Annotated in this window: 40 protein-coding genes and 1 riboswitch (1 of these 41 only partly in view); of the genes, 20 read left to right on the plus strand and 20 right to left on the minus strand. The window is 46.2% G+C overall.

Translation table 11 applies throughout. The annotated features are described in order from the left end of the window. Window positions 1-459: 459 nt before the first annotated feature. The 9 genes from rlmKL to Q1A41_RS04385 all read left to right on the plus strand — a co-directional run bounded on the left by rlmKL (window position 460) and on the right by Q1A41_RS04385 (window position 14,169). Window positions 460-2,802: a bifunctional 23S rRNA (guanine(2069)-N(7))-methyltransferase RlmK/23S rRNA (guanine(2445)-N(2))-methyltransferase RlmL gene (rlmKL, locus tag Q1A41_RS04345; RefSeq protein WP_299975197.1), complete on the plus strand. Its 2,343-nt coding sequence runs from the start codon at window positions 460-462 to the stop codon at window positions 2,800-2,802. 22 nt (window positions 2,803-2,824) lie between these two features. After that, window positions 2,825-4,816, plus strand: a complete 1,992-nt coding sequence (gene uvrB, locus Q1A41_RS04350; protein WP_299975201.1) for an excinuclease ABC subunit UvrB — start codon at window positions 2,825-2,827, stop codon at window positions 4,814-4,816. Between the two features lie 83 nt (window positions 4,817-4,899). After that, window positions 4,900-5,010, plus strand: a riboswitch (TPP riboswitch). A 142-nt stretch (window positions 5,011-5,152) separates the two neighbouring features. Next, window positions 5,153-7,225 (plus strand): TonB-dependent receptor, encoded by a 2,073-nt coding sequence (locus tag Q1A41_RS04355; protein WP_299975204.1) that lies wholly within the window; start codon window positions 5,153-5,155, stop codon window positions 7,223-7,225. A 90-nt stretch (window positions 7,226-7,315) separates the two neighbouring features. Beyond that, window positions 7,316-7,591: a YkoF family thiamine/hydroxymethylpyrimidine-binding protein gene (locus Q1A41_RS04360; protein ID WP_299975207.1), complete on the plus strand. Its 276-nt coding sequence runs from the start codon at window positions 7,316-7,318 to the stop codon at window positions 7,589-7,591. Between the two features lie 54 nt (window positions 7,592-7,645). After that, window positions 7,646-8,275: a nicotinamide riboside transporter PnuC gene (gene pnuC / locus Q1A41_RS04365; protein ID WP_299975210.1), complete on the plus strand. Its 630-nt coding sequence runs from the start codon at window positions 7,646-7,648 to the stop codon at window positions 8,273-8,275. Continuing rightward, the gene (locus tag Q1A41_RS04370) at window positions 8,276-9,232 is read left to right on the plus strand and encodes a phosphotransferase (RefSeq protein WP_299975213.1); all 957 of its coding nucleotides are present in this window, start codon (window positions 8,276-8,278) and stop codon (window positions 9,230-9,232) included. A 289-nt stretch (window positions 9,233-9,521) separates the two neighbouring features. Continuing rightward, window positions 9,522-10,238 (plus strand): response regulator transcription factor, encoded by a 717-nt coding sequence (locus tag Q1A41_RS04375; RefSeq protein ID WP_299975216.1) that lies wholly within the window; start codon window positions 9,522-9,524, stop codon window positions 10,236-10,238. A gap of 72 nt (window positions 10,239-10,310) precedes the next feature. Next, window positions 10,311-11,846, plus strand: coding sequence for an ATP-binding protein (locus tag Q1A41_RS04380; protein WP_299975219.1), 1,536 nt, complete (start codon window positions 10,311-10,313; stop codon window positions 11,844-11,846). Window positions 11,847-11,982: 136 nt separating this feature from the next. Continuing rightward, window positions 11,983-14,169: a malate synthase G gene (locus Q1A41_RS04385; protein WP_299975222.1), complete on the plus strand. Its 2,187-nt coding sequence runs from the start codon at window positions 11,983-11,985 to the stop codon at window positions 14,167-14,169. Window positions 14,170-14,203: 34 nt separating this feature from the next. Here the strand turns inward: Q1A41_RS04385 and Q1A41_RS04390 are convergent, their stop codons facing one another. Further along, complete coding sequence (locus Q1A41_RS04390) at window positions 14,204-18,292, minus strand: EAL domain-containing protein (RefSeq protein ID WP_299975224.1); 4,089 nt, start codon at window positions 18,290-18,292, stop codon at window positions 14,204-14,206. 202 nt (window positions 18,293-18,494) lie between these two features. Here Q1A41_RS04390 and Q1A41_RS20370 point away from each other — a divergent pair, with 202 nt between their 5' ends. Further along, window positions 18,495-18,926 carry an MAPEG family protein gene (locus tag Q1A41_RS20370; RefSeq protein ID WP_363322336.1) on the plus strand — a complete coding sequence of 144 codons (432 nt, stop codon included), beginning with the start codon at window positions 18,495-18,497 and terminating at the stop codon, window positions 18,924-18,926. A 117-nt stretch (window positions 18,927-19,043) separates the two neighbouring features. Here Q1A41_RS20370 and Q1A41_RS04395 read toward each other — a convergent pair whose 3' ends face one another. The 4 genes from Q1A41_RS04395 to Q1A41_RS04410 all read right to left on the minus strand — a co-directional run bounded on the left by Q1A41_RS04395 (window position 19,044) and on the right by Q1A41_RS04410 (window position 26,898). Further along, window positions 19,044-22,172, minus strand: coding sequence for a TonB-dependent receptor (locus Q1A41_RS04395; protein WP_299975227.1), 3,129 nt, complete (start codon window positions 22,170-22,172; stop codon window positions 19,044-19,046). Window positions 22,173-22,305: 133 nt separating this feature from the next. Continuing rightward, window positions 22,306-23,721, minus strand: coding sequence for an MATE family efflux transporter (locus Q1A41_RS04400; RefSeq protein WP_299975230.1), 1,416 nt, complete (start codon window positions 23,719-23,721; stop codon window positions 22,306-22,308). Window positions 23,722-23,773: 52 nt separating this feature from the next. Further along, window positions 23,774-25,558 carry a DEAD/DEAH box helicase gene (locus tag Q1A41_RS04405; RefSeq protein ID WP_299975233.1) on the minus strand — a complete coding sequence of 595 codons (1,785 nt, stop codon included), beginning with the start codon at window positions 25,556-25,558 and terminating at the stop codon, window positions 23,774-23,776. A gap of 407 nt (window positions 25,559-25,965) precedes the next feature. Next, window positions 25,966-26,898 carry a hypothetical protein gene (locus Q1A41_RS04410; protein ID WP_299975236.1) on the minus strand — a complete coding sequence of 311 codons (933 nt, stop codon included), beginning with the start codon at window positions 26,896-26,898 and terminating at the stop codon, window positions 25,966-25,968. 248 nt (window positions 26,899-27,146) lie between these two features. On the opposite strand from Q1A41_RS04410, the gene Q1A41_RS04415 reads away from it, so the two are divergent. Continuing rightward, complete coding sequence (locus Q1A41_RS04415; RefSeq protein WP_299975239.1) at window positions 27,147-27,848, plus strand: flagellin; 702 nt, start codon at window positions 27,147-27,149, stop codon at window positions 27,846-27,848. A gap of 28 nt (window positions 27,849-27,876) precedes the next feature. Here Q1A41_RS04415 and Q1A41_RS04420 read toward each other — a convergent pair whose 3' ends face one another. The 7 genes from Q1A41_RS04420 to Q1A41_RS04450 form a co-directional block, all read right to left on the minus strand. Beyond that, window positions 27,877-28,305, minus strand: coding sequence for a GNAT family N-acetyltransferase (locus tag Q1A41_RS04420; RefSeq protein WP_299975242.1), 429 nt, complete (start codon window positions 28,303-28,305; stop codon window positions 27,877-27,879). A 12-nt stretch (window positions 28,306-28,317) separates the two neighbouring features. After that, window positions 28,318-29,466, minus strand: coding sequence for a cupin domain-containing protein (locus Q1A41_RS04425; protein WP_299975245.1), 1,149 nt, complete (start codon window positions 29,464-29,466; stop codon window positions 28,318-28,320). 30 nt (window positions 29,467-29,496) lie between these two features. Further along, window positions 29,497-30,861 (minus strand): adenylosuccinate lyase, encoded by a 1,365-nt coding sequence (gene purB / locus Q1A41_RS04430; RefSeq protein WP_299975248.1) that lies wholly within the window; start codon window positions 30,859-30,861, stop codon window positions 29,497-29,499. A 169-nt stretch (window positions 30,862-31,030) separates the two neighbouring features. Next, complete coding sequence (gene hflD / locus Q1A41_RS04435) at window positions 31,031-31,660, minus strand: high frequency lysogenization protein HflD (RefSeq protein WP_299975251.1); 630 nt, start codon at window positions 31,658-31,660, stop codon at window positions 31,031-31,033. A gap of 14 nt (window positions 31,661-31,674) precedes the next feature. Continuing rightward, the gene (gene mnmA / locus Q1A41_RS04440; RefSeq protein ID WP_299975254.1) at window positions 31,675-32,823 is read right to left on the minus strand and encodes a tRNA 2-thiouridine(34) synthase MnmA; all 1,149 of its coding nucleotides are present in this window, start codon (window positions 32,821-32,823) and stop codon (window positions 31,675-31,677) included. Window positions 32,824-32,945: 122 nt separating this feature from the next. Then, the gene (locus Q1A41_RS04445; protein ID WP_299975257.1) at window positions 32,946-33,407 is read right to left on the minus strand and encodes an NUDIX hydrolase; all 462 of its coding nucleotides are present in this window, start codon (window positions 33,405-33,407) and stop codon (window positions 32,946-32,948) included. A gap of 85 nt (window positions 33,408-33,492) precedes the next feature. Further along, entirely contained in the window at window positions 33,493-34,161 is a 669-nt protein-coding gene (locus Q1A41_RS04450) for a pseudouridine synthase (protein ID WP_299975260.1), read from the minus strand. A gap of 192 nt (window positions 34,162-34,353) precedes the next feature. Between Q1A41_RS04450 and Q1A41_RS04455 the strand changes: the two genes are divergently transcribed. Continuing rightward, complete coding sequence (locus Q1A41_RS04455) at window positions 34,354-36,579, plus strand: NADP-dependent isocitrate dehydrogenase (protein ID WP_299975263.1); 2,226 nt, start codon at window positions 34,354-34,356, stop codon at window positions 36,577-36,579. Window positions 36,580-36,794: 215 nt separating this feature from the next. Here the strand turns inward: Q1A41_RS04455 and cspD are convergent, their stop codons facing one another. Then, the gene (gene cspD, locus Q1A41_RS04460) at window positions 36,795-37,049 is read right to left on the minus strand and encodes a cold shock domain-containing protein CspD (RefSeq protein ID WP_299975266.1); all 255 of its coding nucleotides are present in this window, start codon (window positions 37,047-37,049) and stop codon (window positions 36,795-36,797) included. A 269-nt stretch (window positions 37,050-37,318) separates the two neighbouring features. On the opposite strand from cspD, the gene clpS reads away from it, so the two are divergent. Beyond that, window positions 37,319-37,705, plus strand: coding sequence for an ATP-dependent Clp protease adapter ClpS (gene clpS, locus Q1A41_RS04465; RefSeq protein ID WP_299975269.1), 387 nt, complete (start codon window positions 37,319-37,321; stop codon window positions 37,703-37,705). A 342-nt stretch (window positions 37,706-38,047) separates the two neighbouring features. Further along, window positions 38,048-40,321 carry an ATP-dependent Clp protease ATP-binding subunit ClpA gene (gene clpA, locus Q1A41_RS04470; RefSeq protein WP_299975272.1) on the plus strand — a complete coding sequence of 758 codons (2,274 nt, stop codon included), beginning with the start codon at window positions 38,048-38,050 and terminating at the stop codon, window positions 40,319-40,321. Between the two features lie 136 nt (window positions 40,322-40,457). On the opposite strand, the gene infA is transcribed toward clpA, so the two are convergent. The 4 genes from infA to trxB form a co-directional block, all read right to left on the minus strand. Next, window positions 40,458-40,676, minus strand: a complete 219-nt coding sequence (infA, locus tag Q1A41_RS04475; protein WP_166844410.1) for a translation initiation factor IF-1 — start codon at window positions 40,674-40,676, stop codon at window positions 40,458-40,460. Between the two features lie 118 nt (window positions 40,677-40,794). Continuing rightward, complete coding sequence (locus Q1A41_RS04480) at window positions 40,795-41,505, minus strand: arginyltransferase (protein WP_299975274.1); 711 nt, start codon at window positions 41,503-41,505, stop codon at window positions 40,795-40,797. A gap of 98 nt (window positions 41,506-41,603) precedes the next feature. Beyond that, window positions 41,604-42,311 (minus strand): leucyl/phenylalanyl-tRNA--protein transferase, encoded by a 708-nt coding sequence (aat, locus tag Q1A41_RS04485; RefSeq protein WP_299975277.1) that lies wholly within the window; start codon window positions 42,309-42,311, stop codon window positions 41,604-41,606. A 7-nt stretch (window positions 42,312-42,318) separates the two neighbouring features. After that, window positions 42,319-43,266 (minus strand): thioredoxin-disulfide reductase, encoded by a 948-nt coding sequence (trxB, locus tag Q1A41_RS04490; protein ID WP_299975280.1) that lies wholly within the window; start codon window positions 43,264-43,266, stop codon window positions 42,319-42,321. 265 nt (window positions 43,267-43,531) lie between these two features. Here trxB and Q1A41_RS04495 point away from each other — a divergent pair, with 265 nt between their 5' ends. The 6 genes from Q1A41_RS04495 (at window position 43,532) to cysG (ending at window position 51,149) form a co-directional block, all read left to right on the plus strand. After that, a complete protein-coding gene (locus Q1A41_RS04495) occupies window positions 43,532-45,835 on the plus strand; it encodes a DNA translocase FtsK (RefSeq protein ID WP_299976159.1) in 2,304 nt (767 codons plus the stop codon). Window positions 45,836-45,916: 81 nt separating this feature from the next. Beyond that, entirely contained in the window at window positions 45,917-46,552 is a 636-nt protein-coding gene (gene lolA, locus Q1A41_RS04500; protein ID WP_299975283.1) for an outer membrane lipoprotein chaperone LolA, read from the plus strand. Next, complete coding sequence (locus Q1A41_RS04505) at window positions 46,542-47,888, plus strand: replication-associated recombination protein A (RefSeq protein ID WP_299975286.1); 1,347 nt, start codon at window positions 46,542-46,544, stop codon at window positions 47,886-47,888. The genes lolA and Q1A41_RS04505 overlap by 11 nt, the downstream gene beginning before the upstream one ends. A gap of 69 nt (window positions 47,889-47,957) precedes the next feature. After that, the gene (gene crcB / locus Q1A41_RS04510; protein WP_299975289.1) at window positions 47,958-48,338 is read left to right on the plus strand and encodes a fluoride efflux transporter CrcB; all 381 of its coding nucleotides are present in this window, start codon (window positions 47,958-47,960) and stop codon (window positions 48,336-48,338) included. A gap of 91 nt (window positions 48,339-48,429) precedes the next feature. Then, on the plus strand, window positions 48,430-49,710 hold the full coding sequence (gene serS, locus Q1A41_RS04515) for a serine--tRNA ligase (protein ID WP_299975292.1): 1,281 nt from the start codon (window positions 48,430-48,432) through the stop codon (window positions 49,708-49,710). Between the two features lie 14 nt (window positions 49,711-49,724). Beyond that, the gene (cysG, locus tag Q1A41_RS04520) at window positions 49,725-51,149 is read left to right on the plus strand and encodes a siroheme synthase CysG (protein ID WP_299975295.1); all 1,425 of its coding nucleotides are present in this window, start codon (window positions 49,725-49,727) and stop codon (window positions 51,147-51,149) included. Between the two features lie 387 nt (window positions 51,150-51,536). Here cysG and Q1A41_RS04525 read toward each other — a convergent pair whose 3' ends face one another. The 3 genes from Q1A41_RS04525 to Q1A41_RS04535 form a co-directional block, all read right to left on the minus strand. Next, complete coding sequence (locus Q1A41_RS04525) at window positions 51,537-52,619, minus strand: 3-deoxy-7-phosphoheptulonate synthase (protein ID WP_299975297.1); 1,083 nt, start codon at window positions 52,617-52,619, stop codon at window positions 51,537-51,539. Window positions 52,620-52,749: 130 nt separating this feature from the next. Beyond that, window positions 52,750-56,289: a UvrD-helicase domain-containing protein gene (locus Q1A41_RS04530; protein WP_299975300.1), complete on the minus strand. Its 3,540-nt coding sequence runs from the start codon at window positions 56,287-56,289 to the stop codon at window positions 52,750-52,752. Window positions 56,290-56,303: 14 nt separating this feature from the next. Continuing rightward, window positions 56,304-57,671, minus strand: the 3' portion of a protein-coding gene (locus Q1A41_RS04535) for a PD-(D/E)XK nuclease family protein (RefSeq protein WP_299975303.1). It continues 1,566 nt past the right edge of the window; the window shows 1,368 of its 2,934 coding nt (coding positions 1,567-2,934); its start codon lies beyond the right edge, outside the window; it ends in the stop codon at window positions 56,304-56,306.

Consider the following 57,671-nt stretch of genomic DNA (forward strand, 5'->3'; position numbering starts at 1 on the left):
AATGAATTGCTGTATTGATTTAGTGGGCTGCTACCAGCGAACTCCTCATTGCTCAAGATTTTGAAAGTTCTATATGTTGACGGGCGCGCCCGTTGCATATGACTTAGGAAAGGCCTAAAGCCTAATTCAGCCTGTGGCTGGACAGTTAGTAAAACAAAAAGCAGCGTGACTGCAAACGGTTAATTTCTTATATAACGACAACTCAACCTAATTTTTGGCTATAGGGAATTGAGTGCCTAGAGTGATTTTAGGTTGATTTCGACGAAAATGGGTGATTTTAGCCGGTATTCCTCACGGTTTGAATGAAATGCCTGTTGTGACACGGTGTTACCTATAGCTGCCCTGTGTCAGATAGTGACAGTAGTGGAAGTTTTTGTATTTAGATCGCTGTCCGCTCACATGGTATTTGCTCGCTAATCACGGGATAATAGGCGGCTTGGCTTCCAGACGGGGCCTCTGATGTTAAAAGGTATAGAAGTGACAGAAAAACAGCCATGGCGCGAACGCCAAAACAATGGTGCTACTAATAAACGCAGCCCCAAGCCATCATTAAGCGAGCAGTTCGCTTTCTTTGCTACCTGTGCCAAGGGGCTTGAGGAGCTTTTGCAGGCGGAGATCGAGAATCTAGGTGCTGGGCCTGCACGGCAGACAGTCGCTGGTGTGTATTTCGGTGAGTTAGTCGATCGAGAGAGTTTGGAGAAGGCTTATAAAGTTTGTCTATGGTCACGTCTTGCCAATAAGATTTTATTACCGCTTGCAAGCTTGAATGCCTCTTCCGCCGAAGCTATGTACCGCGATGCTATTGAAATTCCTTGGGAGGAGTACTTAGCTCCAAACGGTAGTCTGCTGGTTGATTTCGTAGGTACTGATCGCGTTATTAAAAATAGCCAGTTTGGTGCCCTTAAAATCAAAGATGCGGTTGTCGATCGTCTGCGCGAAATCTTTGGGTCACGCCCGTCGGTTAGTAAACAGTACCCTGATTTGCGGATAAATGCGCGATTGCACCGTGGGAAAATTGCTTTGAGCCTAGATATGTCTGGTGAGAGCTTGCACCGTCGGGGTTATCGTACGCAACAAGGCTTGGCTCCTTTAAAAGAGAATCTGGCCGCTGCGATTTTGATGCGAGCTGCATGGCCTAAGATGCTCGAAGAAGCCAGACAGAGCGATAATGTTCAGAGTTTGGCTTTAGTCGATCCAATGTGTGGCTCTGGTACCATTCTTATAGAAGCGGCTTTGATGGCGGCTGATATTGCCCCAGGTATCTCTAGGTCGGCTTTTGGTTTTGAAAGTTGGCGCAATCATCAAAATGATGTTTGGCTGGAAATTCGCGAGGATGCTTTAAAAAGGCGTCAGCAGGGGCTGGTTAAAGACATGCCGAAAATAATCGGTTTTGATCAAGACAGTAATGTTCTACGGGCTGCTAAATCGAATGCGCAAAGAGCAAAACTGGATCGTTATGTCAGTTTTTCCACCCAAAGTGTGTCAGCATTAAATGACTTGCAGCTGCAAGGTATTGAAAAGGGGTTGCTGTTGAGTAATCCCCCTTACGGTGAGCGCCTAGGGGAAGTAGAGCAGCTAGGGGAGCTGTATCGAAGTTTGGGCGATAAGCTTAAATCTTGTTGCGAGGGCTGGACCTGTGGAATCTTTACTGGAAACCCAGAGCTCGGTAAAACAATGGGTATTCGTGCCCATAAGCGTTACAAACTTTTTAATGGCACCTTAGCCAGTGAATTGTTGCTTATTAATGTCGAGCAGAGCCAGTATGTTAACGCCCCTCCTAAGGAAATTTTGGCCCAAAAGGTAGAGCTTCAAGATGGGGTGTTTTACAAACCTCAGGCAGAATCGCAACTTAGTGAAGGCGCAGTAATGGTGCTGAATCGTTTGCGAAAAAATCTCAAAGGTTTGCGAAAGTGGGCCAAAAATAGTCAGCTTGATTGCTTCAGAGTTTACGATGCTGATATTCCCGAATATTCGGCTGCCATCGATATTTACGGTGATCATTGGCATGTTCAAGAGTATCAGGCACCGCGTACCATCGATGAAAAGAAAGCCCAGCAGCGCTTCCAGGAAATTGTTGATGCCTTGGTCAGTGGCTTTGAGCTTAGAGATGATCAGCTATTTGTAAAACAGCGTCGCCGTCAAAGCGGTAAAAAACAATATGAAGCTCAGCGTGAGCGAGATGTAGAGCAGCGCGCTAAACTAATCGTAAAAGAAGGTGGCGCCAAGCTAGCTGTTAATCTGTGGGATTACCTAGATAGTGGGTTGTTTTTAGATCACCGTCTGGTGCGCCAAAAGATAGCGGAACTTGCTGTAGGAAAGCGATTACTGAATCTATTTTGCTATACGGCAACAGCCACTGTTCAGGCTGCAGTGGCTGGAGCTAGTTCCTCGTTAAGTGTTGATATGTCGCGTACTTACATTGATTGGGCAGCTGAAAATTTCGAGTTGAATAATATTTCCACTAAACGCCATGAGTTGGTGCAGGAAGACTGTTTTACTTACTTGAATCAATGCCGAGAAGCTTTTGATGTCATTATGCTAGACCCGCCCAGCTTTTCTAATTCTAAGCGCATGAGCAAGGTCTTAGATATACAGCAAGATCACGTTGCACTCGTTAAACGCTGCATGGATCTATTAAAGCCTGGAGGTGTATTGGTTTTTTCTAATAACCTACGCAGCTTTAAGTTGGATTATGAGGCTTTAGAAAAATACCAAATCAAAGATTATTCAGCAGCATCTATCGATAAGGATTTTCAACGTAATCCTAAGATCCATCAATGCTGGTTGATCGAAGCGAAATAAAAATAGAAGTCCTAGAAAACTCATGGCAAAAGAATTTCAAATTGAATCCAATTATCAACCCGCAGGCGATCAGCCAACAGCTATTGCCGGCTTGGTGCAAGGTGTCGAAGATGGCTTATCCCATCAGACGCTGTTGGGAGTAACGGGCTCTGGTAAAACCTTTACTGTCGCGAATGTGATTGCCCAGCTCGGCAAGCCAACAATGATAATGGCACACAACAAAACATTGGCGGCTCAGTTGTATGGTGAGTTAAAGGAGTTCTTTCCGAATAATGCCGTAGAGTACTTTGTATCTTATTATGATTATTATCAGCCAGAAGCCTATGTGCCGTCTTCTGATACTTTTATTGAAAAAGATGCATCGGTAAACGAACACATTGAGCAAATGCGCTTATCTGCGACTAAGGCTCTGATGGAGCGACGTGACGCCATTATTGTAGCAACGGTATCAGCGATCTATGGTTTGGGTGATCCAGATGCTTACTTAAAAATGGTTTTGCATTTAACCCGTGGCGATGAAATCGATCAGCGAGAAGTTCTGCGTAAACTTGCTGAGTTGCAGTACACCCGCAACGATGCCGACTTTAGGCGTGCTACCTATCGTGTGCGCGGTGATGTTATCGATATTTATCCAGCGGATTCCGACCGCGAAGCCTTGCGGGTTGAGTTATTTGACTCGGAAGTAGAGCAACTTTCTTTGTTTGACCCCTTAACCGGTGAGATTCTGTCTAAAGTGCCGCGTTTTACCGTGTACCCAAAGTCACATTATGTGACGCCACGGCAGCGGATTTTAGATGCTATTGAGCTAATTAAGGCTGAGGCGCAGGAGCGTCTTACTCAGCTGCGCGATAATAATAAACTCGTTGAAGCGCAGCGTTTGGAACAGCGAGTGAAATATGATGTTGAAATGATGCAGGAGCTTGGCTACTGCACCGGCATTGAAAATTATTCTCGTTATTTATCCGGTCGGCCACCCGGAGATCCGCCGCCAACACTATTCGATTACTTGCCCGACGATGCTTTGTTGGTAATTGATGAATCCCACGTTACCGTGCCGCAAATTGGCGCCATGTATAAAGGTGACCGTTCTCGAAAAGAGACGCTGGTGGAATACGGTTTTCGATTACCTTCGGCATTAGATAATCGCCCTATGCGTTTTGAAGAGTGGGAGCATGCTTCACCTCAAGCTATATTTGTTTCAGCAACACCCGGTAAATACGAACAAGAATACGCGGGCCAGGTTGTGGAGCAGGTGGTGCGGCCGACAGGCTTGTTGGACCCGATCTTGGAGGTTCGTCCAGCACTGAATCAAGTCGATGATGTGCTTGGTGAAATTAAACGGGTAACCGAAGGCAATGAACGGGTTCTAATTACCACGCTGACAAAGCGTATGGCTGAGGACTTAACAGAATACTTAGAAGAACATGATGTGCGTGTGCGATATTTGCACTCTGATATTGATACAGTAGAACGAGTAGAAATTATTCGCGATTTAAGGCTCGGTGAATTTGATGTGCTAGTAGGTATTAATCTGTTACGAGAAGGCCTGGATATGCCAGAGGTTTCTTTGGTGGCCATTTTAGATGCTGATAAGGAGGGCTTTTTGCGTTCTGATCGTTCACTGATTCAGACCATTGGGCGGGCAGCACGAAATGTAAATGGTAGGGCTATTTTGTATGCAGATCGTATAACCGGCTCAATGCAACGGGCTATGGAAGAAACAGAGCGTCGCCGAGAAAAGCAGATTGCTCATAATGAAAAGCATGGCATTAAGCCACAAGGCATCGTTAAAAATATCTCCGATATTATGGAAGGTGCTCATATTCCAGGGCGTGCCAAAAAACGCGATAAGGTTGCCGAAAAGGGTGGCGGCTATCAGCTAGAAAAAGGCCAGGATCCGTGGCAGCTCATTAAGACCTTAGAGGATAAGATGATGCAACATGCCAAAGATCTGGAATTTGAGGATGCTGCTAGAGTTAGGGACGAGATTCAAAAGCTAAAAGCTCAGCTATAAAAACCTAGCCTTTCATATTTAAGCTACAAAATTCGAGCAAAGGTGACTTTGCCTCTAAACTCGACTAAAATGCTCGGGCTTTTTAGCGTCCTAAGGGGTGGCTTGATTATTAGCCTGAGATGACGACATTGTTCGGCGAACCCTTTGAACCTGATCCGGATGATGCCGGCGTAGGAATAGGAAGGATCGCCAACTAGCTATAAGAACTCCTAGCTCATAGGCCATAATAGTTGAGACTGCGAGTGTCGATTCTTATAGCTAGCGCAAAACCATCGTATTACCCCGCAGCAAACCGGGTCTCCCTGTTTAACCGTTCAACGGCATTGGAGACTTGTTATGGGCCTAGCCCCAAAAACCCTACTTAAACCTATCGTCCTAGCTGGCTTACTTGCCAACAGCGGCTTTTTGTATGCTGATGTAGCGAAAAAAGAAGCCATGGAAGAAGTGTTAGTTACAGCTGATTTTCGCGACACTAGCTTGAATGAATTAGCCGCTAGCGTGCAAGTGATTGGCGAGACGCAGATTGAGCAACAAGAGGCTCGTCATATCGAAGCTTTGCTCAATTTGATTCCCAATGTGAATTATTCTTCGGGCGCTTCCCGTGGTCGTTTTTTCCAAATTCGCGGCATCGGTGAGCGATCGCAGTTTGTTGAGCCTGTGAATCCATCTGTGGGTTTGCTCGTAGACCGTATTGATATGAGTGGTATTGGCGCAGCAGCGACCTTACTGGATACTCAGCAAGTGGAAGTATTGCGGGGCCCTCAAGGTACTTTATACGGTGCCAACGCTTTAGCCGGATTGATCAATGTAAAAACTAATGAACCTAGTGATGATTTCACGGGAAGGCTCAAGGCCAGTGTGGCCGAATTTGATAGTCGTCAGCTTTCAGCGGTGCTGTCTGGCCCATTGAGTGAAACCGTAGCTTATCGCATAGCCGCTCAGACAGAGCAGAGTGATGGCTATATGGAGAATCGTCACTTAGGACGTGACGATACCGCCGATATTGATGAAAAAACCGTTCGCGCAAAATTGCGTATCGAGCCAAATGAAGAGCTACGTTTGGATCTAACGGCCTTAGTGGTTGATGTGGACAATGGCTACGATCATTTTACACTTGATAATAGCTTTAATACATTATCTGACGAACCGGGCCATGATCGGCAAGAGAGCCAGGCCGTAGCCGCACAGTTAAATTGGCAGTTTTCTTCTTCGGCTATTTTGGATGCGACACTAAGCGTAGCGAATTCTGATATGGAATATGGCTATGATGAGGACTGGACTTTTGAGGGTATTCACCCAGATGGCTATTCCTCAAAAGACAATTATATTCGTGAGCGTGACAATAAAACCGCTGATGTTCGATTGATGTCTTCTGAGCAAGGTCGTATTTTTAATGGCTCAACAGATTGGTTGTTGGGCTTGTATGCTTTTGATCAAGACGAAAGCCTACGCCGTGAATACACTTATTTAGCCCATGACTTTCTCAGTGATTTTTCCACTGAACGTACGGCTATGTACACCCAATTGGATAGTGACTTAAACGATGCCTTGGTGTTGAGCGCTGGTGCCCGATTTGAAAAGCACCGCAATAACTACAGTGATAGCAATCAAGTTAGCGGCAGCTCTGATGAAAATTTATGGGGCGCCAAGCTTTCTTTGAGTTATCAGACTTCAGATTACAGTAGCGCTTATGCTTTGCTATCACGTGGCTATAAATCTGGTGGTTTTAACACTGATGGTACATTGCCTGCCGAATTTCGCAGCTTCGATACTGAGGTGCTGTGGAACTATGAGTTGGGTTATAAATTAAGTGGTGAAAAGCATAATGTGCAAGTGGCTTTCTTCTATCAAGACAGAGAAGATGTGCAGATTAAAAGTTCTAATGCTGTGCCTCGTGCGGATGGTAGTACGGAATTTGTCGACTTTATTGATAATTCGGCCAATGGCGAAAGCTATGGTCTGGAACTGAGCAGTCAATGGCAAATTAATGAAGCCTTGGATGCTTTTGCTAATATTGGCTTGCTGGAAACTGAGTTAAACGACAGCTCTTTAAGTCGTAATGGTGGTGAAGTTGCTCACGCTCCTAGCTATCAAGCGGCATTTGGTTTGAACGTAAACTTAGGACGTGGTTGGTACACCAGTGCCGATATTCAGGCTAAAGATGAGTTTTACTTTTCAGATAGCCATAATGCAAGCTCTGAGGCCTTTGTTTTATTTAACGCTAAAATCGCCTACCGCCAAGCTGACTGGGAGTTAAGCTTATGGGGTAAGAACTTATCCGATGAAGAGATTCGCAGTCGTGGCTTTGGCGGTTTTGGTAATGACCCACGCAATGGCTATGCAACATCAGAATACTTTCAGTTTGCTGCACCGCGTCAGATTGGTGTAAGCGGTGAATATCGTTTTTAATATTTGGTTTACGGTAAACAGCGCGCAGCCGGTTTGCCGCTACATCCATAATCGCGCCGGCTCCGTGTGAGCTGGCTTTAGGAACTCAATATGAAGTTAACTGTTGATATTAGTCTTTACCCTCTGAAAGATCAGTATGTGCCGCCAATTAAGGATGTTATTGCAGGCTTTAATTCTCATGCGGGTGTTACCGTAGAGACAGGGCCAACGGCAACATTACTTACGGGTGATTTCGATAATGTCATGCATGCTGTTCAAAGTGAGATGAAGCGTTCCTTTGAACAATATGGCCAGCTCGTCTTTGTTGCCCGTTTTATCGCAAGAGATGTAAATGAGCCTTGGGACAGTCGCCAGTTTGGCGGTTAGTTAGCTAGAACCATTCGCACAAAGCTGGCCATTTACTGGCAGAGGTAGTGAGTTATGTCACAAGTGATTAATAGCTTTTTTTCCCAGATGCAGGCTATGGCGATTTGGGAGTTAATCGCGGTTGCCTGTGCTTTATTGTATCTCGGCTTAGCTATGATGGAAAAGATTAGCTGTTGGTATTTTGCCTTTGTCAGTACGGCGATTTATACAGTTATCTTTTGGAATGTTAGCCTTGTTATGGAATCGGCGCTGCAAATATATTATTTGCTAATGGCGGTGTTTGGCTGGTGGCAGTGGCGCCAATTATCTCATCAAGAAAAGCCACTGCGTATTCACTGTTGGTCTTGGCGGCGTCATACCTTGGCTATTACATTGGTGCTGGCGTTGACGGTAATTAGTGGCTCCTTGCTAGAGAACTATAGTCAGGCGGCAATGCCATTTTTAGATTCCTTTACCACCTGGGGTGCTGTGGTAACTACTTATATGGTTGCTCGAAAAGTTTTAGAGAACTGGATCTATTGGTTGCTCATTGATGGCATTTCAATTTATTTGTATCTTGATCGAGGTCTAATTTTTACAGCTGCTCTTTTTGTACTCTATGAAATCATGGTTATTTTTGGCTTCTTTAAATGGCGGCAACTGATGGCTAGGCAAACCAATCATGAAAACCAGCAGGCTGCCTAAATGGTGAGCGAAAGTATTTTTAAACAATCCGTTACTGGCGAAGTACTTTCAAAATCGCAGAGTGTGGCTTTAAGCTCAAACTTACCAGAGCCTTGGCGCTCGATGGATTTTAAAATCTCTCCGTTGGTCAGTGAGAGTAATAGCAACTTCTTATTACAAACTTTGCCCAAGGGGCGTGAACTCTCAGCTGTTTCACTTGTATTGCGAGTACCCAATAGGGATGAAAAAACCTTAGGTGCAGATCAGGCCTTAGAATTTAAATTTTATCGTTGGGCGGCAAAGCAGGACTTATCACCTGAAATTTTGTGGGCCAATAAAGAGAGTGGGGTGCTACTCACAAGATATTTCCGTGATGAGCAAAATTCTGAGAGTAGTCATGTTTTGGTTGAGGCTATCGCTCAAAGCCTGTCGAAGCTACACAGAACAGAGCCAAAATCACTTGGCTTTGATGTCAAAGCCCGTTGCATTATAGAGCATATCGATTTCTATCGAGCACAGCTGGGAAACTCCGCCGCGACTTATTGTGCGGCACATGATCTTTCAGAAGTGGAAAAAATTTATGAGGATGTGGCGCTTGCTTGGTTAAAACTTGAGCTAAACATAGGCCTTTGCCATTGTGACTTGCACCGCGACAATATACTTCTTAAACATGGCCGTAGTTATTTCGTTGATTGGGAATATGCTGCGCTATCACCGCCGATTCTTGATGTTGCCAGCTTACAGCAAAGCTACCAGTGGAGCCCTGGTGTTTTCGAGCACTTTTTAGCTTTGTATACTAGCCAGGCAAACTCAGCGGCGGTGGGCAATTCCCAGGCTATTAAACAGCAGCTGCCTTTGGCTCGCTTCTTATTAGCCCTGCAGTCGCTGTACTGGGCTTTATTGCACTATGGTCCAGAGCATGTCTCGGTTGATTATAGTCGAGCGCTAAAGCATGAAATTCGCCTATTAAAGTGCTGAGAGGCGCTAGCCCAAAGGCCTTTATTCTCTGATTCTTCTTAGCACTGAGAAAGTAGCTACTTACGTTGAGGTAGCAGAACTTTAGCTGGGCTTTGACTGGACAAAATGACAGTTTCAGCCCAAAGTTGTGAGAACTCTGTGATAGTTCATTTGTATCATTATCATCATACTGTAGTGCGCTTTGCCTGCTTAATATGTGATCGAGTAAGCACAGCGCTGTAAAGGTTCTTTAGGCGATTCAGGGGAAGAAGGGGCGCCTAGAGGGAAATTGGAAGAAAAGGTCGTTTTGATGGAAAACAAGAAGATTCTCATTGTCGAAGATCAGCAAGATATTGCTGATTTGGTGCGCTTACATCTAGGGGATTTGGGCGCGGAGGTTACTCATGCCGCTGATGGTCATGAAGGCATGCGCATGGCCTGTGCCATGGAATGGGATCTGATGATCCTTGATATTCAACTGCCAGGGCCATCAGGTTTAGAAATTTGTCGCGCTGTTAGGCGTAACGAAGCATTTGTTCCCATCTTGTTGTTGACCTCTCGCTCCAGTGAGCTGGATCGAGTTTTGGGTTTGGATATTGGCGCGGATGATTACATTACCAAACCCTTCAGTGTGATGGAGTTGATTGCTCGTATCAAGGCAGTATTTCGCAGGGTCGAAGCTTTAGAGCCTAAGGTGCAGCAAGAGGTAGAGAGCATCGACCTTGGTCGCCTTAGCATAAACGATGAGTTACATCAGGTGCGCCTAGGCGATGAGTTGATTGAATTAACCGCAAGGGAATTTGATCTTCTACGTCACTTTGCAGTGCAGCCTGGTAGAGTTTTTCGCCGTTCAGAATTACTGGATAGCGTTTGGGGCTATGGTCACGATGGCTATGAGCATACGGTAAACTCCCACATCAATCGATTGAGAGCGAAAATAGAGAAAGACCCTAACAATCCAGAAATTATAGTAACGGTTTGGGGGGTTGGTTATAAATTGGACTCCCAGGCGCTACAAGAATCCTAAGTTAGGGCAACTTACGCATTCGATGCACCTTTTGCTGCAGCGGATACCGTATAGGACGAAGAACATAGATTTATGAATCAAGAACAACAACCCGTGAAACTGTTACGCTCAAGCGTATTTACCACGCTTAGCGCTAAGCTTTCCCTTGCCCTGGTGGCTATTGTGGCAACCTTGAGTATTGGGGTATTTGTAGCCAGTCAAGCATGGATGAGAGTCTACTATGATGAGCTCACCCAAAAGCTTAATTTTGATATTGCCAAGTACGTCAATGGCGAGTACCAGCTGATGCAAGGTGACTCGGACAAAGCTAGCCCGGAGGCCATTAAAAAAGTTGCCCATGTGGCAATGGTTGTTAACCCTGTTGTTGAGGTTTACTTGCTCGACGTGCAAGGCAACATTATTGGCCATGATTTGCCGGCTGATTCTGTCTTATTGGATAAGGTTCCTTTAGGTCCTGTTAAAGCCTTTATTGATGGCTCTGAAGAGTTTCCACTACGCGGTGTTGATCCTCGTAAGCCGGCGGTAGAGAAGGTTTTTTCTGCCGCGCCGATAGAGACTGATGGTCATTTGCAAGGCTACCTCTATGTCATACTGGGCGGTCAGGCTTATGACAATATTGGTGATGGCTTGAAGGATAGCTACAGTCGTACCATGGTATTTGCCGCTACGGCACTAATTACCTTGGTGGCGGTACTAACAGGGTTACTGGTGTTTCGTTTATTGGTTCGACGCCTGACGGCTTTGAGTCATAAGATGCATAATTTTGCGCGCCATGAGTTACCTCAAGTAGCTGCAGACCCCATTAAGCAAGCTGTGGCGAAAGATGAAATTGAACTCTTACAGCTGACTTTTGAGTCTATGTCTGGCCAGATCAAGCAGCAATTTGAAATGCTTAGAGAGGCGGATGCTACGCGTCGCGAGCTAATTTCTAACGTTTCCCATGACTTGCGTACGCCTCTGGCCACTATTCAGGGGTATCTTGAGACTTTACTGATCAAAAATGGCAGTTTAAACGAAGCGGAACGTTTGGAATATTTAAACACGGCCATGAAGAGCTCTCGTCGTTTAGGGCAACTTATTGGTGATCTGTTTGAGCTTTCTAAGTTAGAGTCAAATCATACGCGGCCGAATTTCGAACGTTTCTCCTTGGCCGAGTTAGTTTTCGATACCGCGCAGGAGTTTCGTCTCGAGTTGGAAGCGAAGCAGATTAAGCTGGATATTCATAATGAGCAGAACAATGCCCTAGTTTATGCCGATATCAGCCTGATGCAGCGAGTCTTTGAGAATTTATTACGTAACGCTATCGCCTATACCCCTGAAGGTGGCCGAATCAGTCTAACTATTACGGCCGATGCGACTAACAGCGATAAGATAAAGGTCAGTGTGGGTGACACAGGCCGGGGTATTAATGCGGAAGATCTGCCTTATATCTTCGATCGTTTCTACGCTAACCCAGATCGTAGTCGTGAAGATGTGAGTTCAACGGGCTTAGGCTTGGCAATCGTTAAACGCATTATGGATATTCATGATGCTAAGATTCAAGTTCAATCCAAGTTAAACCAAGGCACGCGCTTTGAGTTTGAGCTGCCTAAAGATCAAGCCGCTTAATTTGATTTTGACAGGGCGTGCTACGCCCTGTATTTCTCTAGCGTATACCCAATATAAAACCTATAAATTCGCCAAATAAAGCCAGCTTCCATAGAATTTGTGTTAATGCTTATAAAAGACTGTGGAGGCAATACCCGTGAGCGAAAGAATCCAGCAAGGTGGCTTGCAAATTGATGCAGAGCTATATCGCTTAATCGAGGAGCAGATCGCTCCAGGTACCGGCGTAAATACCCAGGAATACTGGCAGGCTTTCGAAGCCATCATTAACGATCTTGCCCCTAAGAATCGCGCCTTACTGGCCAAACGTGAGGATTTCCAAGCGCAGATTGATGCTTGGCATCAAGCTAACCCTAAGAGCGATTTTGCCAGCTATAAACAGTTCTTGCTGGACATTGGCTACTTGTTGCCAGAAGGCGAAGATTTCGCGGTTACTACCGAGAACGTCGATACTGAAATTGCTGAGCAGGCGGGCCCGCAGCTGGTGGTGCCGGTTAAGAATGCGCGTTTTGCCCTAAACGCTTCAAATGCTCGTTGGGGAAGCTTATACGATGCGCTTTACGGCACTGATGCAATCAGCGAAAGTGGTGGTGCTGAAAAAGGCCGTGGTTACAACCCAGTCCGTGGCGCAAAGGTTATTGAATTTGCCCGTAAGCACTTGGATCAAGTTGCTCCACTACAGTCTGGTAGCCACCAAGAATCTGCAGCTTACAGCGTTGTTGACGGTCAGCTACAGGTAAAACTGAGCGATGGCAGTGTTACTGGCCTGGCTCAAGCAGAAAAGCTACAGGGCTTTCAGGGCGATGCGGCAAAGCCTGATGCTATTTTGTTAAAAAACAATGGCTTGCATGTAGAAATTCAAATCGATTCGAGCCATAACGTTGGTAAGGACGATCCTGCCAATGTAAAAGATCTGTTGGTAGAAGCCGCGGTGACTACCATTATGGATTGCGAAGATTCGGTGGCCGCTGTTGACGCCGAGGATAAGGTTGAGGTCTACAGCAATTGGCTGGGCCTAATGAAAGGCAATCTCGAGGAAAGCTTCGAGAAGGGCGGTCAAGTGATGACTCGCCGCTTAAATGCCGACCGCTTTTACACTCGAGCAGATGGCAGTGAGTTGCGTTTACCGGGTCGAAGCCTATTGTTTGTTCGCAATGTTGGCCACTTGATGACCAATAATGCGATTTTAGACAAAGACGGTAATGAAGTTCCTGAAGGCATCATGGATGCCATGGTGACTTCTCTAGCGGCCATGCATGATTTGCAGCGTGATCAGGCCGATCGTGAAGGGCGCGGCAATAGCCGCACTGGCTCGGTGTATATCGTTAAGCCTAAGATGCACGGACCAGAAGAAGTCGCTTTCACATGTGAGCTGTTTAGTCGCGTTGAAGACGCATTGGGCTTGGCACGCAATACATTGAAAGCCGGCATTATGGACGAAGAGCGTCGCACAACAATTAACCTCAAAGAGTGTATTCGAGCGGCTAAAGAGCGTGTTGTATTTATCAACACGGGCTTCTTGGATCGTACCGGTGATGAAATTCATACCAGCATGTTGGCTGGCGCTATGATTCCAAAGGCTAAGATGAAGCAGCAGCCTTGGATCAATGCCTATGAAGATTGGAACGTTGATAATGGCTTAGCCTGTGGCCTGCAGGGTAAAGCGCAGATTGGTAAAGGTATGTGGGCGATGCCTGACGAAATGGCGGCTATGCTAGAGCAGAAGATTAGCCATCCTAAATCAGGCGCTAACACCGCTTGGGTTCCGTCTCCAAATGGTGCCACATTGCACAGCACTCATTACCACCAAGTTAATGTTATCTCTTTGCAGGATGAGCTAAAACAGCGTCAGCGTGCGAGCCTAGATGATATCTTGACTGTGCCAGTAATGGCAGATCCTGGTCAACTAAGTGCAGAAGAGATTCAGTCTGAGCTGGATAACAATGCTCAGGGTATTTTGGGCTATGTGGTTCGCTGGATTGATCAGGGCGTTGGCTGCTCTAAAGTGCCAGATATTCACAATATCGGTTTGATGGAAGATCGCGCGACCTTGCGTATTTCTAGCCAGCATATTTGTAACTGGCTAGAGCACGATGTGTGTAGCAAAGAGCAGGTAATGGAAACCTTGCAGCGCATGGCTAAGGTTGTTGATGAGCAAAACGCCGATGATGCGGAGTATCGTCCAATGGCGGCCGATTTCAAAGGTAGTGTGGCTTTTGAGGCAGCTTGCGCATTGGTATTTGAGGGTAAGACTCAGCCAAGTGGCTATACCGAGCCTTTGTTACATGCATACCGTATCAAGGCGAAGGAGAAGTTCGGCGCTTAATCGCTGTCTCTCTTTCGCAGGAGTTTGTGGCGGCTTAGATGGCCGCCACAAATGTTTTTGGCTTACCGATAATTAAGCCTTGCTGCAAAAGTTGATCTACAGCTTGGCTGTTCAAGGCCTTTGCGTATAAATAACCCTGCCCAGTCTGGCAGCCCATTGATAGCAATAATTGATGCGCTTGCTCTGTCTCGATGCCTTCAGCAACGGATTCTTGCTCTAAGTTTGTCGCTAGATCGACAACCGACTGCACAATGCTTTTTTGTGTTTTGTCGATCAATATATTACTGATAAATGCTCGATCGATTTTAAGCGTATTTATCGGCAGGCGATTTAAGTAGGAAAGAGAGGAGTAGCCTGTACCAAAATCATCAATCGATACTTTGTGCCCCAATAGCTGAAGAGCTGTGATTTTTTGAATGCCAAGCTCATCATCGTGCATCAGGATATTTTCGGTAATTTCAAATTCAATGAGCTGTGGTGGTAATCCGTGGCTTTTCACAACGCGCACGATCTGTTCAACAAAATCACTTTCGGACAGTTGCTTAGGGGATAGATTTACGGCGATTGGTAAGTGGTAAGAATAGCGATCTATCATCGTCTTAACTTGTAGGCAGGCCATATGCAATATTTGCATTCCCAATTCCATGATTAAGCCTTGATCTTCAGCCATGCTAACAAATTCACCTGCTGGAAAGTCTCTACCGTTTCGCTTCCAGCGCACTAGGGCTTCGAAGCCGACAATTTCGCGGTTCTCAAGTTTTACCTTAGGCTGAAAATAGGCCTGAATTTCATGGTTCGTAATAGCTCTGCGAACTTCGGTTTCTAATTGTAGAGAGTTAAGCAGCTTGTCGTTCATGCTTTTGGTATAAAAAGAATAGGAGCTGCCACCGCGAGATTTCGAATTGTACATGGCGGCATCGGCGTTCTTTAACAGCGTCTTGCCATCACTCCCATCATTTGGGAATGATGAAATCCCTATACTCAAATTACAAAATAGCTCATGGCCATTAATGTTAATGGATTCCTTGAAGCGTCTAAGGATATTGTCGCAGCAGATGTGTACGTCTTCAATTTTAATTAAATTATCAATTACAATAACAAACTCATCCCCGCCTAGGCGGGCGATTAGGTCTTCCTCTCGCACGGATGCTTTTAGGCGCTTTGCCATTTCAATAAGTAGCTCGTCACCTACGTCGTGACCTAAAGAATCGTTGATGAATTTAAAACGATCAAGATCAATAAAAAGAAGGCAGAAGGTTGCATTACTGCGCCGCCTTGCGCTGGCTATTGTACGTTTTAGCTCTTCGTTAAATAAGTTTCTATTGGGAAGGCCGGTCAGATCATCGAAAGTTGCCATGCGCTTGAGCTCTGCCTCATGGGCAAGCTTTTGAGTGATATTCTTGATGACAATGATGTAATACTTTTCTCCTTCATGCTCGACAGATGACGCCTTGCATTCAATGGGGATATCTTGATCGTTAGTATTTCGAAGCCAAAGATCACCTTGCCAGTAATCATTGGATAATAAGGTTTCCCAAAATTCTCTGTAGCCGCCATTTTCATTTTTCTCGGATTTGAATTGGGCGATGGTTTTGTTATTTGATTGCTCAGTAATTCCAGTGATATTACTAAAGGCCTTATTAAATGAACTGATTTGGCCTTCTCTTGTGCTAATACAAAAGCCATCGCCAATTTTTTCATATCCTTGGGCGTAAACTCTAAGTAGGCTTTGTGCACTCTTTTCACTGCGAATTTTCTCTTTTCGAAAATAGAATATAAGTGCGATAAGCCCGATAGTGCTGAATAGATAAAAGGCCAGTGCCCATTGGCTTTTCCATAAAGGCGCTTCTACTTGTATCGTGAGTTTGCTTTGTATGCTCGGTTCGTTGGGGTTGGATAGCAATAACTGATAATTTCCAGGTTTTAGGCCAGAATAGCGAAGTAGTGGTTCTCTGGCTCCTATCCAATCTTTATCCCATCCTTCAAGTTTGTATTTGGCTGAAATTTTTTGTGCCAAAGGGGATTTGTCTGAATTACTAAAATAAACATCAAATGCATAGTCATCAGGTTTTAGTGTGAGGCCGCTCTCTAGATTATAAATTTTCTCTTTATGTCCGTGTTTTCCATAAACTTGAACATAGGATACTGATAATGGCTGGGTGAGGGCCTGAGCGTGCTGCTCGGCGTTCGATAAAACCGAAATTTCGCTTGGGTTAGCTAGAACTAGGCCGTGCAGTGAGTTGGCTGTAACAAGTTTGAACCCGGATTTCTGTGGGAAGCCGCTGGCCCGATTTAATGAGCTTAGTGTTCCACTTTTTTCGTCGAACAAAAAAATCTGTCGTTTATCGTCCCGATTTCGCCATACCTTGCCTTGATGGTAGCTAGTGTCATCACTGGTGCTCGAAAGTTTCATTTCCGTGCTGCTAACATTGGCTATTGTGTAGCGGCCATCAGGCGATTTTTGAATCCGCGCTCTACTTATTCGGTCATTAATGGTAATGATGTCATCACCATCGAAAAAGTGCTTGCCCTCGTTGTTTTGGGTTTCTATGGGCAGCGCGACTGATTTAAATGAATCAGAAATGGAGTCATAATGGTAAAAAGCTTTGTCGCCAATAAGCCAAATTCCATGCGCTTTGCTGTACATTAGATGTGTGTTGTATAGCATTACTTTATTACTGATGGAGTAGTTTTTGCTTTGCTTTGTTGTGCTGTCGTAGGCAATTATTCCTCCCCTTACTTTTAGCCAGATAGTATCGCTAAAAGGTGCGGAAAATACCTGGTAGGCATATTGGTCGAGAACTTTTTCAAGGCTTCCATCAGCATTATTAAATCTATATATGCCTTCAAAACTTGCCATCCATATATCGCCATTGGAGTCATGGCTGACGTTGAAGGTTGTGGCGGGAGCCGGTACCTTTACAATGCTTTTTTCGTCCAAGTTTACTTTTAGTAGGTACCCCAAATCAGTGATTAATAGAAAGTTGCTGGCATCAATTACATGGCTATCATAGATGTTGGGTTTTTTTGCATTTTCTAAGGGGTAGGGTATGCGTGTGATATCGTTTTCTATGGGAGACCATTGTTGGATACTGCCGCGAATAAATGCGATATCAATTTTTCCTCTTTTCGATAGCAGCAGTTTGGTGATAACAGTGTTTCTGGAGCGTTGCGGATTACTGTTTGCTGGTTGATTGACTTCAACAAGCTCCCTTTCTGGGGTGATTCTAAAGATATCGTTACTATCACTGCTAGTCCAGATACGGTTCTGTTTGTCTTCAATAAGGGTATTGATGGCCGTTTTGCTTCGTGTAGAATCGTTTATTGTAAAGTCGTGCTTTAACTTGTAACTATTATCGAGCTCTAAGTATCTATTTTGACAAATGATGGCTAGGTTTTGATTGTTTCGTTTTATGCTCGCGTAGCTGCTACTTTTGCAGGCTTGCATAGCTTGCTGAGCTTGCGGTTCGTCAATAAGATCGTCGACTGTGTAAAAAGCTTCTCTATTTGGGACAAAGCCAATGAGCCCTTGGTGGAAAGTAGATAGCCAAAGCACTCCTTGGCTGTCTTCGCTGATATTTTTAATGGCGTTTCCAAAGTGAATATCTTTGATATCTTTCGGTAAATAGTAGTTTTTGAATTCTTCGTTTTGAGCATTAAAGAGTGATAAACCAGCCTGGCTCGCTATCCATATTTGATTTTTTGAATCGGTAAATATTTGTCGAATGTGATTGCTAGCAATGCTGTTGTTGCTCTTTTCGTTATGGCTGTAGTACTCATGTTCAAAGCTTTGCAGGTTCATTCTGTAGAGAGTTTCTCCGGTACTGAACCACAAGTACTTTTTTTCGAGTCCCAGAGTAATGGTTCTTTTGTTGTGGAGAATTTCGCCTTTCTGGGCGAAGAGCTTTATAGGTTTCACTCCATCATAGCGAAATAGGCCTTCATTGCTGGCAATCCAGTAATAGCCATTATCATCAATAATTATGTCATGGATACTGTCAGGAAAGTTCTTATCGCCCCAGCTATAAGTCGATAGTGCAAACTCTTGATAGGTAATGGCAGGCAGTTGCTTGCTATACATCAAAAGTGCTGTGAATAATGAAATAAATAGAATGTGTCGCATTAAGCTCTTGGGAAGTTCCTTGTTTGTAATAAAGTCTAGCAAAGGCTAAAGAGCTGTCTTTATTTTGTGATGCGAACGGCAGTTTAGGTGGGGAGTTGTGCGTTAGATCACAATAAGTAATTGATTGAGCGAAAGTTGCCGCTGTATCTTATTGCTTTAAAAATTTAGACTGTTTTAAATGAATTTTAACTGTGGAGCTAATATGACTGAGCAGGTGAACAATAATATATTTTTTCCGCTATTGGCTATGCTTTGTCTTACTATGGCGGTGTGGTGTTTGCTGTTGTTTAGGCGTCTAGGGGCAGCTAGGGCTAATGGGATTGGACCCTCGCGGCTTAGTACGCCCAAAAAAGTACAGGATCTACTGTCTGAGTACGCAATGACCCCAGCGTATAATCTGGCCAATTTGTTCGAGTTACCCGTGCTATTTTATGTATTGTGTTTCTATTTGCATCTTAATGACATGGTTGATGGGCTGTTTGTGTTATTAGCTTGGGCATATTTTGGGTTGCGATTAATTCATAGCATTATTCATTGTAGCTATAATGCCGTTATGCATCGATTTTTAGCTTACTTACTTTCATCTTGCGTACTTATTATTCTATTGCTTCGAACGCTTGTCTTGAGCTTTTAAAGGAGCAATAAAAAAGCCGGCATAAGCCGGCTTTAGCGATACTTCAATATACACTTTCCTGTGTGAATTTCCTTGTTAGTAAGCGTCCTTGCTTAGTACAACATCCCTTTTATGTTCTTAGAACTTGTATTCAATACCTACCCATAGCTCCCAGTAAGATGGGCGAGCTACGCGGGTTTCACCGGCAGGTTTGATGAAGCTCTCATAAACGTATTGGCCATCATCGTTAATGCTAGCGTTAACAATTGGCTGGGAGCGTGGGAAGCTTGGCTCGTACAACACGCCCCAGTCATCATTTAGTAGGTTGCCAAGGTTGCGTACTGTCATATAAACCTTACCTTTATGATCTTCAGCAAATCCTGGGATTTCCTGGGTTACTTTAAGGTCAAATTTATTCCACCAGCTTCCATTTTCACTGTTACGCTCCATGATCTCGCCGCGCGCTAGGCCTTCAGAGTCAACCAAGTCGAAGAAGGCATCAGTGTCGAAACCGTCAGCGAAAACAACGTTAGGATCATCTACACCTGTTGGTACGTAAACCAAGTGGCGAGCGATAAAGCCTGTTGAATCGCCAAACATAAAGCCTCTTCTGAATGTATAGCTATATGGACGGCCTTCATTGGCGGTACCGAATAGATTGAAGCGAGTTTTCAAACCTTCAAACAATTCCATCTCGTAACCTAGCTTTAAGGTAAAGCGATGTGGAATAACGTAGTTTGAAGTCGCAACATCTGGCGCATTCGGGTTAGAGCTTGCGGCATTCACGTAGTTAGAGAAGGCAACAGAGCTAGTCATTGGGCTAACTTCGGTAGCGTCGGTGTAGGCGTAAGAGAACGAGTAGTCAAAGCCGTTGTCGAATTCTTTGCTTAATGCGAAAGAAACTACAGTACTTTCACCAGAATCGCCTTTAACGTTGGTTAACAAGAAGTCCTGGCTGCGGCCATTCACAGAGCCATAAATTGGACGACCGTCTGGAGCGGTACCAACCGTTTCGCGAGTAGCGTCAATGATAATGGCAGAGTCTTTGTTCTCAGAGTACAAGAAATCAGCCTGGAACAAGTGACCGTCGTCAAACTCGTAGCTACCACCCAAGGCATACTTGATTGAGTGTGGAATCTCGAAGTTAGGATCCATGATGTTAAGACCACCATTGAAACCTTCGCCATTGGCAACAGCGTCAATTAGGTGCTGGGGCACATCTTTAATCGGTGAGCCACCATTGGCATATTCGTAATCAAACAAGGAGCCGCGGCTGCGATCTTGGATTTGCAGTACGCGAACGCCGTCGTTTGAGTAGTTGTTAGAAAGCCATACGTTCGGGTTGCCACCTGAGTATACGCCAACACCACCGTGGATCTCTAGCTGGCCATTTACATTCCACTCAAAACCAACACGAGGCTGGAACAAATCTTTGCCATCCATGTTTTGAGCATTGCTGAAGCCGTAGTTTTCTTCAACAACAGGGTTTACAGCAGGAAGGTCGTCACTTTCGTACCAGTCGTATCGTGCACCAACGACCAAGGTAACATCAGCGCTGCTGAATGAGTACTCATCTTGTAGGTAAACGGTATTAATATCGTAACCAAACTCGGCTGCGCCATCAGCTGGGATATTGGTACCACCGGCGTTACCGTAATAGATACGGGCAGGAGTACCAGCTTCGAAGTCATCAATACTATCAAAGCGGAATTCACCTTGGGAGTGCTGAATGAACAGGTTGAATACATCAAACTCTTCACGTTCATAACCAAACGTGAAGTTGTGGTCATTATAGGTGTACTCACCAGCAATCTTATAAGACATGGTCTCATAACTTAGCTTGTTAGATTGGCGCGAGTCATCACCACCTAAATAAACAGTTGCTTCGGCACCATCGTTGAATGTGTCAATTTGAACTTCACCAAAGCCGGCAGTGTCCAGAGAATTTTGACGGTTGTCTAAATCCAAGTAGCCAATGCGAATCTCGGTACTGAAGTTGTCGCTCCAGTCAGAGTTTAACTGACCAATGTATGAATTTAGCTCGGCGCCGCGCTCATAATAGTGGTTAGTAAATTCATATTCGTTCGAATCACCATCGGACTGGGAGATATTGAAACCGTCGTTATAGTTGTAGGTCAGTGCCGCACGATGATCTTCGTTAATGTTCCAGTCAACTTTAACCAAAAGCTTTTCATCTTCGTTTGGCAAAGAAGAGGTTGGGGCACCTGGGTCGTAGTTATATACATCTCTGGCAATTTGTACGATACGGTCAGCATCGGCTTGACTTAAACCTTGTACCTCAACAGCGGCACCAGAACCGGCTGGGCCACGGTTAAATAGGTTATTGCCTTCTTGTTTCTCGTAAGCGGCAAAGAAGAACAGTTTGTCTTCGATTAGCGGGCCACCTACGGTAAAGCCGAAACGCTTGGTGTCGAAGCTACCACGATCAATGTTATCGCCTTCCAAGCTGTCGCCAGACATGGAGTCGTTATTGAATTCGTAGAATACGCCACCGTGGAATTCGTTATCACCGGACTTGGTAACGGCGTTGATGTTACAAGCACTGAACTGGCCGTATTGAACATCAAATGGCGCTAATTCAATCGAGGTCTGATTGATTGCGCGGAATGGGAATGGCATACGCTCAGTGGGGTAGCCATTGCTGTTTAGACCGAAGTTGTCGTTTAGACGAACACCGTCAACAGTTAAAGAGTTAAAGCGTGGGTTCGCACCGGCACACTGAATAGAGTCAGAGAAGGCTTCATCGATATAAACGCGAGGATCCTGCTTAATCAGATCTTTAATGTCTGAGTTAAAGGTAGGCGCGTTTTCTAAATCAACGATATCGAAAGAGCGGCTAACGCCCATCGCAGTATTGGCCAATTGAGTGGCGGTTACTACAACCTCTTCGAGGTTAGAAGAAGGGTTTAGCTGGGTAGTGATTGGGTAGCTACCACCTAGCTGCAAGAATACGTCGTCAACAACAGTGCTGTTACCGTTTTTGCTGATGGTTACCTTGTATGGACCACCTACGGCTAGACCTTTTGCTACAAAACGACCGGAATCGTTAGTTTGCATAGTTGTTGTACGATTGGTCTTTAAGTTAACAATGGTCACGGAAGCCGCGGTAGACGGGTTGCCTTGTGGGCCGAAAACCTGACCGCGGATAGCCGATGTGGTTTCTTGTGCCTGAACGCCTGTGCTTAGGCCAATTGCTAGGCCAACCGCAGCAGCTAATAGTGACTTCTTCTGGTTGATACCAACCATAAATCCCCCTAGTGATTGAGTAAAACTTGGATTTAAATTTTCTAACTCTACGAAACTTTTTGGCCGGACAGGGGTCAGGCCAGACTAATCGCGGCGATTATACGGAGGATATGATGACAATGAAATGACGCATTTATTTCAGTTTTGTTTCACTGTTATATTGGTCACCGATGGTGGGTTTTTTGGCCATATTTTGACGGCTAATATGCTCTAATCGCCAGAGCAATAGGGCGGCGGCGATGCTGAGCGAGATCAGCAGTGAAATCCAAAAGCCTTTGGGGCCAGATGCGGGCATTATCACATCAGTAAGGCCTAATGTATAGCCTAGGGGAAGCCCGATGCCCCAATAGGCAAACAGGGTGATATACATGGTCACTTGGGTATCTTTATAGCCGCGTAGTGCGCCTGCTGCAGCGACTTGTAGAGCATCTGATACTTGGTAGGCTGCTGCAAAGAGCAGCAGCCCGGTGGCAAGCTCACGAATCTCGATATCCTCGCTATATACCCCTGTAATAGGCCATGCAAAAAAGTAGATAATAGCGGCATTGCTTATGGCGATGCTACTCGCCAAAACCAGTGCTTGCCGCCAGGTGCGCTGTGCTGCCTTTTTATTACCTGCTCCTAGACGCTGTCCCACCTGAACGGTGATGGCGATGCTCACGCTAAGGGGCAGCATAAAAGTTAATGCTGATACATTCATAGAGATTTGGTGCCCAGCGATAACGGTGGCGCCCAGTGATCCAATTAAAAGCGCGATAATAGAAAAAATAATAACTTCGGCAAAAACTGCGGCTGCTATGGGTAAGCCAAGAGCCAGTATCTGCCAGCTCCCTTGGCGTTCTAGCCAGCTAAAACCATTTTCAAAAAGTTTAAGTTCCCGAAATTCATGTGCTTTTAAAAAGTAGGCGGCCAAGGCCAGTGCATTGAGCCACATAACGCTTGCAGTAGCCCAGCCGCAGCCAGCGCCACCCATTGCGGGCAGACCAAAGTAACCATGGATAAATACAATGTTTAAAGGAATATTGGCAAAGAAAGCTAACAGATTGATCTGCATGACCGGTTTGCTGTGGCCGGTTCCCTCACTGCTAGCACGCAGTACTTGGTAGATAGCGGCAGCCGGTAAGCCAAATATCATGGCTTTTAAGTAGTCGATAACAACGGGGTGAACAACAGGGTCGATGTTCATAAACTCAAGCAAAAGTGTTGCTTGGCTAATCAGTGCAGAAGCGCACAGCCCAAGAATTAAGCCTAACCATAAACTTTGGTGGATATGAGATTTTGCTTGGCTGATGTCACTTGCGCCCCAAGCGTGGGCAACCAAGCTAGAAGTGGCGCTAAAAAGCCCCACCATAAACATCAAAACTGGTAGCCACAAGCTAAAAGCAACCGCAACACCGGCTAAATCAACGGAGCTTACTCGTCCGGCCATAATGGTATCCACCACCCCCATGCCGGAAATGGCAAGTTGGGAAATTAGGATTGGCCAAGCGAGTTTGACCAGCTCGGGGAGCTGGTCAAATCGGGATGATTTATTGCTGGTGTTGCTCATAGTACTAGCTAAAAATAAGTGAGCTGCCTTGTACTACAAGTAGTGTAGGCGGCTAGTCATCGTTTCTGTTGCGTTGGGGTTTGCCCTTACGTTTGTCGGGCTGTGCTCCGCGATGAGGTTTTTTCTTGGCACTGCGACGCTTGCGCTCACCGCCTTCTGCCTGCTGATCACCATCTTCATTAATGCTAAAATTGCTGACCTGCTGGCGAATGCGCATTTTTTTCAGGTGGTGGAAAATTTCTTTTGGCATGCCTTCTGGTAAATCTACGGTACTGTAGTCGTCATGCAAATTGATGCGCCCAATGTACTCGCTGTCGATACCGGCCTCATTAGCAATAGCGCCAACAATATCACCAGGTCGAACGCCATGTTCGCGACCTACGTCAAGGCGATAGTTAACCCAGTTTACATCGCTGAGGTCCTCGCTGTTGCCGCGAGATCTTTTACGCTCTTTGCGATCTCTTGGCTCTCTGTTGTCACGAGATTCACGACTTTCTCGCGGCTCGCGGCGGGGCTTCTCTTCGGGTAATTGCAGTGGGCGATCTTTCTGCGCCATAAACGCAAGCGCTGCTGCGATTTCGCTGCCGGACTTTTCAAATTGGTCGCTGCATTCGCTGACTAATTGCTGAAAGAAGTCCAAAGTTTCATTTTCTAAGACAGATTGTATTTGCTCTTTAAACTGGTCGATTCGTTGCTGGGATATCTCCGCAGAGCTAGGTAGGCGATGCTTATCAATTTTTTGGCCAATAGCGCGCTCAATGGTGCGCAGCATGCGAGTTTCTTTGGCAGTAATAAACAGCACAGCTTTACCACTGCGCCCGGCGCGGCCAGTGCGACCGATGCGGTGTACATAAGCTTCACTATCGTAAGGAATATCATAGTTGATAACGTGACTTACCGTGGCTACATCAATACCGCGTGCTGCAACATCGGTGGCAACGATGATGTCTAGTTTTTGCTGCTTTAAGCGGTTAATCGCACGCTCACGCAACTGTTGGCTCATGTCACCATTTAGGGCGGCGCTGGCATAGCCGCGAGCTTCAAGTTTTTCGGCAACTTCTGCGGTGGCGTTTTTGGTGCGCACAAAAATAATTACACCAGTAAAAGGCTCGACTTCAAGTAGGCGGGTTAAGGTCTCGAGTTTTTCATGACCTCGAACCTGCATATAGGATTGCTCAATGCGCTCTACCGTTGCCGTTTCGGCCTTAATTTTTACCGTAATCGGGTTGTTTAAGTACTGCTCGGTTACGCGTTGGATTTCTTTTGGCATGGTGGCCGAAAAGAGTGCAACTTGCTTTTCTTCTGGGCAATTATCCAAAATCCAGTTTACGTCATCGATAAAGCCCATGCGAAGCATCTCATCAGCCTCATCCAGCACAAGGGCCTTCAAGTTTCCTAGCTTCAAGGTTCCGCGACGCATATGGTCCATTACGCGACCGGGCGTACCCACTACTACCTGTGCGCCACGCTTTAATTGGCGTAGCTGGCTGCCGTAATCTTGCCCGCCATAAATAGGCAGTACATGAAAGCCTTTTAGGTTTTCAGCATAGCGGCTGCAAGCTTCGGCAACTTGAATGGCCAGCTCACGGGTCGGCGCCAATATCAGTAATTGCGGGTGCTTTGTTTTAACGTCGAGTTTGCTTAGCAAAGGTAGTGCAAAAGCGGCCGTCTTACCGGTGCCGGTTTGCGCCATACCTAAAATATCGCGGCCTTCAAGTAGAGGCGGGATACTGGCGGCTTGGATGGGTGAGGCTTGTTCATAGCCAACTTTAGCGACGGCTTTAACAATAGCATCGGGTAGGCCTAATTCAGCAAAGCTGATAGCTTGATCGGTCATTCTGGTTTCCAGGTGTTTGGGTGTAAAAGACTCCGGCAATAGCACGGCACTAGATTGCGATCTAGTGGGGTAAATGGCAAGGCAGGAGCACGGGTGGCGTTTCTTAAGGCGCCAATGTACCCAGCTTATGCACACTCATTCAGGAAAACCGTCTCAAGGGGGCGGGAACCAAGTCGGGAAGAGGGGATACACCTAACAATAATCGGATGTAGTGGATCTTCGATACTAAGCGGATACAAAAAAGTGGCGAAATTATACGCGCTTTGGCATTAGTCACCAAGCAAAATATCACTTTGAGTCAATATTAACTGAATAGTAGTCGCGTAGAGGCGGCTTTACGCATCATTAGGGCTGATTTATAGGCTCAAATGCTGGCAGCTAAAAGGCGATTGGTCAAAGTCTATCAATCATGGTTTATCGATATAGATAAAATAACGTGAGTGTTCTGATTTCGATTGTGTACTGAATTTTCGCTCGCCGTTGACAGGACTATCTGATTTGAATAATAACTGATCCAAGTTATACCACTGTTTCAGCTTAATGCTTTGAGATCTCTTAAATTGTTCCAACCATTGTTGGGAGCTCTCGTCCCAATAGTGCTGGGATACTCTAAGTGTTGGGCCCGAACTCTCCTTGGCAAATAGGGTAAAACCAAAACTCACAGGGTTCTTCAGCTCTGTTTCGATGGCGAGCCACTGCTCGTTCTGCTTCGGTAGTTTTCTACTTAGGGCAGAGCGTTCTTCATTATAGGCTGTTCTGTGCGTAGCTATTTTGTTTTTAATACTATTCTGATCTTGCTTTTGAGCGATATGCACATTACTTGCTTGTATTGTCTGCTGTGACAGCCCCTTAGGCGACTGATGCCAGCTGCGGGGGCTTATAAGGACTTCTTGTCCTGGGCTCAGGGCTAAACTTAGGCCCTTGTAACGACCGTTGCTTTTGTCTGTGCTTATAGTTTTGTGTCTGACTTGGCTATGTTTGCCTTGCGCTGCGGCTTTGAGCTGTTTGTTTGGGTGTTTGCCATAATAGAGTCTCATGGTATAGCCGCTCGATTGAGCTTCATGCTTACGTAACCATTGTTGCAACTGCTTGCATTGTTGCGGGGGGAGTTGAGCATCAACTTGGCCGTTTAACACCAAGATGAATTGCTCAGAAGATGTAGGCCACTGTTCGAGGGCCTGTCTGGCAGTATTGTCATCCCAATTGCTGAGTGAATAGTGGCAGCTTAAGCTGGAGTTTGAGAGCGCAGGGCTGGCAAGTATTATTCCGAAGCCCGCCGCTAGAAAAACTCTTTTGAATGCTCTTGTAAAACGTCGGATGAGACAAACATGATTATTCACAGTGTTTGAGCCTACTTGCCTGAGGGAAGGTGTTGCCATAATAACAGAAGTTCTAGGGTTGTTTTTTTGACGCTTGCGGCAGGTGAGTTTGTTTTGTTGGTCTAGTGTCAATAATGCGCTTTCAAGCTTATAGTTGAGTAGCCTTTAATCGGCCACTTAGCGAATTGGCGACCTTTCATCTCGAATAAAGGGATTTGCAGCAGAAGTCTTTGCATAATTTTAAGGTAAATAGGCTTGAGGGCTTTGTGATGCCTGGAATCAATGACTTTGGTGGTTTCTCTCCAAGTTTTAGCAGTAATAATCGCGAGCTGAACGATAGCTTTCGTCAGCTTAGTAGTGGAAGCCGCATTAACTCTGCAGCTGATGACGCGGCGGGCCTTGCTCAAGATACCCGTTTTGACTCTCAGATAAGAGAGAATACCGTGCTTAGCCGAAATCTTGGCGATCAAATTGGTCTCAATCAAATATCAGAGGGCTATTTAAAAGGCGCTCTTGAAGGTGTTGCTCGTGCCCGTGAGCTGGTATTGCAGGCAGGAAACGGCACCAGCGATGCGGCCTCTTTGCAGCCAGAGGCCGATAATATTGTTGAGACCGTTAACGATCTGGCGGCACAGGGCTTTGGTACTGAAGCGGAGGCTGAGGCGTTTCTTTCAGAGCTCAATTTATCAGGTTCAGTGGAAGATAATTTAACAGCGCTCGATGATCTACAAGGGCGTTTGTTGGAGAGGGCTTCGGATCTCGGGGCGCAAAGTAATGGCTTAGAGGCGCGAGTTAATAATTACGAGGTCAGTAGTATAAATCTGTCTGCCGCTAAAAGCCGCCTTTCCGATACGGATTATGCTCAGGCTGTAAGTGAAAAAAGTAAGCAACAGACTTTGCAGCAAGTGCAGATAACCCTGCAAAAAGAAAAGAACGAGCAGGCTGGGGCAATTATCGATCAGCTCATCTAGGCTGATCGGTAGAAGTCAAAAAAAGGCATTAATCGTTTTTTTGATAGACCATATTGCGGTGCGGGATGCCCGCGTCCATAAATTCTGGCCCTTCAGCAACAAAGCCGTAGCGTGCATAAAAACCAATCGCTTGTGTCTGGGCGTGTAGGAAAATATCGCTATACTCTTTTGCTAAGGCGTATTCGACGGCCGCTAATAGTAACTTTGCACCTAGACCTGTGCCGCGCTCTGATTGTAGTACTGCCATGCGTCCAATTTGCCCGCCTGGCAACAAGCGAGAAGTGCCTACCGCTTTCCCTGTTTCATTGGTCGCTAAAAAGTGCACGCAATGCGGATCTTTAGGATCAATTTCTTCGTGCTCTGGTACGCCTTGCTCGTCAATAAAAACCTCGCGACGTATCGCCATAAGTTGTGCTTGTGCATCGGCCCAGTTAACTTTCGATATTTTTATACTCATGGCGTGTTCCGCTTAGTAGTCGTCCTGATCTTCGAAATAGGCAGTAAGGCTTATTAGCTGTTGTATAAAGCTAAGTCCCGCTTCATCTTTTTCGAATTGTCTGATCACATCTTGGCAGACTAGTGTATCTTGTTCGCAAATATCAATGGCAACTTGCACAGGGCAGTGTAGCTGTTCGCCATTTACAAAAAGTTCAGCGCTACCGTCTTGCTTGCGGAAAAATAGACAGCGCGTTTCGCTGGCTTTAATCAGGTACTCTGGAAGCTCGCACGGAGGCTCAGCTAGGCCTGCTTCATTGCAATATTTGGTTTCGCTTAACATGCGACCAAACCATTGGGCAATTTCTTCAGGAGAGCTTTTAAGGCGTTCTAGCAAAATATCTTGTACGCGCTTTATATCTTCACTCAGCAGTTCGTGACTGTGCGCACGAGTTTTGATGCTCGGGTCCTGATAGCGTTGAAACTCACTGAAACTCTCGGCCAGAGATTGAAAGTGCTCTTCGACGAGCTGTGCTTGACTAGGCGCCCGAAAACCCACGGAATAGGTAATGCAATCACCTTGGGCGATTCCCCAGTGTGCCACTTTAGGCGGCAAATAGAGGATATCTCCGGGTTCTAAGACATGGCTTTCTAGGCATTGAAATTCTTGTAGGATATTCAATGGGGTTCCGGCAAGTTGCGCAGAATCTTCATTGCAACTTTGGCCGATTTGCCAGTGACGTTTTCCGTAACCCTGTAATAGAAATACATCGTAATGATCGTAATGTGGTCCTACGCTGCCGCCATCAACCGCAAAGCTTGCCATAACATCATCAAGGCGCCAGTCGGGTAAAAACTGAAATTTTTCGCGTAAATCCTTGAGCTCTGGAATGTACAAATCTAGGGCTTGTAGTAGCAGTGTCCAGTTGCGATCCGGCAGCTCTTGGTAAAGGGTTTCTTCAAAAGGCCCTTTGAGCAATTGCCAGGGTTTGTCTTGATGGCTCTCAAGCACAATCCTCGACTCTATCTCTTCCTCAAGACTAAGACCGGCCATTTCATCTGGACTAAGAGGTGTTTCAAAGCCGGGCAAAGCCTGGCGTATCAGTAGAGGTTTTTGTTGCCAGTACTCACTGAGAAACTGTTCTACTGAAATGTCGCCAAGCTGGCTGAGTTTATGGCTCATTATTTGCCCGTCTAATAGTTTGCTAAGCGATTAAATATCTTCAGCTTGGCTGATAGCATTGCCGATATAGTTACTAGGCGTTAGCTCACGCATGGCTGCTTTTGCTTCTTCAGGTACATCCAGGGTTTCTACAAAAGCCTGAATGGTATCTTGGTTGATAGCTTGGCCGCGGGTCAAGTCCTTAAGCTTTTCATAGGCACCTTCGACGTTATAGCGACGCATGATGGTTTGAATAGGCTCGGCTAATACTTCCCAGCTATTGTCTAAGTCTTCTGCTAAGCGAGCAGTGTTTAACTCTAGTTTACCCATGCCTTTTAAGGTGGAAGCATAAGCAATGGCGCTATAGGCGAAGCCAACACCCATATTGCGTAGCACGGTAGAGTCGGTTAAATCGCGCTGCCAGCGTGAAACGGGCAGTTTTGCCGCCATATGTTGGAAGACCGCATTGGCTAAGCCCAAATTACCTTCAGAGTTTTCGAAATCGATCGGGTTTACTTTGTGGGGCATGGTTGAAGAGCCAATTTCACCAGCAATGGTTTTTTGCTTAAAGTAGCCCCAAGCAATATAGCCCCAGATGTCACGATCGAAGTCGAGCAAAATGGTGTTGTAGCGAGCGATGGCATCAAATAACTCAGCAATGTAATCGTGCGGTTCGATTTGCGTGGTGTACGGGTTCCAGCTAAGTCCTAAGCTTTCAACAAAGGTTTGCGCGTTTGCTTGCCAGTCCACATCAGGGTATGCGCTCATGTGGGCATTGTAATTACCCACGGCACCATTAATTTTGCCCAGTAACTCTACGGATTTTACTTGCTGGATTTGACGGCCAAGGCGAGCTGCTACGTTAGCCATCTCTTTACCGACTGTGGTTGGAGAGGCGGTTTGACCGTGGGTGCGTGATAGCATCGGTACGCTGGCAAAATCTTTTGCCATTTGTGCGATGCCATCATAAATTTCTTGCATCTGCTGCGCTAAAACCTCGCGGCCTTGCTTGAGCATTAGTGCGTGAGAGAGGTTGTTAATGTCCTCTGAGGTACAGGCAAAATGCACAAACTCATTGATCGCTAGCAACTCATCATTACCGCTGAACTGTTCTTTAATGAAGTATTCAACCGCTTTTACATCATGGTTGGTGGTGCGCTCAATTTCTTTAATACGAGTAGCATGCTCCTCGTTAAAGTCGCTTACCAAGCTATTAAGCAGAGCGTTGCTGGCCTCACTGAAGGGTTTCACTTCGGGAATTTGTGGGTGCTCTGATAAACGTTGCAGCCAGCGTACTTCAACTTCCACACGGGCGTGGATTAGACCGAATTCGCTGAAAATGTTGCGATAATCGCTGGTTTTGCTGCCGTAACGACCATCAATAGGGGATACAGCATTCAGAGAGGTAAGGCTCATAGCAGGGGCTCACAGTTTTCTGGCAAGGTTGGGGTCAAGGTATTAGCTAGTAGCTAGCTTCGGGCTCTTTATGGGCGCGCCAAGACCGATAATTTAAGCTGCGGCATTCTACCTGAAATACCGCCTGAATTTAATGGTTTCGTCGCTCTAGAAGGTAAACGTCGTTGCGTTAATTGATTTCTTGCAGCCAGTTCTCAGCCGCTCGCAGTAAACGTTTACGGTGAAAAAGGATGTCCAGTCGACTACCGCCTACTTGGCGCCATAGTGTGGCACTGCGAATGCCAGCAAGTAATAGCGCTCTAACTTGCTCGGCGATGCGTTGCTGCTGCAGGTAGCTAGCGTCTCCCATCACCTGAATCCGAAACTTGTAGCGGCTAATGCTTTCACTGTAAGCGCTGGCGATATTGGCGATAACGCTATCGTGGGTGACATTGTCAAAATGCTCAGCTTGGCGCTGGCTTTGTGCCAATCGCTCAGCAATGAAGCTCAATGATTGTGTATCTTTGTTGAGCTTTTTCTGTAGATGGAGTACGCCCATGACGTAGCGCATGGTATTGGGGTGCTCTTTGTCAGGCCGGTTATCTAGCAGTTGGGCCATGATTCGAAGCCCCATATCTAACCCGTTGGGGCCGCCATAGACCGCCTCGGTACTATTGGGGTTCTGTTCGAATAAGCTAGCAATTGCGCATTGATAGGGTTCGCTTGGCAAATAGCCACTGCGGGCGATTTGGTCAACTAGGGCGGTACTTTGAAATACTCCGGCCAGCGCTAAACTTATATCTTGCCAATTCTTTGCCATAGAAATCTAGAAACTTAATGAGTCGCTTGTTCAAGCTCGCTATAGGGGTGATCAAAGGCTTGATCGATTACCGCACCGCCTAGGCATATTTCACCTTGGTAAAACACGATGGATTGCCCTGGGGTTACGGCGCGTTGAGGGGCGGCAAAATTAACCAACAGCTCGCCGTCAGCACCGGCTTTTACCCAGCACTCTTGGTCAGCTTGGCGATAGCGTATTTTGGCTTGCCCGTGGAAGGTGGCGCCATTAGCGCAAGGGTTGTCGCCTATCCAGTGGCACTGGCTCGCTTTTAGAGAGTGCTTGTACAGGCGAGGGTGGTCACTTCCTTGGGCGACCAGTAAAACATTTCTTTCCAAGTCTTTGTCGACAACATACCAAGGCGCTTCGGCTTGACCCTTAACCCCGCCAATGCCTAAGCCTTGGCGCTGGCCGATGGTGTGGTACATCAAGCCGCTGTGCTGACCCAGCTCATTAGCATCGAGATCTTCGATTACACCTGGCTGGGCGGGTAGGTATTGAGCTAGAAAGTCTTTGAATCGACGCTCACCAATAAAACAGATACCGGTGCTGTCTTTTTTATTATGGGTAATGAGCCCATGTTCTTCGGCGAGGGCTCTAACCTCGGGCTTTTCTAGCTCGCCAACAGGGAATAGCGATTTGGCAAATTCAGCCTCGCTTACCGCGTGCAAGAAATAGCTTTGATCTTTGTTGTTGTCGAGACCTTTGGCTAAATAGGTTCGGTCGTCCTGGTCGACGCGCTTTACATAATGACCGGTGGCAATGTAATCCGCACCAAGCAGTTCGGCATAGTCTAGAAAGACTTTGAACTTAATTTCGCGGTTGCAGAGTATGTCGGGATTTGGGGTGCGCCCGGCCTTATATTCGGCTAAAAAGTGTTCAAACACATTATCCCAGTATTCGGCGGCAAAATTGGCACTGTGTAGCTTTATGCCCAGTTTCTTGCAGACCGCTTCGGCGTCAGCCAGGTCGTCCTTCGCCGTACAATATTCGCTGCCGTCATCTTCGTCCCAATTTTTCATAAACAAGCCTTCAACCTGGTAACCGGCCTGGATCAACAAAAGGGCTGAGACAGAGGAGTCTACACCGCCGGACATGCCGACAATGACTTTGGTTTGGGCGTTGGGCTTGCTGTTTGGGCTCATGGGGGGCTGCTGTATGACAAGTGACATCTTTCAAATAGGGGGCGCATTCTACTGCTGCATAGCTAAACTGTCCAACCGCTGGGGTGGCCCTTACATGCCTTTACTCTTGGTTTGTGCGCATTTCAGCTGACAGGGGCTATATAGGTTTGGGCCATTTCAAGGGGGTAAAGTTTGTTTTCCCTAAACTGCAGAATATCGCGATAAACCAACGGACTGGCCAGCCGGTCTTTTGCTTGTTCAATTTCATCAATTGTTAGCCAAACCGCTTCGACTATGCCTTGGTCAAGCTTGAGTTCGGGGTTAAAGCCCATAGCGCGAGCTGCAAAGCTATGGCGTACATAGGTAACACCGTTACTGGGTGCGCGATATAGGCTCACACCAAGGTAGGATTTGATTTGAACATTCCAAGCCGTTTCTTCGAGTGTTTCTCTCTGGGCGGCTTCAATGAGTGACTCGCCAGCCTCTAAGTGACCTGCCGGCTGGTTGTAAAGCAGGCGTCCGTTGCGCTCTTCGAGTACCAGTAGATAGCGTTGTTGCCTTTCAACCACAGTCGCTACGGTGCAGTGTGGTGCATTTGTGCTCATATTTTAATTTTTTGTAGTTTTTTGACAAAATGATTCGGCAAGTATTGGCCTTTGATCATAATACTCTTATGAATCGAATCAGGCTTCAACGCTTTTTACTGCTTTGGCGCTTGTTTTTGGCATGCTGTTTTGTATTGCTGCGGCCATTGTTTCTGTAGGCTGCGCGGCTATTTGCCTTGCGCTTGCCGTTATCGTCGGGCTTGGGTAAATGAACCTCATCAAGCTGGTATTGACCAGGTTGTAGATCCGACAGTTTCCAGTGGCCGATAGCAGCCCGAACTAAGCGCAGCGTAGGGTGCCCAACTGCTGCCGTCATACGCCTGACTTGACGATTTCGACCTTCACTAATGCTAATCTCAAGCCATTGTGTAGGCTGGTCTTTACGCTCTCGAATTGGTGGTATTCTCGGCCATAAACCTTTTGGTTCAGCAATTGCTTTGACTTTTGCTGGCCGTGTGGGGCCGTCATTGAGGGTGATGCCATCGCGGAGCTGTTGGAGCTGCTCTTGGGCAGGTATACCTTCAACTTGTACCCAGTAGGTCTTTTCCAGTTTTTGCTTGGGGTGGCTAATGCGGTGTTGCAGTTGGCCATCGTCGGTAAGTAGCAGTAAGCCTTCTGAATCGCGGTCTAGTCGTCCGGCGGGGTAGAAGCCTTTAAAGGCGGCTAAATGCTCCATTAGAGTGGGGCGTTGATCCTTATCAGTAAACTGACTTAGGACGTTATAGGGTTTATTAAATAGGATGATTTGTGCCATGGAATCGCTTATTTAGACTATTGTTGTAATTTTACCACCTATACCTGAGGGCTGTCCGGTGTTATTATCGCGCCCGCAAAAATCGCTCACCCATAAAGCAATACTTAATGTCCAGCGGTTGGTGGCCTTGCTCAGCAAGTGAATTTTTACCAAGAATCGACACCAGCTATATAAGGACGCTAGGGAGATACAATGTCCGAAACACCTAAAATTATCTACACCCTTACTGATGAGGCGCCTGCGTTGGCGACTTATTCCCTTCTACCTATCGTACAGGCTTTCGCAGAAAAGGCTGGCGTAGAAGTAGAAACTCGCGACATTTCACTGGCCGGTCGCATTATCGCTACCATGTCAGATTACCTACCTGCGAAATTGCGCCAAAATGATGCCTTGGCAGAGCTGGGCGATCTAGCTGAAACCGCAGAGGCCAATATTGTAAAGTTGCCTAATATTTCAGCATCTATCCCACAGTTAACCGCGGCTATTAAAGAGCTTCAGGTTAAGGGTTACCCATTACCAGACTACCCTGAAGAGCCGGCCGATGCTGAGCAAGAAAAAATTAAGTCTTTGTACGACAAAGTAAAAGGTAGTGCAGTAAACCCAGTGCTACGTGAAGGTAACTCTGACCGTCGTGCGGCAGCGTCTGTTAAGGCTTATGCTAAAAAGAACAGTCATCGCATGGGTAAGTGGACCGCCGATTCAAAATCTCACGTTGCCCATATGAGCCATGGTGACTTCTACGGCAGCGAAAAGTCCCATGTGTCTGAATTTAAAGGCAATGTTGTCATCAAATATGTTGGTGATGATGGCATTGTAAAAGTCCTGCGTAAGAAAACGCCAGTTTTGGTGGGTGAGGTCCTAGATTGTGCGGTTATGAATCGCCAGGCTTTGCGTGCCTTCTTGGCAGGTCAGATTGAAGAAGCTAAGCAAGATGAGATTCTGCTGTCTTTGCACCTTAAAGCAACCATGATGAAGGTTTCTGACCCAATCATGTTTGGCCATATGGTTCATGAGTTTTATCAGCCGGTCTTTGATAAATATGAAACTTTGTTGGAGAACTTGGGTGTAGATCCAAATAACGGTATTGGTGACCTTTACAACAAGATCAAAGACTTGCGTCCTCATCAGCAAGAAGCTATTCGAGCTGATATCGAAGCTTTGTACAAGAATCGTCCAGAATTGGCTATGGTGAATTCTGACAAGGGCATCACTAACTTGCATGTACCTAGTGACATCATTGTCGATGCTTCTATGCCTGCCATGATTCGTGATTCAGGTAAAATGTGGGGCCCTGACGGTGAGTTGCACGATACTAAGGCGGTTATCCCTGATCGTTGTTATGCCGGTGTTTATCAGTCAGTAATTGAAGATTGTAAGGCCAATGGTGCTTTTGATCCTTCAACTATGGGTAGCGTGTCAAACGTTGGTTTGATGGCTAAAAAAGCTGAAGAATATGGCTCTCACAACAAAACTTTCCTCGCGCCAGGTCGCGGTCGCATCATGGTTGTTGATCCTAAGGGCAATATCCTGATGGAGCAGGAAGTAGAGCAGGGCGACATCTTCCGTATGTGTAAGGTGAAAGACGCCCCAATTCGTGATTGGGTTAAGTTGGCAGTTAATCGTGCCCGTGCTAGTGGCAGCCCAGCTGTATTCTGGTTGGATGAAAACAGAGCCCATGACAGTAACTTGATTGCTAAGGTCAATAAGTATCTGGAAGAGCATGACACCAATGGCCTGGCCATTCATATCATGTCTCCAGTTGACGCCACTAAGTTCTCTTTAGAGCGTATTCGTCGCGGTGAAGATACTATTTCTGTGACAGGTAACGTATTGCGTGACTACCTAACGGACCTGTACCCAATTCTAGAGCTTGGCACCAGTGCCAAGATGCTGTCTATCGTGCCGTTGATGAATGGTGGTGGTTTGTTTGAAACGGGTGCCGGCGGTTCAGCGCCTAAGCACGTTCAGCAGTTTGTTGAAGAGGGGCATTTGCGTTGGGATTCGCTAGGTGAATTCTTAGCCTTATCCGAGTCTTTTGCCCACTTGGCGCATGCCTTTGACATGAAAAAAGCTCAGGTTTTGGCCGACACTTTGGATAAGGCGAATGGTGTATTCTTGGATGAGAATAAGTCTCCATCTCGTAAGGTTAAAGAGTTGGATAACCGTGGCAGCCATTTCTACCTATGTATGTACTGGGCGCAAGCTTTGGCTGAGCAAACTGAGGATGCCGAGCTGCAGGCTGCATTTGCACCTTTGGCTAAGACCTTATCTGATAATGAGGCGGCCATAGTGGCGCAGCTAAATGACATTCAAGGTGATGAAATTGACTTGGGTGGCTACTTCCGTATGGATGATGATAAGGCTTCCGCAGCAATGCGTCCAAGTGAGTTGTTTAATAATGCTTTAGCGGCCCTTTAAGTTTAGGCTGTTTGTTAAAAAGGGGCTTCGGCCCCTTTTTTTGTGAGCGCTGAAAGCGTCGTGTGTATCGCGGGTGTTGGTTTAATTCTGAAATTTTTGGAGCTATTGACTTGCATTAGTGGATGAATGAAAGGTGTAAGAGTACGGTTCCCTGCTGCTAAGCCGGGAGGGATTGGACATAAGCTGGCGGCGAGCGCTACCAGCTTGTCACTGGTTTAAGCTTCCTGCAGATTCTCTTCAGTATTACTTTGGCTAGATTTACTGCTTTCGGCTAATCGTATATTGATGGCATGCATTCCTTTATCGCCTTTGGCGGTATCAAAAGTAACCGCTTGTCCAGCTTTCAAGGTGCGATACCCATCCATATCAATGGCTGAATAGTGTGCAAATAAATCACCGGAACCTTCGTCCGGCAAAATAAACCCATAACCCTTGGCGTTATTAAACCATTTCACGGTACCCGTAGACATGGCGTATTTCCCTTAACTGTCGTTTTATTATAAATAGTTGTTGAACATCCGTTTCAAGAGAGGGGCTCATTATGAGGCTTTTAATTTAAACTTCTTAATGAGTTTTAAATTAAACTTCAAGTTATTCCGTTATAAATACGCTCCCCACTCTAGGCTAGTTATAACAATTGAGTGTGAGAAGTCAAGACAATTGGCATCGGATATAACTGCAGGATGGGTTACAATAGAAATATTAGTTGGAATACGTCTAAAGAAAGTAATTAATTATTATGATTGAAAGAATTTATCCAGATATTCAGTTGTCGTCTCATGATTCGGACGATGATTTACACTGGAATGGTGGTACGGTGCTTGAGAGAGCGAAGCCGAAGCTGAAAAAGCCGCCTATGTATAAAGTGATCATGCTAAACGACGACTATACCCCTATGGATTTCGTGGTTGAAGTATTGTGTAGCTTTTTTCGCCTCGACCCTGAGAGCGCTACTCGAGTGATGCTTAAGGTTCATACAGAGGGCAGTGCAGTGTGTGGGGTTTATACTCGAGATATTGCGGAAACGAAAGCCGCGCAGGCCAATCAGTTCGCACAAGATAGCGAACACCCTTTGTGGTGTGAAATAGAGCCTGATGATGAAGACGATGAGGAAGATAACTCTTAAGCATTTCTAAAGTTACTTTTGGCAATGTGACCTTGTAAGTGCCAAATTTATGCTTACGCAAATGTTGAAAGCTTCGACCGTTTGTCTTAAGTTGGAATACAGATGGTGAAACTGAACTTTTGGTTTATTAAAAAATGAAATTAAAGGCAGTTAAATGACTTGCCTATTATAAAGAACCAGGTTGTCTTAGTGTTTGGGAACTGGCCTAAACTCTAAAGGTGTTTTGCTACTTTTGAATGGTGCAGTGGAAAGGGTGCCCGAAGGATTTTAAGGGTATTAAATGCTAACAATATGGCGATAAGCTGAGTTAGCACTCTGGCTGTACTTTGATGGAGCATTGTGATGCTTAGTAAAGAATTAGAATCAACATTGAATACCGCCTTTAAAGGTGCAAGAAACAAACGCCACGAGTTTATGACGGTAGAGCATTTGCTGCTTGCGCTAATTGATAACGAATCGGCGGCGGCCGTTTTGATGGCCTGTGGTGCCGACTTGGAGGCACTTAAAAAAGATCTTGTCGAATTTGTTGACTCGACGACACCGTTAATCCCAGAGAATGATGAAGAGCGCGAAACGCAGCCGACTTTGGGATTTCAGCGGGTGCTGCAACGTGCTGTTTTTCACGTCCAATCTTCAGGCAACGATGAAGTCACCGGTGCCAATGTTTTAGTCGCCATTTTTAGCGAGCAAGAAAGCCAAGCCGTATATTATTTAAAGCAACAAAATATCGCGCGTATCGATGTCGTAAACTATATCACTCACGGCATATCGAAAATGGCGGGTCAATCCATGGAGAGTGAGCAGGGGCAAAGTTCAGAAGAGGGGGAATCTGATGGGGCAACAAGCAGTCCCCTGGAGTCTTATGCCAGTAATCTAAACGAGAATGCTAAAGCTGGAAAAATTGACCCCTTGGTTGGTAGGGCTGAAGAGCTTGAGCGCGTTGCCCAAATTCTTTCGCGGCGCCGTAAAAACAATCCTTTGCTGGTGGGGGAATCTGGGGTTGGTAAAACGGCAATCGCCGAAGGTTTAGCAAAGCGTATCGTAGATGGCGAAGTTCCAGATGTGTTGGCCGACAGTGTTGTTTATTCTCTAGATCTCGGTGCGCTTTTGGCCGGCACAAAGTATCGCGGTGATTTCGAAAAGCGTCTAAAAGGTTTGTTGGCTGAATTAAAGCGACGCGAAGGCGCGATTTTGTTTATTGACGAGATTCATACCATTATCGGTGCTGGGGCAGCTTCGGGTGGCGTTATGGATGCATCGAATTTACTTAAGCCTTTGCTGAGCTCAGGCGAGCTCCGCTGTATGGGGTCGACTACTTTTACCGAATACCGTGGTATTTTTGAAAAAGATAGGGCGCTATCAAGACGCTTCCAAAAAGTTGATGTAAACGAGCCTTCTATTGATGAGACTTATAGAATCTTAAAAGGTTTAAAGCCTAGCTTTGAAGAACATCATGGCTTGCGTTATTCCGATAAGGCCTTGCTTACCGCTTCTAAGTTGGCGGCGCGATATATCTCAGATAAGTTCATGCCGGATAAGGCGATTGATGTTGTTGATGAGGCGGGTGCATTTCAACAATTGCAGCCAGAGAGTAAGCGCAAAAAGTTAATTGGTGTTGGTGATATCGAGTCGGTGATCGCTAAGATTGCGCGGGTCCCTCCTAAAACTATTTCTACTTCCGATAAAGCTCAACTGCAAGAGCTAGAAAAGAATCTAAAGCTTACTGTTTTTGGTCAAGATGAAGCTATCATGGATTTGGCTACAGCGATTAAGCTTTCACGCGCAGGGCTTGGTAGTCCTGATAAGCCCATTGGTTCTTTTTTGTTTGCTGGTCCCACTGGTGTCGGTAAAACGGAGTTGTGTCGGCAGCTGTCAAAGGCAATGGGTGTGGAGCTTATTCGTTTTGATATGTCGGAATATATGGAACGCCATACGGTTTCTCGCTTAATTGGTGCGCCTCCGGGTTATGTTGGTTTTGATCAGGGTGGCTTGTTAACAGAAGCTGTCACTAAGAATCCGCACAGTGTGGTTTTGCTAGATGAAATTGAAAAGGCACACCCTGAAGTCTTCAATTTATTGCTGCAGGTAATGGATCACGGCACTTTGACTGATAATAATGGCCGTAAAGCTGACTTTAGAAATGTTGTGTTAATCATGACAACCAATGCTGGTGCAGAAGATATGGGTCGAGCATCCATGGGCTTCACTAAGCAAGATCACACAACCGATGGAATGGAAGCCATTAAGAAATTGTTTACCCCTGAGTTTAGAAACCGATTGGATTCTATTATTCAGTTTGGCGCTTTGACTCTAGAAGTGATTAAAACCGTGGTTGATAAGTTTTTGGTTGAGCTGCAGGTTCAGTTAGATGAGAAGCGAGTTCAGCTAGAGGCAAGCGAAGAAGCTCGCCAATGGCTAGCGGAAAATGGTTATGATGAGAAGATGGGTGCTCGCCCAATGGCCCGCCTTATTCGAGAGAAAGTTAAGAAACCCCTGGCAGAAGCGATTTTGTTTGGGGGCCTTTCCCAAGCAGGTGGTACTGCCTTTCTTGAGTTGGATGGAGATCAGCTTAAAGTTCGCCTAGAAGAGGAAAGGGTGCAAGAGGTCAGTGAGTAAAATGGTGGTGCGTGGGGGTAGTGTCTGTTGAGACGCTACCAAAATGCAATGCTCGTTGATTTTGGTTTTCTGGCTATAAAAAAAGCCCATAAAAAAACTCCAGCGTAAAGGCTGGAGTTTTTTTATAAGTGATTTATTAGCGGGCGCGGTAAGTAATGCGGCCTTTGCTTAAATCGTATGGCGTAAGCTCAACTTTTACTTTATCGCCGGTCAAGATGCGAATGTAGTTTTTGCGCATTTTGCCTGAAATATGTGCGGTAACGACGTGCCCGTTTTCTAGCTCAACACGAAAAGTTGTGTTGGGTAGGGTATCGATTACGGTACCTTCTAACTCAATATTGTCTTCTTTTGCCATTCGGCCTTTTCCTCGATCTCTTCAAACGATGGGCTAGTAGGCAAGAGCCCCTAAAAAAGAAGGCGGCATTTTGCACTAAAACGTGGGATTATCCAAGAGCTTATTGAGTTTAAAGGGCTTATTCGACTAGATTTATTGCTTGCCAGCCGTTTTCATCGAGTAACTCAAGTGGCTGGTAATCGGTTTTGTAGTTCATTTTTCTACAGTCTTCTACCCAGTAACCTAGATATAGGTAGCGTAACCCCAGTTCTTTGCAGCGTTCAATTTGGCTGAGAATGCAAAAGCGGCCAAGGCTGCGCTGATCTAAATCTGGGTCGAAAAAGGTATAAACCGCTGAAATGTGATCATCCAGCTCATCGCTAACTGCAACGGCGATTACTTTACCGTTACTATCACTGAACTCATAAAATCGAGTGCTAGGATGGCCGCTGGCCAAAAAGCTAACGAATTGAGAGCGCGAAGGAGGGTACATATCGCCGCCGCGATGCCGTTGTTCGATGTAACGTTGGTATAGGGGGTAGTGGCGCTCAAGGCTAAGGCGATTTAGCACTTTCATGCTTATGTCGGTATTGCGCTTAAGGCAGCGTTTCTGGCTTCGATTTGGGCTAAATTGATGAACCGGTATACGTACGGAAACGCAGGCCTGGCAGTCGTCGCAATTCGGGCGATAGAAATGATTGCCGCTGCGCCGAAAGCCAAATTCCGATAGGCGTTGGTAGGAGTCAACATCTAGCGTCGCATCAGGATCAACAAATACAGTAGTTGCCGTTTTATCCTGCAAATAGCTGCATTGATGTGGTGGTGTGGCGTATAGGCGTATCTCAGACATAAAGCTTTGTTAACCTCAAACTTGCCCTCATTTAACCACACTGCTGCTGCCAACCCAACCAAGAAACTGACAGTTCGTCACCCCAAGTAGTAAAAGTGTCAAAATTCGGACAAATGGACACCGACTGGAAAGCTAGAGTTAGCTGGACGATGGACAAGCTTTCCTAATAGGGCTTCAAAGTCTCCACGCTCTAGTTCCACGCTTCCCAGGCTCGTTAAGTGTGGGTTGCTGACCTGGCAATCAATAAGCTCTATGCCCAGGGTTTTTGAGATTTGGCAAAGGCTGGCAAAAGCGAACTTAGAGGCATTGCTTTGTTTGCTAAACATCGATTCACCAAAAAAGACTGAGCCGATGTGCAATCCGTACAGGCCACCGACCAAAGTATCATCCTGCCAGGTCTCGACGCTGTGGGCATGTCCCAATTTGTGCAGTTGGAGATAGGCTTCCAGCATCTCATCGGTAATCCAAGTTCCTTCTTCATCGGCTCGGGGGGCGGCGCATTGTTCCATGACTTGAGCAAAAGCAGTGTTGCAACGTATTTGTTGCCCACTGCGGCGAATATGCTTGCGTAAACTCCGGGAAATGTGCTCTTCACCCGGGATGATTACAGCCCTAGGTGACGGCGACCACCACAGAATAGGCTGGCTATCATCAAACCAAGGAAAGATACCTTGGCGGTAGGCTGAAAGAAGCGTGTCTGGATCAAGTTCACCACCTGCTGCTAAGAGCCCGTTAGGATCTTCAAGTGCTTGGCTTGTTGGGGGGAACTGGCTACTGCCGGGCAGCAGCCAAGGAAGTTCGATCACGGTGGGTTTATTGCTCGTCTAGGAAGCGCTCAGCGTCAAGGGCGGCCATGCAGCCAGAGCCGGCCGAGGTGACGGCTTGGCGGTAAATGTGGTCTGCCACATCACCCGCAGCGAAGACGCCGGGTATGGAGGTTTGAGTGGCGTTTCCAGTCAAGCCGCTTTGAACCTTGATGTAGCCGCCAGCCATATCCAGTTGACCTTCAAAAATATCAGTGTTCGGCTTATGTCCGATGGCAATAAATACGCCAGCTACATCAATGTTTTGTTCTTGCTCGTCTGTGGTGCTTTTAAGTCTAAGACCGGTAACGCCACTGTCGTCGCCCAGAACTTCTTCAAGAGTGTGGTTCCACATCAAGGTTACGTTACCGTTCTTGGCTTTTTCTAATAAACGATCCTGCAGGATCTTTTCGCTGCGCAGGCTGTCGCGGCGATGGATTAAAACAACCTCTTTGGCGATATTGGATAAGTACAGAGCTTCTTCAACGGCCGTGTTTCCGCCACCTACAACGGCAACTTTCTGGTCGCGGTAGAAAAAGCCGTCACACGTTGCGCAGGCGCTTACACCACGCCCCATAAAGGTTTGTTCGGAATCAAGGCCTAAATATTGGGCAGAAGCACCCGTTGAAATGATTAGGGCATCACAACTGTAGGTATTGGTGCCTTTGAGAATAAATGGACGCTGATTTAACTGTGTTTCATGGATATGATCAAAAACAATGTCAGTTTCAAAGCGCTCAGCATGCTGCTGCATTTGTACCATTAAGTCTGGGCCTTGCAGCTCGGCAATGCCGCCTGGCCAGTTTTCCACTTCGGTAGTGGTGGTTAATTGACCACCTTGCTGCATGCCGGTGATCACAACCGGATTTAGATTGGCGCGGGCCGCATAAATGGCAGCCGTATAGCCAGCTGGGCCGGAGCCTAAAATGATCAATTTATGGTGTTGAATATCGCTCATGCTGCTTCCTAAATCTGAAACGGGAGGCCAGGCCGGTTTGGCGCTGAGTAAAAAGCGCTAATCATAGCGGCTTAAGGGAGCGAAGGCCAAATAGAAATCGCATATTATTAAGATAGTATTGCGCTATAAGCTTCTATTTAGCTCATGGCAAGGTGGCTTCCATATACTACTGTTCAAATATACAATCCTGCTTTGGATTTTACTTTGGAAGACCGTTTTGACTAAAGCCGTACAGCGTAGTGATCAAAATACCAGCAATGAGCCAATAGATGCTCAGCAGCGTTTGTTTCGACTGCTTAGAGAAGGTGCCTTAATCGGGCTGATTTTGCTCTGTGCCTTTTTACTGCTGTCTTTGTTTTCCTATAGCCCTGCCGACCCTGGCTGGTCTCGAACCGGTCTTGGTGATGAAATCAGTAACACTGGGGGGCCGACCGGAGCTTGGTTGGCGGATGTGTTTTTTACCTTGTTTGGCTACATTGCCTACGTATTTCCCATGCTGCTTTTGTATCGCATATGGAAGATCCTCAAAGATAAGCAACGTAATTTTGATTGGGTATTATTTTCTTTGCGCAGTGTTGGTCTGGCACTGGTTATGGCCGGTGGAACAGGTATCGCCGCGTTAAATTTCGCCTCGGATTTATCGGCCTTACCCTTTTCAAATGGCGGAATTTTAGGGGCTTCGGTTTCCGGTTCTGCCTTGGCTGCCTTTGGTTTTGTAGGTGCCACTTTATTAATGGTAGCTATTTTTCTTTTTGGTATGACTATATATGCGGATATTTCTTGGCTAAGCGTTATGGATGAAACAGGGCGTTTAACGATAAATGCCTACAGTAGGGCCCAAGAGAAATTCCAGCATTGGCAGGAAAATAGAATTCAGCAACAACAAGTTGAAGAGGTGGTGGAAAAAAGACGCCTAGCGGTTGCCGAAAGTATCAAGGTAGAAGCTGAAAGAGCGCCGCCTGTTATTAGCGAGCCCGTTAAAAAAGCTAAGCCTGTCAGCAAGCGTGTCGAAAAAGAACGACAGGTTCCATTGTTCGATGTTCCTGTAAGTGGTGAATTGCCGCCTCTCAATCTATTAGATCCAGCTGATCCACCAAGTGACAAGGGCTTTTCAAAAGAAAACTTAGAAGCTTTATCGCGCTTGCTTGAGCTTAAACTGAAAGATTTTAACATTGTTGCCGAAGTGGTTTCGGTTTTACCCGGGCCGGTAGTTACTCGTTTTGAGTTACAACCCGCACCAGGTGTAAAGGCCAGCCGCATTACCAATTTGGCCAAAGATCTGGCTCGTTCTTTGGCGGTCATCAGTGTTCGAGTGGTCGAAGTCATTCCAGGCAAATCCGTAGTAGGTATTGAAATACCTAATGAACATCGTGAAATGGTTCGTTTGCGAGAAGTGCTGGAAGCGCCAGCTTATGAAGATTCTCGCTCACCTTTAACGGTGGCTCTAGGCCATGATATTTCTGGTCAGGCCGTGGTGGCCGACATTGCTAAGATGCCGCACTTGCTGGTAGCCGGTACCACAGGTTCTGGTAAATCGGTGGGTGTAAACGTAATGCTCTTGAGTTTGCTTTACAAATCTACCCCCAAAGAGGTTCGCTTAATCTTAGTCGACCCAAAAATGTTGGAGCTTTCAATTTATGAAGGTATTCCGCATTTGTTGACTCCCGTTATTACCGATATGAACGATGCCTCCAATGGTTTGCGCTGGAGTGTCGGTGAAATGGAGCGCCGCTATAAACTGATGGCTGCCGTTGGTGTTAGAAACCTTGCAGGCTTTAATCGCAAAGTTGAAGAGGCGATTAAAGCGGGTGAACCAATGCCGGATCCACTATGGGTGCCCGAAGAGAATTTTGAAGCCGGCCACGAACAGGCTCCAGCGCCAACGCTTGAGCCTTTGCCAGCGATTGTGATTGTGATCGATGAATTTGCTGACATGATGATGATTGTGGGTAAAAAAGTTGAGCAATTGATTGCGCGTATTGCACAGAAAGCGCGAGCTGCTGGAATTCATTTGGTGCTTGCGACTCAGAGACCTTCTGTTGATGTTATTACCGGCTTAATTAAAGCCAACGTTCCTTCTCGCATGGCCTTCCAGGTATCTTCGAAGATTGATTCACGTACCATTCTTGATCAAGGCGGTGCGGAGCAGCTTTTAGGTCATGGTGATATGCTGTACTTGCCACCGGGCACTAGCGTACCTACCCGTGTGCACGGGGCATTTGTCGATGATCACGAGGTCCATAAAATTGTATCGGATTGGAAGCGTCGTGGTGAACCCGCTTATATCGACGGTGTCGTGGATGAGAGCACCAATGAAATACCGGTTCCTGGTTTAGCCACAGAAGGTGAAGAAGGCGGTGCAGATGAGGCTGACGCCTTATACGATGAAGCGGTTGCTTTTGTCACTGAGTCGCGCAAAGCTTCCATCTCCTCTGTTCAGCGTAAATTGCGTATTGGCTACAACCGTGCAGCGCGACTGATCGAAACCATGGAAGCTGCGGGGGTTATTAGTGCGGCAGGGCATAATGGTAGTCGCGAGGTATTGGCGCCGCCGCCACCAAAGCACTAAAGAGCTGAAATATTGATTCATGTCTCGTTAAACAAAGTTACTGACAATAGAGCGACTTATCAGCACGCTTGGAAGATAACAATGAACAAACAATTTGCCGTAATTCTTGCTTTTTTATTCAGCCTTTTCTTTTTGAACACGGCCGCCGCTGGGGAAAGTTTATCGAACAGCAGCCCAGCCGATGAGCTTGCCGATCACTTGCGCGCTATTAGCAGTTTACAGGGTAAGTTCCAGCAAACCTTGATGGCTGACGATGGTGAATTGTTGCAGGAAAGTAGCGGAGATTTTGCTCTAAGTAAAAAAGGACAGTATCGCTGGGAAACCAAAGATCCTTTCGCACAATTGCTAATTGGCGATAAAAACGCCTTGCTACTTTATGATCCTGATTTAGAGCAGCTCAATCGCCGCCGCTTGACTGAATCGGAAAAACAAACACCGCTATTTATACTAAGTAGCCCAGACCTATCCATTGCTGAAGCTTATCTAGTCAGTAAAAGCGAGGATACGTTTCGTTTGTTGCCTAAATCTGTATCCAGCAGCTTTGTCAGTATGGATATTCGGTTTGTAGCTCAAGTGCCGGTAGAAATAAGCGTATTAGATAGTCTTGGCCAAACGACCCAAATTCGACTCTTGGATATCGATGTTAATCAAACTATAGACTCCACAGTATTTGAATTCGAGGCACCACAAGGTACCGATATTATCGATGAAGGATGATCTGTTCTCTCGTGATCAAGAGGCTTATGGGCCTTTGGCGGCGCGAATGCGCCCGTTGTGCTTGGATGATTATGTGGGTCAGGGTCACTTGCTGGCGCCCGGAAAGCCCATTAGAGAAGCTATTGAGCGCAACAATCTCCATTCTATGGTCTTGTGGGGCCCGCCTGGTGTCGGCAAGACCACCTTGGCCAAAATGCTGGCCGAGCTGAATGACGCACACTTTGAAACCTTGTCGGCAGTTTTGGCGGGCGTAAAAGATATTCGCAACGCCATAGAAAAGGCCAAGCAAGTAGCAGTTAGTTCCGGCCGTAAAACTATTTTTTTTGTTGACGAAGTGCACCGCTTCAACAAGGCTCAGCAAGATGCTTTTCTGCCCTTTGTAGAAGATGGTACGGTCATCTTTATTGGGGCTACCACTGAAAACCCATCTTTTGAGTTGAACAACGCTTTACTGTCGAGAAGTCGGGTTTATGTTCTTAAAAGCCTTGCGGCTGAAGAGATCTTCCAAGCTCTCAGTCGCGCATTGAACGATGAGTCACGAGGCTTAGCTAAGCTCAATATTTCTATTGCACAAGAGCAGCTTATGACATTAGCGCAAGCCGCTGATGGAGATGTACGTCGCGCATTAAACCTTTTAGAGATCGCGAGTGATATTGCACTAGACACCGAAACTGGGCTAATTATTGATCAGTCGGTGCTAGAGCAGGTGTTGGTCAATGAATCCCGTCGCTTTGATAAGGGGGGTGATCTGTTTTATGAGCAGATCTCTGCCTTACACAAGTCGGTTCGCGGCTCCAGTGTGGACGGCTCACTGTATTGGTTCGCTAGAATGCTCGATGGCGGTTGTGATCCATTGTATATCGCACGCCGTGTGGTGCGCATGGCCTCTGAAGATATCGGTAATGCCGACCCAAGAGGCTTGCGATTAGCCTTAGATGCCTGGGAAGTGCAAGAACGTTTGGGAAGTCCAGAAGGGGAGTTGGCTATTGCGCAGGCGATTGTGTATTTAGCCGCAGCACCAAAAAGCAATGCCGTGTATAATGCCTACAAGCGCGCCCGCGCCGATGTGGCCAGTTCACCCAGTTATGATGTCCCGATGCATTTGCGCAATGCGCCAACCAGCATGATGAAGGATATGGATTACGGTGCCGAATACCGTTATGCCCATAACGAAGAAGATGGCTATGCGGCCGGAGAGCAGTATTTACCTGAGGAAATGGCCGCTAGTCGATACTATGAGCCGGTAAATCGGGGTTTAGAGATTAAAATCGCCCAAAAGCTCCAGCGCCTACGCGAGCGTGATGAAGCTTATTGGGCTGAGCAGCAGCAAGATTAAAGCAACAGTGAAAGCCGTTGTAAAAGAACGCGCGCAAGCTTAAACGATTTATAGAGTGCTCTTAGGAATATGATCAGTCAGTGGATAGCGGTAGCAGCAGGCGGCAGCTTAGGCGCTTTAAGTCGTTATGCCATAGCCAATTATTGGTTAGTGCCAGTGGCTGGTCGTTTACCTTTAGCGACAATTTTTGTAAATCTATTAGGCTCAGCATTAATGGGTTTTCTGTATGTGCTGATTGTAGAAGAGCAGTGGTTTAACCCTCAATGGCGCAATGTCTTGATGGCAGGCTTTTTAGGGGCGTTTACCACATTTTCTGCATTTTCCTTAGAGGCATTAAGTCTCTGGCAAAATCAAGATCATGGCTTAGCGATAAGCTATGTTTTATTGAATGTATTGGGAAGCTTGCTGTGTGTCTTTTTGGGTGCACAGTTAGCAATGAAGATAATTTAGAAACGTTGTTTAACAATAATTCTAGTATTGTTAAACAATATGGATTTAAAAGAAAGTTGATCGCAGTAGTGATCGTAAGAAGGTTGATATTATGTTGGACCCGAAAGTCGTTCGTACACAAGCCGAGCAGGTGGCAGAGGCATTAACGAAACGTGGTTACCAGTTGGATGTGGCAACCATCCAAGCCCTAGAAGAAGAGCGTAAAGAAATTCAGGTAAAAACTGAATCCTTGCAGCAAGAGCGTAATAGTAAATCCAAAAATATTGGTAAGGCTAAAGCACAGGGCCAAGACATAGCGCCTTTATTAAAAGAAGTTGAAGATCTTAAGGGCTCATTGCACGAAGCGGAGCAGCAACTTCATCAAGTTCAGGCAAAGACTGATGAGCTGTTAAGCGGTGTGCCTAATATCCCCCATGACAGCGTTCCCGAAGGTAACGATGAAGATGATAATGTTGAAGTTTCCCGTTGGGGTGAGCCGCGTGCTTTTGACTTTGACGTAAAAGATCATGTTGACCTGGGTGCAGAGCTTGGCGGCTTAGATTTTGAAACAGCCAGTAAACTTACAGGCTCACGTTTCGCAGTATTACGTGGTGGTGTTGCTCGTTTGCACCGTGCACTGATTCAATTCATGCTCGATGTGCATATTAATGAGCATGGCTATGAAGAGATTCAAGTGCCGTTTATTGTTAACAAGGAATCTTTATACGGAACCGGCCAGCTGCCTAAGTTTGAAGAGGATTTGTTTAAACTACGCGATGAGCGCGAGTTCTATTTGATCCCAACTGCGGAAGTGCCGGTAACGAATGTTTACCGAGATGAAATTGTTTCCGATGCAGCGCAATTGCCAATTCGCCTTACTTGTCACACCCCGTGTTTTCGAAGTGAAGCGGGCAGTCACGGTCGTGATACTCGCGGCATGATTCGCCAGCACCAGTTTGAAAAAGTAGAACTTGTACAGTTCACAACTCCAGAGCAGTCAGAGCAGGCTCTTGAAGAGTTAACAGGCCATGCTGAAGCGATCTTGCAAAAGCTTGGCTTGCCTTATCGTAAGGTGATTCTATGCGGCGGTGACATCGGCTTTTCGGCGGCGAAGACTTATGATTTGGAAGTTTGGGTTCCTAGCCAAGAGAAATACCGTGAGATTTCATCTTGTAGCTTGTTTAATGATTTCCAGGCTCGTCGTATGAAGGCTCGTTTCCGTAATGCTGATGGCAAACCGCAATTGCTGCATACGCTAAACGGTTCTGGCTTGGCAATTGGTCGCACCTTGTTGGCTATTATGGAAAACTATCAAAACGAAGATGGCAGCATTACCGTGCCTGAAGCCCTACGCAATTATTGCGGTGGCCTGGAGCGAATTTCAGCCTCTTAAAGGCTGCTGCTAAAATGGATTACTTTCCTCTTTATCACGATATGCGTGGTCGTCGATGTTTATTAATCGGCGGCGGCGCAGTCGCTGCCCGCAAATTACGCCTGCTGTTAAAAACGCCCGTTGTAATTGATTTAATCTCACCAGATTTACACCGCGAAATTCACGAGCTAGTGAATGAGCATTCGTCTCAGGTTACTCACCATGAGCGCCCATTTAACAGCGAAGATGATCAAGATCTAATGGCTAGTAGCGTTTTTGTTATTGCTGCAACAGACAATCCAGTATTGCATGAAGACATTGCACAACTGTGTCAGCAGCTGAATGTTCCACTGAATGTGGTTGATCAACCAGAACTTTGCAGTATAACTACGCCTGCTATCGTGGATCGATCGCCAATCACCATCGCGATTTCAACTGCAGCAAAAGCGCCAGTGCTAGGGCGCCAAATTAGGCGCCAGCTTGAACAATCACTGCCAACAAATCTGGGCCGGTTTGCGGATCTTTTAGGCGGCTACCGCGATAAGATTAAGAGCAAAATAAGCGATGAAACCCAGCGTTTACGATTCTGGCAATGGTTGGTAGAGGGGCCAGCGCAACAAGCCGCGGTAAAGAATGATTTTGAAACAACGCGACAGTTAATTGATGATGCCTTGGAAAATATCAAGGGTGATTATGCAGCCAAAGGAGAAGTCTATCTTGTCGGTGCTGGTCCTGGTGATCCAGAATTATTAACCTTAAAAGCTTTGCGATTAATGCAGCAGGCTGATGTTGTGCTGTATGATCGCTTAGTATCACCCGCCGTAATGGAGTTGCTGCGCCGTGATGCTGAAAGGATTTATGTCGGTAAACGACGTGATGATCACTCTGTACCCCAAGAAGATATCAATCAGTTGTTGGCAAAACTTGCCTTGGAAGGCAAGAGGGTTTTGCGTTTAAAAGGTGGTGATCCTTTTATTTTTGGCCGCGGCGGTGAAGAGCTAGAGACCTTGGCCGAAATGGGCGTGAGTTTTGAGGTGGTGCCGGGCATTACGGCGGCATCGGGCTGCGCCAGCTATGCAGGTATTCCTTTAACCCATCGTGACTATGCTCAGTCGGTGCGCTTTATTACCGGGCACCTAAAAAACAATCAAGAAAATATACGCTGGGCGGAACTGGCTGCAGCGGATCAAACCTTGGTGTTTTATATGAGTTTGGTAGGCCTGCCTAGGATTTGTGAGGCTTTAATCGAAGCTGGTCGAGATCCTAAAACGCCGGCGGCTCTGGTTGAGAAGGGAACCTGCGAGGAACAGCGGGTCATGATTTCGGACCTTACTAAATTACCTGAGGCTTCGAAGCGCGAGCAATTTAGAGCGCCGACTTTGTTGATTATTGGTGGAGTTGTATCTTTGCATGAGAAGCTCAATTGGTTTTCGGGGAAAGAGTCTTTTATAGAAGTTTGATTTGGAAGTTTTATATTAAGGATTATAAAAAGTCTTTTTAAACAGCCTTTATACCCCCTCGCAACCCCTACAGTCCCAATTTGATTATAATGAATGGTTTTTTGGATTCCTGCCCTCTGACCAGACTCTAGCTTGGGGCAGTGCTTTTCCGCTCCAACGCTGCGTCCATGCAGCCACCCGTTCCATCCAGGAGCCTAGTCGCTCCAAATCACTGCCCCAAGCTAGATTCTTGCATTTGGGGTTTCTGTAAAAGGCCTATGCTAAAAAATTGCTTATAAATTCAATTTGCGTTAATTGTTTTAGGTGTGATTGAAAGCCCCTAAAACAACAAACCCCAGTCAATTAACCGGGGTTCGTGAGCTTTAAGGGGCTTTTTATTTGATCTGATTAAACCTGTCGCTGCTGCAAGGCGTCTTTGATCTTATCGCGCATAGAGCGCAAACTGGATTCAGTTGTTTCCCAATCGATACAAGCATCGGTGATTGAAACACCATATTGCAGATCGTCTAAATTCTCAGGGACTTTTTGATTGCCAGGACCAATATTAGATTCCACCATGATACCGATAATGGACTTGTTACCCTCAAGAATTTGATTGGCGACATTGTCCATAACAAGTGGCTGCAGTTCATGATTTTTATTGGAGTTTGCATGGCTGCAATCCACCATAATATTGGGGCTAACACCGTGCTTGGCTAGCTCTTGCTCGCACATAGCAACACTGACGGAATCATAGTTAGGCTTACCGTTACCACCGCGTAGCACGACATGACCATATGGATTGCCTTTGGTGTGAGTAATTGCCACTTGGCCATCTTCATTAATACCCAAGAAGCGGTGCGGGCTCGATACAGACTGTAGAGCGTTAATCGCAACGGTAAGGCCGCCGTCGGTACCATTTTTAAAACCTACCGCTGAAGAAAGACCAGAGGCCATTTCGCGGTGCGTTTGGGATTCGGTGGTTCGGGCACCAATAGCGGACCAGGCGATAAGATCCTGCATGTATTGTGGCGAAATAGGGTCTAGGGCTTCGGTTGAGGTCGCTAGTCCCATTTCAGAAACATCAATCAATAGCTGGCGACCAATTTGTAGACCTTCTTGAATCTTGAATGAGTCATCTAGATAAGGGTCGTTAATTAGACCTTTCCAACCAACGGTCGTACGTGGCTTTTCAAAGTAGACACGCATTACGATATACAAGGTATCGGAAAGCTCCTCTGCTAGAACTTTCAGGCGGCGGGCATAGTCTTTCGCTGCATCAACATCGTGGATAGAGCAGGGGCCAATGACGACCATAAGGCGGTGATCTTTACGGTCCAGGATGTCACAAACCGCTTGGCGGCCAGTTTGTACGGCACTCAGGGCTGCACCTGTTACGGGTAATCTTTCCTTTATCTCCTGAGGTGAAATCAATACCTCCTGGGAGTTAATATTTAGGTTTTCTATTTCTTTGCTATGGGTATTGCTCATGGTTATCTCTAAATCAGACTTGTTATGCCTACTATTCTACTCAATTCTTGGCCCTAGGGCTGCCCCCAAGATAAGAAATGTTGCTGCTTTATTAGACAATTTCATCTTGGAATTTTATCGAATAAAGATTCTAATCGATTATTAGCAGCTTTTGCATCAGCGGAAAGTAAAGAGCGCTCTTAATCGGTTCATCGCCAAGCCGCTTCAGTAACCGTTGATATTGTTTTAGTTGATCTTGATAGGTTGCAGCTTCTTCTTGGTAGAAGTCCGCGGCATCTTGGCCGGGGCTAGGTAGGCTACTCTTGTAATCCACCAGCCAGCGCTCGCCTTGGTATACAAAGCAACGGTCGATAATGTACTCACGCTGCCCCTTACTATCCCATAAGCGCCACTCAAAATGGCTGTCCTGATGCTGTTTATCAAGTAACCAGCGACCTTGCTTATCGGCAAGTGTCAGTTCAAGGGCTTTGTCGATAAGCTGACATGCTTGCTCGCAAGCGCTTGGCCAAAGACCAAGTTGCTGTAGCTGAATACTCCAAAATGGTCGCATTTCAGAGCGTTTATCTGGCCCCCATAGTGCAATGCCGTCTTCCCCCACTTGTTGCAGGCAGCGATGTAACACTGTCCCCAAATGGCGATAGAACAATTGCTCAACATTATAGCTTTCGGGCAGGTTTTCTTCTTCACCAAATTCTTTACCACGGTAAGCCTTGAGTAGTTGGTTTTCAGGAAAGGCTGGGCATTTCCAATTACTTACGAGTTGTAGACCAAAGTCCTCACTGGGATGGCGTTCTTGTTGTTCTTGGGTTTCAATGCTACTTACGCCTACATTATAAGTGCGAACTTCATCTTTTATCGCGGGCCAAATTTTACCGAGTAGCGAACTGCTTGAAGGGGGCTTTAATGGTATCTGCTCACTGCCTGCAGTAAGGTCCTTTTCGAGCGCTTTTTTATCCACGTTTAAGCAAGCATATAAATGCAATTTCTTGATAGCGCGGGTGCAGGCAACATAGAGTAGGCGGGTCGCTTCGTAATCATTTTTTAGCTTTTCTTCTTCTTTTAAAAGCTCATACAGGCCATTTTGATCGACTGCTTGATCGTCTTGTGTCGATTTGAATTCACGACTCGCTAAGGGCGCCATTAATAGATCGCTTTGCCCCTGTGTGTTGATACGCTGCTGCCATAGAAAGAGTGCGCTTTCATCGCTGCGTGGGCGGCGTTCGAGTTCAGGGATAAAGACATGATCAAATTCAAGGCCTTTGGATTTGTGGATCGTCATCACTTGAATTTTAGGGTCACCCGCTGAGGCCGCTTTGGCGTATAAGCGATTTACTTTATGTTCAAAATCTTGCCAGTTACTAATGTTCCAAGCTTCTTTTTCTAGCAACTCGAAATAGCTCTCGGAGTTTTCTAAGTCACTGGCTTCCAATAAGCTCGCCGGGCCTCCTGCACTCAGCCAGAAGCCTTCTATCCACTGTCGTAGTGGTTTGCGTCCGCGGTTTTTTTGCGCTGCAAGATAGTGTTTTAAAAACCACTGCAGCCTGTGTTGGCTGTCAGGACTTAAAGAAGATATAAAAGATGGATCGTGTAGGGTGCTCAAAATAATTGGGCGTTTAAAGCCATCGTGTAAGCCTTGCTCGTTCTTTGCTTCTTGCTCAGCATCCAGTGGATTGCTAAGGTACCAAAGTTCTTCCAGGTTAAGTCCAACTAAGGGGCTTCGAAGAACACTGAGCCAAGCTAATCTGTCACTAGGGTATAGCATGCAGCGGGTGAAACTAATTAAATCACTAATAGCCATCCGGCTGGATAAAGGATCAATATCTGTTGCTTGCCATTTTAAGGAGCGTTTCTCTAGAGCGTGCAGTACCGCTTTTAAGTGCGGCCTGTTACGTACCAAAATAGCAATGCTATCCTCTGGGCTATCTTGACGAAGCTTAGCAACCGATTTGGCAATTAACTCTGCTTGTTGCTCCCTTGCCTGAGCGACCTCATGTTGCTCCGAATAAACCACGATGTGGGTTTGACATGCATCACCGTCCAGCTGAGGTTTGAAGGCAACACTGTCGGAATAACGCACTGCGCCTCGGCCGATATCATCTTGACTAGGAAAGGCTTGCTTGAATACGCGATTTACCCATTCGACAACGCCACTCTGGGAGCGAAAATTAACGGTTAAGTCTAGGGCCTTTAAAGGAGCAGAGCCGATACCTTGCTGCCTTGCTTGTAAGAATATGCCGACATTGGCATCACGAAAGCCGTAACAGGACTGCATGCCGTCACCCACAATAAACAATGTTCGACCGTCATCGGCTTGCCACTCGGCGGTTAACTTCTCTAACAGTTGCAACTGTGGTTGTGCAGTATCTTGGAATTCATCAACCAATATATGTCGAATTTGGTAATCCAGTTGTAAAGCGATATCGGTAGGTTGATCATCGCCGCCTAAGGCTTGCAATGCGGCTTGGGAGACTTCGATAAAGTCACTGGCGCCTAGTCTACGGAACACCAGCTTAAGTTCTGCAGCGATTAAGACCATCAAATAGCTAAGGCTCATCATTAATGGTTCTAGGCTATCGCAGGAACGCAGTGGCGGCAGAATCTTAAGGAACTGCAGTTTTTCTTGCAGCCCTTCGATTTCTCTCAGTCTCGCAATTAACGCCTTAAATGCTTGCTTTTTTGCGTCGGCTGCTTGTTTGGCGTCTTTATCTTTAGGGCTGATAAAACCGATATTTTTATTAAGCTGTTTTCGCCAGCCTGTTTGGCTGAGTAGCAAGTGACTGATTTGCCGCCAAGCAAGAATCTCTTCTGCATTTGTTTGGGGTAGGGCAGCAATTCCCTGCAAATAATCTAAATCTGTTTTACCTTCAAGGGCGAGGTTTGTCGCTGCGTAATCGGCCAACATGCAAAGCTCGCTGGCTTCATAGGAAAAAGCTGCAGCGATGCCACTAAGTTGTTCTTCAATCCAGTTGCGAAGCGCTATCTGATTAAAGCCTAGTTCTTGAGTTTGCTTTTGCTCGCCCTCAGTAAGATGCATAGACTGGGCATTGATAAAGAGGGGGTATAGGCTGTGCAACCATTGGTCGCGTTTCGCCAATAGGTTCATCATTAGTTCTTGCAGCTGTGGCAGCTGATTGTCTAGATGTTTTAGCGCTTGTCGCCAATGGTAGTGCAGCGCATCATCTTGTTCTATTCGAGCAAATACAGTTTGAATAGCCTGTTGATAGGCGAGGCTCGGGTTATCCAGAGTTTCCGGGAGCGCACCTAAACCAGATCCCAAAGGCAGTTGTCGCGCTAGGCTGCGACAAAAACCATCGATTGTTTGTACGCGAATTCTTTTAGGATTTAATAAAAGTTGCCAAGATTTTTCTCGGTCCTGTTGTAACACCTTTTGAGCGAGCTTCCATGTTAAAGCATCGTGTGGGTTTTCGGGGGGAGTTTTTGCATTGTGGGCACTTAAAAGAGCTTGATGAATGCGATGTTGCATTTCAGCCGCGGCTTTTCGGGTAAAGGTGATGCTAAGCACTTCTTCTGGGTGCTCGCAATTTGCCAGTAGGTTTAGCACTCTTTGTGTCAAAAGCCCTGTTTTGCCCGAGCCAGCCGGGGCTGCAACAGCAAAACTGCCGGTAGCTTTGATGGCCTGCTCGCGGGCAGCATGATCTTTAACTTGCATGCTTATCTGTTTCCTTACAATGACAAATCGAACTGGGATTGTTGCAGAGGTGCTGGCTTGATTGACCAGAGTCGACGTTTGCTAGTGAATTCCTGCAGTCGCTGAAGACTCAAAAGATCTTCACTATAACGTTGTGCAAGAGTATCTTTAAAATCTAAACCGCTAAGGCCTGAGCTATAGTCGATCGCCAGTTGCACTAAATCTTGCTGCCACTGATTGCGTAGCTGGGGCCAAATTTCATCGTCCGAGCTTATCGAAGTGTCGTTGGCTACTCGTTTGTCGTGGTTGTTAAGCTTTTTACGTAGCGACTGATCCTTAGCCGAGAATATGCCATCAGCTGGTGATGCCGTTTCGCTAATGCCAATATACTTTACGCCTTTGGCGTTTAATTGAGCGAAACTTATGGCGCTTATATCAGGATCACTCAGGCTATAAAGCGGAAGTTGTGGCTCATCGGGGCGGGGGCCTAGCCAGCTTTTTAAATCACACTGCCCGGTTTTATAATCGATAACTACATAGGATGCTTTTGTTGGCTTTGTATTAGCTGAATTTTCAGCATCAGTGTCTGCAATATGAGTTTTATCGATACGGTCCAAGCGAAGGTTTAACTTTAATGGGCCTAAGGAAAGCTCCCGGCTTGTTTCTATGCCATCTACGCTGAAGTTTGGACGCTGTTTGTCTAACTCTATATAGGCCATGAATATGCTCTTTAGCCTTTCGGACTCTAAGGCCCGATAGCGTGGCCCAAGGTCTCGCCGATAGAGCAAAATTTGGTCTAGAGACTCGGCGATATGCCTGTCGACGAGAGCCTCTAGTTTCTCATTGCTTAATGAAAGCAAGCGATCTTGATCCTTGATTTCAAGCCAAAATGTCTCAAGCGCTAAGTGCAAAATATTACCTCGCTCAAGTGCTGAAATACCCAGCTGGACTTCGGGCCAAGCTTGAGCGCCTAAGCGGTAATGGGCGAATGCATTGAATGGACATAAAGCTTGCTGCTTTAGGACACCACTGCCTCCAAGGCTTTTTTCACGTTTGCTGAGTTTCGGCCCATAGCGATTGTCGATCCATTTAAACTCACTCGTCTTGGCAGAGGTTAGACGATACGTCTGTATGCTGTTAGTTGGGCTCTTCGTTGCCTCGTTCAGCGCTTCAGCGGCCGTATTGAATCCAAGAGCTTGTTGGAGAGATAGCGGCTCCAGTAAAGGGCTGGCTTGTAATTCCTCTTCACCTTCGCGACTTGGATAGCTGAAAACCACTTTGTTGGCGCAATAACGATAAGCCTTGATCAGTTGCTCAGCGAAGAAGAGTTCTCGCTCCGCACTGGCGTGGGGCATATTCATACTTCTTTGTAGATCCATGGGTAGCAGAGGGTTTGCTTGTGG

The sequence above is a fragment of the uncultured Pseudoteredinibacter sp. genome (genome assembly GCF_947502065.1).
Lineage (GTDB): Bacteria > Pseudomonadota > Gammaproteobacteria > Pseudomonadales > Cellvibrionaceae > Pseudoteredinibacter.

Bases quoted from the DNA above. Each gene is read 5' to 3' on its own strand.
- rlmKL (WP_299975197.1), top strand. From the start codon at position 460: ATGTTAAAAGGTATAGAAGTGACAGAAAAACAGCCATGGCGCGAACGC.
- uvrB (WP_299975201.1), top strand. From the start codon at position 2,825: ATGGCAAAAGAATTTCAAATTGAATCCAATTATCAACCCGCAGGCGAT.
- Q1A41_RS04355 (WP_299975204.1), top strand. From the start codon at position 5,153: ATGGGCCTAGCCCCAAAAACCCTACTTAAACCTATCGTCCTAGCTGGC.
- Q1A41_RS04360 (WP_299975207.1), top strand. From the start codon at position 7,316: ATGAAGTTAACTGTTGATATTAGTCTTTACCCTCTGAAAGATCAGTAT.
- pnuC (WP_299975210.1), top strand. From the start codon at position 7,646: ATGTCACAAGTGATTAATAGCTTTTTTTCCCAGATGCAGGCTATGGCG.
- Q1A41_RS04370 (WP_299975213.1), top strand. From the start codon at position 8,276: ATGGTGAGCGAAAGTATTTTTAAACAATCCGTTACTGGCGAAGTACTT.
- Q1A41_RS04375 (WP_299975216.1), top strand. From the start codon at position 9,522: ATGGAAAACAAGAAGATTCTCATTGTCGAAGATCAGCAAGATATTGCT.
- Q1A41_RS04380 (WP_299975219.1), top strand. From the start codon at position 10,311: ATGAATCAAGAACAACAACCCGTGAAACTGTTACGCTCAAGCGTATTT.
- Q1A41_RS04390 (WP_299975224.1), bottom strand. From the start codon at position 18,292: ATGCGACACATTCTATTTATTTCATTATTCACAGCACTTTTGATGTAT.
- Q1A41_RS20370 (WP_363322336.1), top strand. From the start codon at position 18,495: ATGACTGAGCAGGTGAACAATAATATATTTTTTCCGCTATTGGCTATG.
- Q1A41_RS04395 (WP_299975227.1), bottom strand. From the start codon at position 22,172: ATGGTTGGTATCAACCAGAAGAAGTCACTATTAGCTGCTGCGGTTGGC.
- Q1A41_RS04400 (WP_299975230.1), bottom strand. From the start codon at position 23,721: ATGAGCAACACCAGCAATAAATCATCCCGATTTGACCAGCTCCCCGAG.
- Q1A41_RS04405 (WP_299975233.1), bottom strand. From the start codon at position 25,558: ATGACCGATCAAGCTATCAGCTTTGCTGAATTAGGCCTACCCGATGCT.
- Q1A41_RS04415 (WP_299975239.1), top strand. From the start codon at position 27,147: ATGCCTGGAATCAATGACTTTGGTGGTTTCTCTCCAAGTTTTAGCAGT.
- Q1A41_RS04420 (WP_299975242.1), bottom strand. From the start codon at position 28,305: ATGAGTATAAAAATATCGAAAGTTAACTGGGCCGATGCACAAGCACAA.
- Q1A41_RS04425 (WP_299975245.1), bottom strand. From the start codon at position 29,466: ATGAGCCATAAACTCAGCCAGCTTGGCGACATTTCAGTAGAACAGTTT.
- purB (WP_299975248.1), bottom strand. From the start codon at position 30,861: ATGAGCCTTACCTCTCTGAATGCTGTATCCCCTATTGATGGTCGTTAC.
- hflD (WP_299975251.1), bottom strand. From the start codon at position 31,660: ATGGCAAAGAATTGGCAAGATATAAGTTTAGCGCTGGCCGGAGTATTT.
- mnmA (WP_299975254.1), bottom strand. From the start codon at position 32,823: ATGAGCCCAAACAGCAAGCCCAACGCCCAAACCAAAGTCATTGTCGGC.
- Q1A41_RS04445 (WP_299975257.1), bottom strand. From the start codon at position 33,407: ATGAGCACAAATGCACCACACTGCACCGTAGCGACTGTGGTTGAAAGG.
- Q1A41_RS04450 (WP_299975260.1), bottom strand. From the start codon at position 34,161: ATGGCACAAATCATCCTATTTAATAAACCCTATAACGTCCTAAGTCAG.
- Q1A41_RS04455 (WP_299975263.1), top strand. From the start codon at position 34,354: ATGTCCGAAACACCTAAAATTATCTACACCCTTACTGATGAGGCGCCT.
- cspD (WP_299975266.1), bottom strand. From the start codon at position 37,049: ATGTCTACGGGTACCGTGAAATGGTTTAATAACGCCAAGGGTTATGGG.
- clpS (WP_299975269.1), top strand. From the start codon at position 37,319: ATGATTGAAAGAATTTATCCAGATATTCAGTTGTCGTCTCATGATTCG.
- clpA (WP_299975272.1), top strand. From the start codon at position 38,048: ATGCTTAGTAAAGAATTAGAATCAACATTGAATACCGCCTTTAAAGGT.
- infA (WP_166844410.1), bottom strand. From the start codon at position 40,676: ATGGCAAAAGAAGACAATATTGAGTTAGAAGGTACCGTAATCGATACC.
- Q1A41_RS04480 (WP_299975274.1), bottom strand. From the start codon at position 41,505: ATGTCTGAGATACGCCTATACGCCACACCACCACATCAATGCAGCTAT.
- trxB (WP_299975280.1), bottom strand. From the start codon at position 43,266: ATGAGCGATATTCAACACCATAAATTGATCATTTTAGGCTCCGGCCCA.
- lolA (WP_299975283.1), top strand. From the start codon at position 45,917: ATGAACAAACAATTTGCCGTAATTCTTGCTTTTTTATTCAGCCTTTTC.
- Q1A41_RS04505 (WP_299975286.1), top strand. From the start codon at position 46,542: ATGAAGGATGATCTGTTCTCTCGTGATCAAGAGGCTTATGGGCCTTTG.
- crcB (WP_299975289.1), top strand. From the start codon at position 47,958: ATGATCAGTCAGTGGATAGCGGTAGCAGCAGGCGGCAGCTTAGGCGCT.
- serS (WP_299975292.1), top strand. From the start codon at position 48,430: ATGTTGGACCCGAAAGTCGTTCGTACACAAGCCGAGCAGGTGGCAGAG.
- cysG (WP_299975295.1), top strand. From the start codon at position 49,725: ATGGATTACTTTCCTCTTTATCACGATATGCGTGGTCGTCGATGTTTA.
- Q1A41_RS04525 (WP_299975297.1), bottom strand. From the start codon at position 52,619: ATGAGCAATACCCATAGCAAAGAAATAGAAAACCTAAATATTAACTCC.
- Q1A41_RS04530 (WP_299975300.1), bottom strand. From the start codon at position 56,289: ATGCAAGTTAAAGATCATGCTGCCCGCGAGCAGGCCATCAAAGCTACC.